The sequence below is a fragment of the Stutzerimonas sp. S1 genome (assembly GCF_025966695.1).
Lineage (GTDB): Bacteria > Pseudomonadota > Gammaproteobacteria > Pseudomonadales > Pseudomonadaceae > Stutzerimonas.
On sequence record NZ_JAOEIY010000001.1, the window covers coordinates 657,410 to 710,582 of the forward strand.

Annotated in this window: 61 protein-coding genes, 1 tRNA gene and 1 other RNA gene (2 of these 63 cut by a window edge); 36 read left to right on the forward strand and 27 right to left on the reverse strand. The window is 64.6% G+C overall.

The genetic code is table 11. The features are described 5' to 3' along the window. The 6 genes from N8H22_RS02925 to N8H22_RS02950 form a co-directional block, all read right to left on the reverse strand. On the reverse strand, positions 1–255 hold the 5' portion of the coding sequence (locus N8H22_RS02925; RefSeq protein WP_264589124.1) for an iron ABC transporter permease. The gene continues 1,356 nt to the left of window position 1, outside the view; 255 of the gene's 1,611 nt are visible here — the first part of the coding sequence; it begins with the start codon at positions 253–255; the stop codon falls past the left edge of the window. Positions 256–372: 117 nt separating this feature from the next. Next, positions 373–1,374 (reverse strand): extracellular solute-binding protein, encoded by a 1,002-nt coding sequence (locus N8H22_RS02930; protein WP_264589125.1) that lies wholly within the window; start codon positions 1,372–1,374, stop codon positions 373–375. A gap of 108 nt (positions 1,375–1,482) precedes the next feature. After that, positions 1,483–2,703 carry a 2-octaprenyl-3-methyl-6-methoxy-1,4-benzoquinol hydroxylase gene (locus N8H22_RS02935; protein ID WP_264589126.1) on the reverse strand — a complete coding sequence of 407 codons (1,221 nt, stop codon included), beginning with the start codon at positions 2,701–2,703 and terminating at the stop codon, positions 1,483–1,485. 141 nt (positions 2,704–2,844) lie between these two features. Further along, complete coding sequence (gene ubiH / locus N8H22_RS02940) at positions 2,845–4,023, reverse strand: 2-octaprenyl-6-methoxyphenyl hydroxylase (RefSeq protein WP_264589127.1); 1,179 nt, start codon at positions 4,021–4,023, stop codon at positions 2,845–2,847. 1 nt (position 4,024) lies between these two features. Beyond that, entirely contained in the window at positions 4,025–5,359 is a 1,335-nt protein-coding gene (gene pepP, locus N8H22_RS02945; protein ID WP_264589128.1) for a Xaa-Pro aminopeptidase, read from the reverse strand. A 16-nt stretch (positions 5,360–5,375) separates the two neighbouring features. Continuing rightward, entirely contained in the window at positions 5,376–5,930 is a 555-nt protein-coding gene (locus N8H22_RS02950) for a YecA family protein (RefSeq protein ID WP_264589129.1), read from the reverse strand. Between the two features lie 120 nt (positions 5,931–6,050). Between N8H22_RS02950 and N8H22_RS02955 the strand changes: the two genes are divergently transcribed. The 4 genes from N8H22_RS02955 to N8H22_RS02970 all read left to right on the forward strand — a co-directional run bounded on the left by N8H22_RS02955 (position 6,051) and on the right by N8H22_RS02970 (position 7,392). Next, positions 6,051–6,260 (forward strand): TIGR02449 family protein, encoded by a 210-nt coding sequence (locus N8H22_RS02955; RefSeq protein WP_264589130.1) that lies wholly within the window; start codon positions 6,051–6,053, stop codon positions 6,258–6,260. After that, complete coding sequence (locus N8H22_RS02960) at positions 6,257–6,571, forward strand: cell division protein ZapA (protein WP_264589131.1); 315 nt, start codon at positions 6,257–6,259, stop codon at positions 6,569–6,571. The genes N8H22_RS02955 and N8H22_RS02960 overlap by 4 nt, the downstream gene beginning before the upstream one ends. A gap of 33 nt (positions 6,572–6,604) precedes the next feature. Next, positions 6,605–6,783, forward strand: a non-coding RNA gene (ssrS, locus tag N8H22_RS02965) — 6S RNA. 6 nt (positions 6,784–6,789) lie between these two features. Beyond that, on the forward strand, positions 6,790–7,392 hold the full coding sequence (locus tag N8H22_RS02970) for a 5-formyltetrahydrofolate cyclo-ligase (protein WP_264589132.1): 603 nt from the start codon (positions 6,790–6,792) through the stop codon (positions 7,390–7,392). Positions 7,393–7,423: 31 nt separating this feature from the next. Here the strand turns inward: N8H22_RS02970 and N8H22_RS02975 are convergent, their stop codons facing one another. Continuing rightward, on the reverse strand, positions 7,424–7,573 hold the full coding sequence (locus N8H22_RS02975; RefSeq protein ID WP_264589133.1) for a hypothetical protein: 150 nt from the start codon (positions 7,571–7,573) through the stop codon (positions 7,424–7,426). Between the two features lie 196 nt (positions 7,574–7,769). On the opposite strand from N8H22_RS02975, the gene N8H22_RS02980 reads away from it, so the two are divergent. Beyond that, a complete protein-coding gene (locus N8H22_RS02980; protein ID WP_264589134.1) occupies positions 7,770–8,219 on the forward strand; it encodes an EVE domain-containing protein in 450 nt (149 codons plus the stop codon). 8 nt (positions 8,220–8,227) lie between these two features. Here N8H22_RS02980 and N8H22_RS02985 read toward each other — a convergent pair whose 3' ends face one another. Further along, on the reverse strand, positions 8,228–8,581 hold the full coding sequence (locus N8H22_RS02985; RefSeq protein WP_264589335.1) for a flagellar basal body-associated protein FliL: 354 nt from the start codon (positions 8,579–8,581) through the stop codon (positions 8,228–8,230). 253 nt (positions 8,582–8,834) lie between these two features. Between N8H22_RS02985 and N8H22_RS02990 the strand changes: the two genes are divergently transcribed. Next, positions 8,835–9,815, forward strand: a complete 981-nt coding sequence (locus N8H22_RS02990) for an NADPH:quinone oxidoreductase family protein (protein WP_264589135.1) — start codon at positions 8,835–8,837, stop codon at positions 9,813–9,815. A gap of 54 nt (positions 9,816–9,869) precedes the next feature. Here N8H22_RS02990 and secB read toward each other — a convergent pair whose 3' ends face one another. The 3 genes from secB to N8H22_RS03005 are packed head-to-tail and all read right to left on the reverse strand — an operon-like array spanning position 9,870 to position 11,088. Beyond that, positions 9,870–10,364 (reverse strand): protein-export chaperone SecB, encoded by a 495-nt coding sequence (gene secB / locus N8H22_RS02995; RefSeq protein WP_264589136.1) that lies wholly within the window; start codon positions 10,362–10,364, stop codon positions 9,870–9,872. A gap of 50 nt (positions 10,365–10,414) precedes the next feature. Then, positions 10,415–10,672 carry a glutaredoxin 3 gene (gene grxC, locus N8H22_RS03000; protein WP_264589137.1) on the reverse strand — a complete coding sequence of 86 codons (258 nt, stop codon included), beginning with the start codon at positions 10,670–10,672 and terminating at the stop codon, positions 10,415–10,417. 2 nt (positions 10,673–10,674) lie between these two features. Next, positions 10,675–11,088, reverse strand: a complete 414-nt coding sequence (locus N8H22_RS03005; protein WP_264589138.1) for a rhodanese-like domain-containing protein — start codon at positions 11,086–11,088, stop codon at positions 10,675–10,677. 140 nt (positions 11,089–11,228) lie between these two features. Here N8H22_RS03005 and gpmI point away from each other — a divergent pair, with 140 nt between their 5' ends. The 6 genes from gpmI (at position 11,229) to N8H22_RS03035 (ending at position 17,817) form a co-directional block, all read left to right on the forward strand. Then, positions 11,229–12,776 (forward strand): 2,3-bisphosphoglycerate-independent phosphoglycerate mutase, encoded by a 1,548-nt coding sequence (gene gpmI / locus N8H22_RS03010; protein ID WP_264589139.1) that lies wholly within the window; start codon positions 11,229–11,231, stop codon positions 12,774–12,776. 168 nt (positions 12,777–12,944) lie between these two features. Continuing rightward, the gene (locus N8H22_RS03015) at positions 12,945–14,192 is read left to right on the forward strand and encodes a murein hydrolase activator EnvC (protein WP_264589140.1); all 1,248 of its coding nucleotides are present in this window, start codon (positions 12,945–12,947) and stop codon (positions 14,190–14,192) included. Between the two features lie 26 nt (positions 14,193–14,218). Beyond that, positions 14,219–15,559, forward strand: a complete 1,341-nt coding sequence (locus N8H22_RS03020) for a S41 family peptidase (protein WP_272890670.1) — start codon at positions 14,219–14,221, stop codon at positions 15,557–15,559. Then, positions 15,556–16,359: a divergent polysaccharide deacetylase family protein gene (locus N8H22_RS03025; RefSeq protein ID WP_264589141.1), complete on the forward strand. Its 804-nt coding sequence runs from the start codon at positions 15,556–15,558 to the stop codon at positions 16,357–16,359. The genes N8H22_RS03020 and N8H22_RS03025 overlap by 4 nt, the downstream gene beginning before the upstream one ends. Before the next feature lie 111 nt (positions 16,360–16,470). Further along, entirely contained in the window at positions 16,471–16,914 is a 444-nt protein-coding gene (locus N8H22_RS03030; protein ID WP_264589142.1) for an NfeD family protein, read from the forward strand. A gap of 45 nt (positions 16,915–16,959) precedes the next feature. After that, positions 16,960–17,817: an SPFH domain-containing protein gene (locus tag N8H22_RS03035; protein ID WP_264589143.1), complete on the forward strand. Its 858-nt coding sequence runs from the start codon at positions 16,960–16,962 to the stop codon at positions 17,815–17,817. Positions 17,818–17,847: 30 nt separating this feature from the next. Here the strand turns inward: N8H22_RS03035 and N8H22_RS03040 are convergent, their stop codons facing one another. The 6 genes from N8H22_RS03040 to hisB all read right to left on the reverse strand — a co-directional run bounded on the left by N8H22_RS03040 (position 17,848) and on the right by hisB (position 21,820). After that, a complete protein-coding gene (locus N8H22_RS03040) occupies positions 17,848–18,594 on the reverse strand; it encodes an ABC transporter substrate-binding protein (RefSeq protein WP_264589144.1) in 747 nt (248 codons plus the stop codon). Positions 18,595–18,682: 88 nt separating this feature from the next. Continuing rightward, a complete protein-coding gene (gene hisF / locus N8H22_RS03045) occupies positions 18,683–19,453 on the reverse strand; it encodes an imidazole glycerol phosphate synthase subunit HisF (protein ID WP_264589145.1) in 771 nt (256 codons plus the stop codon). A 95-nt stretch (positions 19,454–19,548) separates the two neighbouring features. Then, a complete protein-coding gene (gene hisA / locus N8H22_RS03050) occupies positions 19,549–20,292 on the reverse strand; it encodes a 1-(5-phosphoribosyl)-5-[(5-phosphoribosylamino)methylideneamino]imidazole-4-carboxamide isomerase (RefSeq protein WP_264589146.1) in 744 nt (247 codons plus the stop codon). Positions 20,293–20,328: 36 nt separating this feature from the next. Further along, positions 20,329–20,589, reverse strand: coding sequence for a DUF2164 domain-containing protein (locus N8H22_RS03055; RefSeq protein WP_264589147.1), 261 nt, complete (start codon positions 20,587–20,589; stop codon positions 20,329–20,331). Then, the gene (gene hisH / locus N8H22_RS03060; protein WP_264589148.1) at positions 20,589–21,227 is read right to left on the reverse strand and encodes an imidazole glycerol phosphate synthase subunit HisH; all 639 of its coding nucleotides are present in this window, start codon (positions 21,225–21,227) and stop codon (positions 20,589–20,591) included. Before hisH ends, N8H22_RS03055 begins: the two co-directional genes overlap by 1 nt. After that, the gene (hisB, locus tag N8H22_RS03065) at positions 21,227–21,820 is read right to left on the reverse strand and encodes an imidazoleglycerol-phosphate dehydratase HisB (RefSeq protein WP_043295197.1); all 594 of its coding nucleotides are present in this window, start codon (positions 21,818–21,820) and stop codon (positions 21,227–21,229) included. The genes hisH and hisB overlap by 1 nt, the downstream gene beginning before the upstream one ends. Before the next feature lie 170 nt (positions 21,821–21,990). Between hisB and panM the strand changes: the two genes are divergently transcribed. From panM to N8H22_RS03135, 14 genes are all read left to right on the forward strand, one after another. Beyond that, positions 21,991–22,389 carry an aspartate 1-decarboxylase autocleavage activator PanM gene (gene panM / locus N8H22_RS03070; protein ID WP_264589149.1) on the forward strand — a complete coding sequence of 133 codons (399 nt, stop codon included), beginning with the start codon at positions 21,991–21,993 and terminating at the stop codon, positions 22,387–22,389. Between the two features lie 131 nt (positions 22,390–22,520). Further along, positions 22,521–24,758: an AsmA family protein gene (locus N8H22_RS03075; protein WP_264589150.1), complete on the forward strand. Its 2,238-nt coding sequence runs from the start codon at positions 22,521–22,523 to the stop codon at positions 24,756–24,758. Further along, positions 24,755–25,822 (forward strand): A/G-specific adenine glycosylase, encoded by a 1,068-nt coding sequence (gene mutY, locus N8H22_RS03080; protein WP_264589151.1) that lies wholly within the window; start codon positions 24,755–24,757, stop codon positions 25,820–25,822. The genes N8H22_RS03075 and mutY overlap by 4 nt, the downstream gene beginning before the upstream one ends. After that, positions 25,819–26,091 carry an oxidative damage protection protein gene (locus N8H22_RS03085; protein ID WP_125920783.1) on the forward strand — a complete coding sequence of 91 codons (273 nt, stop codon included), beginning with the start codon at positions 25,819–25,821 and terminating at the stop codon, positions 26,089–26,091. The genes mutY and N8H22_RS03085 overlap by 4 nt, the downstream gene beginning before the upstream one ends. Before the next feature lie 108 nt (positions 26,092–26,199). Next, positions 26,200–26,275, forward strand: a tRNA-Phe gene (locus tag N8H22_RS03090). 174 nt (positions 26,276–26,449) lie between these two features. Further along, on the forward strand, positions 26,450–27,673 hold the full coding sequence (locus N8H22_RS03095; RefSeq protein WP_264589152.1) for an integrase arm-type DNA-binding domain-containing protein: 1,224 nt from the start codon (positions 26,450–26,452) through the stop codon (positions 27,671–27,673). 100 nt (positions 27,674–27,773) lie between these two features. Then, entirely contained in the window at positions 27,774–28,424 is a 651-nt protein-coding gene (locus N8H22_RS03100) for a hypothetical protein (protein ID WP_264589153.1), read from the forward strand. A gap of 119 nt (positions 28,425–28,543) precedes the next feature. Further along, positions 28,544–28,762: an AlpA family transcriptional regulator gene (locus N8H22_RS03105; protein WP_264589154.1), complete on the forward strand. Its 219-nt coding sequence runs from the start codon at positions 28,544–28,546 to the stop codon at positions 28,760–28,762. A gap of 1 nt (position 28,763) precedes the next feature. Beyond that, the gene (locus N8H22_RS03110; protein ID WP_264589155.1) at positions 28,764–29,105 is read left to right on the forward strand and encodes a hypothetical protein; all 342 of its coding nucleotides are present in this window, start codon (positions 28,764–28,766) and stop codon (positions 29,103–29,105) included. Further along, positions 29,102–29,554 (forward strand): hypothetical protein, encoded by a 453-nt coding sequence (locus N8H22_RS03115; RefSeq protein ID WP_264589341.1) that lies wholly within the window; start codon positions 29,102–29,104, stop codon positions 29,552–29,554. The genes N8H22_RS03110 and N8H22_RS03115 overlap by 4 nt, the downstream gene beginning before the upstream one ends. Next, positions 29,551–29,823: a hypothetical protein gene (locus N8H22_RS03120; protein WP_208217019.1), complete on the forward strand. Its 273-nt coding sequence runs from the start codon at positions 29,551–29,553 to the stop codon at positions 29,821–29,823. The genes N8H22_RS03115 and N8H22_RS03120 overlap by 4 nt, the downstream gene beginning before the upstream one ends. Beyond that, positions 29,820–30,137, forward strand: a complete 318-nt coding sequence (locus N8H22_RS03125) for a hypothetical protein (RefSeq protein WP_264589156.1) — start codon at positions 29,820–29,822, stop codon at positions 30,135–30,137. Before N8H22_RS03120 ends, N8H22_RS03125 begins: the two co-directional genes overlap by 4 nt. Positions 30,138–30,140: 3 nt before the next feature. Beyond that, on the forward strand, positions 30,141–31,070 hold the full coding sequence (locus N8H22_RS03130) for a toprim domain-containing protein (RefSeq protein ID WP_264589157.1): 930 nt from the start codon (positions 30,141–30,143) through the stop codon (positions 31,068–31,070). Further along, positions 31,067–32,818: a DUF927 domain-containing protein gene (locus tag N8H22_RS03135; RefSeq protein ID WP_264589158.1), complete on the forward strand. Its 1,752-nt coding sequence runs from the start codon at positions 31,067–31,069 to the stop codon at positions 32,816–32,818. Before N8H22_RS03130 ends, N8H22_RS03135 begins: the two co-directional genes overlap by 4 nt. A gap of 681 nt (positions 32,819–33,499) precedes the next feature. Here N8H22_RS03135 and N8H22_RS03140 read toward each other — a convergent pair. After that, positions 33,500–34,078, reverse strand: coding sequence for a hypothetical protein (locus N8H22_RS03140; RefSeq protein ID WP_264589159.1), 579 nt, complete (start codon positions 34,076–34,078; stop codon positions 33,500–33,502). Here N8H22_RS03140 and N8H22_RS03145 point away from each other — a divergent pair. Continuing rightward, positions 34,055–34,555, forward strand: a complete 501-nt coding sequence (locus N8H22_RS03145) for a hypothetical protein (RefSeq protein WP_264589160.1) — start codon at positions 34,055–34,057, stop codon at positions 34,553–34,555. The two genes, N8H22_RS03140 and N8H22_RS03145, sit on opposite strands and share 24 nt — an antisense overlap. A gap of 632 nt (positions 34,556–35,187) precedes the next feature. On the opposite strand, the gene N8H22_RS03150 is transcribed toward N8H22_RS03145, so the two are convergent. Further along, positions 35,188–35,409, reverse strand: coding sequence for a hypothetical protein (locus tag N8H22_RS03150; protein ID WP_264589161.1), 222 nt, complete (start codon positions 35,407–35,409; stop codon positions 35,188–35,190). A gap of 209 nt (positions 35,410–35,618) precedes the next feature. Here N8H22_RS03150 and N8H22_RS03155 point away from each other — a divergent pair, with 209 nt between their 5' ends. From N8H22_RS03155 to N8H22_RS03180, 6 genes are all read left to right on the forward strand, one after another. Beyond that, entirely contained in the window at positions 35,619–36,383 is a 765-nt protein-coding gene (locus tag N8H22_RS03155; RefSeq protein WP_264589337.1) for a transporter substrate-binding domain-containing protein, read from the forward strand. Positions 36,384–36,550: 167 nt separating this feature from the next. Next, on the forward strand, positions 36,551–38,608 hold the full coding sequence (locus N8H22_RS03160; RefSeq protein ID WP_264589162.1) for a BCCT family transporter: 2,058 nt from the start codon (positions 36,551–36,553) through the stop codon (positions 38,606–38,608). A 251-nt stretch (positions 38,609–38,859) separates the two neighbouring features. Then, on the forward strand, positions 38,860–39,633 hold the full coding sequence (locus tag N8H22_RS03165; RefSeq protein WP_264589163.1) for an ABC transporter ATP-binding protein: 774 nt from the start codon (positions 38,860–38,862) through the stop codon (positions 39,631–39,633). 14 nt (positions 39,634–39,647) lie between these two features. Further along, entirely contained in the window at positions 39,648–40,403 is a 756-nt protein-coding gene (locus N8H22_RS03170) for an ABC transporter substrate-binding protein (protein ID WP_264589164.1), read from the forward strand. Positions 40,404–40,467: 64 nt separating this feature from the next. After that, the gene (locus tag N8H22_RS03175; RefSeq protein ID WP_264589165.1) at positions 40,468–41,163 is read left to right on the forward strand and encodes an ABC transporter permease subunit; all 696 of its coding nucleotides are present in this window, start codon (positions 40,468–40,470) and stop codon (positions 41,161–41,163) included. Next, a complete protein-coding gene (locus N8H22_RS03180; RefSeq protein ID WP_264589166.1) occupies positions 41,160–41,849 on the forward strand; it encodes an ABC transporter permease in 690 nt (229 codons plus the stop codon). Before N8H22_RS03175 ends, N8H22_RS03180 begins: the two co-directional genes overlap by 4 nt. A 45-nt stretch (positions 41,850–41,894) precedes the next feature. Here the strand turns inward: N8H22_RS03180 and N8H22_RS03185 are convergent, their stop codons facing one another. The 3 genes from N8H22_RS03185 to N8H22_RS03195 all read right to left on the reverse strand — a co-directional run bounded on the left by N8H22_RS03185 (position 41,895) and on the right by N8H22_RS03195 (position 44,043). Continuing rightward, entirely contained in the window at positions 41,895–43,148 is a 1,254-nt protein-coding gene (locus N8H22_RS03185) for an RNA polymerase sigma factor (protein ID WP_264589167.1), read from the reverse strand. A 2-nt stretch (positions 43,149–43,150) separates the two neighbouring features. Further along, on the reverse strand, positions 43,151–43,507 hold the full coding sequence (locus N8H22_RS03190) for a YciI family protein (protein ID WP_264589168.1): 357 nt from the start codon (positions 43,505–43,507) through the stop codon (positions 43,151–43,153). Between the two features lie 86 nt (positions 43,508–43,593). After that, positions 43,594–44,043, reverse strand: coding sequence for a nuclear transport factor 2 family protein (locus N8H22_RS03195; RefSeq protein WP_054093910.1), 450 nt, complete (start codon positions 44,041–44,043; stop codon positions 43,594–43,596). Between the two features lie 271 nt (positions 44,044–44,314). Here N8H22_RS03195 and N8H22_RS03200 point away from each other — a divergent pair, with 271 nt between their 5' ends. The 3 genes from N8H22_RS03200 to N8H22_RS03210 are packed head-to-tail and all read left to right on the forward strand — an operon-like array spanning position 44,315 to position 47,810. After that, on the forward strand, positions 44,315–46,519 hold the full coding sequence (locus tag N8H22_RS03200) for a TonB-dependent receptor (protein ID WP_264589169.1): 2,205 nt from the start codon (positions 44,315–44,317) through the stop codon (positions 46,517–46,519). Further along, the gene (locus N8H22_RS03205; protein WP_264589170.1) at positions 46,519–47,646 is read left to right on the forward strand and encodes a PepSY-associated TM helix domain-containing protein; all 1,128 of its coding nucleotides are present in this window, start codon (positions 46,519–46,521) and stop codon (positions 47,644–47,646) included. Before N8H22_RS03200 ends, N8H22_RS03205 begins: the two co-directional genes overlap by 1 nt. Continuing rightward, positions 47,643–47,810, forward strand: a complete 168-nt coding sequence (locus N8H22_RS03210; RefSeq protein ID WP_264589171.1) for a hypothetical protein — start codon at positions 47,643–47,645, stop codon at positions 47,808–47,810. The genes N8H22_RS03205 and N8H22_RS03210 overlap by 4 nt, the downstream gene beginning before the upstream one ends. A 12-nt stretch (positions 47,811–47,822) precedes the next feature. Here N8H22_RS03210 and N8H22_RS03215 read toward each other — a convergent pair whose 3' ends face one another. The 5 genes in view from N8H22_RS03215 to N8H22_RS03235 are tightly spaced (at most 22 nt apart) and all read right to left on the reverse strand, a layout consistent with a single transcriptional unit that may run on beyond the window. Then, a complete protein-coding gene (locus N8H22_RS03215; RefSeq protein WP_264589172.1) occupies positions 47,823–48,857 on the reverse strand; it encodes a hypothetical protein in 1,035 nt (344 codons plus the stop codon). Positions 48,858–48,872: 15 nt separating this feature from the next. After that, positions 48,873–49,787, reverse strand: a complete 915-nt coding sequence (flgL, locus tag N8H22_RS03220; RefSeq protein ID WP_264589173.1) for a flagellar hook-associated protein FlgL — start codon at positions 49,785–49,787, stop codon at positions 48,873–48,875. A gap of 22 nt (positions 49,788–49,809) precedes the next feature. Beyond that, positions 49,810–51,177 carry a flagellar hook-associated protein FlgK gene (gene flgK / locus N8H22_RS03225; protein WP_264589174.1) on the reverse strand — a complete coding sequence of 456 codons (1,368 nt, stop codon included), beginning with the start codon at positions 51,175–51,177 and terminating at the stop codon, positions 49,810–49,812. After that, entirely contained in the window at positions 51,174–52,304 is a 1,131-nt protein-coding gene (locus N8H22_RS03230; protein WP_264589175.1) for a transglycosylase SLT domain-containing protein, read from the reverse strand. The genes flgK and N8H22_RS03230 overlap by 4 nt, the downstream gene beginning before the upstream one ends. Positions 52,305–52,307: 3 nt before the next feature. Further along, positions 52,308–53,173: the 3' portion of a flagellar basal body P-ring protein FlgI gene (locus N8H22_RS03235; protein ID WP_008567534.1), read on the reverse strand. Its footprint extends 232 nt past the window's final position; only the last 866 of its 1,098 coding nucleotides appear in the window; its start codon lies off the right edge, out of view — the gene reads right to left on this strand; it ends in the stop codon at positions 52,308–52,310.

The following is a 53,173-nucleotide window of genomic DNA, read 5'->3' on the forward strand; positions in this document are numbered from 1 at the left end:
GCGCCGCCCCGGAAACTCGCAGAGCGTGGTCAGCCAGGCGAGACTCACCCCCAGCACGGTCACACCGACACTGACGCCCAGCAGCAGGGCCAGGGTATTGCCCAGCAGCCGCGGCAACTGGGTATCCCACAGGTGCGACCAGATCTCGCGGTCGATGTCATGCCAACTGAACAGCAGGACGCTCAACGGCAGCAGCACCAGCGCCGCGACAGCGAAAGTAATTGGATACCAGCGGTGCTCGACGGGGTGGGACACGCAAGCCTCGGAAGCAGAAAAGACGACGCCCCGGGCCAGCCGGGGCGTCGAGTATAACCAAGCCCTGCGCGACTGCGCTGAAGCAGACGCCGCGTCAGCCTCGGGGCTCAGCGCCGATCAGTTCCAGCCGGCGCGATCCATCAGCTTGATGGCCTCGGCCTGGCGCTTGCCGGCGACCTCGACCGGGATGGTGTCAGCCTTGAATTCGCCCCAGGCCGCCACTTCGGCAGACGGCTTCACCTGTGGGTTGGCCGGGTATTCCATGTTGATGTCGGCAAAGATGCTCTGCGCTTCGCTGCCGGTCATCCACTCGACCAGCTTGCGCGCCGCTTCCGGATTCGGCGCGTGCTTGGTCAGGCCGATACCGGAGAGGTTGACGTGAACGCCACGGTCTTCCTGGTTCGGCCAGAACAGCTTGGCCTTCAGCTGCGGGTTCTGCGCATGCAGGCGACCGAAGTAATAGGTGTTGACGATGCCGACGTCACACTGCCCGGCGTCCACAGCCTGGATCAGCGCGGTGTCGTCGGCAAACACGTCGGTGGCCAGGTTGTTGACCCAGCCCTTGATGATCTGCTCGGTCTTTTCCGCGCCGTGCGTCTCGATCAGGGTGGCGGTCAGCGACTGGTTGTAGACCTTCTTGCTGGTGCGCAGGCACAGACGGCCTTCCCAGTTCTGCTCCGCCAGCGCTTCGTAGGTGGTCAACTCACCATCCTTGACCCGCTCCGGCGAGTAGACGATGGTACGGGCGCGCAGCGACAGGCCGGTCCATGCATCGGTGGATGAGCGGTACTGCGGCGGAATGTTCTGCTCGACCACACTGGATTTCAGCGGCTGCAGGATACCCATCTGCTCGGCTTGCCAGAGATTGCCACCATCGACGGTCAGCAGCAGATCGGCCGGCGTGTTCTCGCCTTCGGCCTTGATCCGGGCCATCAGCGGCGCTTCCTTGTCGGTGATGAATTTCACCGCGACGCCGCTTTGCTTGGTGTAGGCATCGAACACCGGCTTGATCAGCTCATCGATGCGCGAGGAGTAAACCACCACTTCATCGGCAGCCTGAACGGCGCTCGACAGCGCGGTGAGCGCCAGAGCGGCGAGAAAACCTTTGCTTGCCTGCATGGATCAGCCTCTTGGTATGTTCGGATCAGAGGCCAAATAATAGTGAATGCGATTTAGCTTCTCAATGCGACATTTAGCGCAGTCGTTCTAACGCCGGCTTCCCAGTGGCTACGCGCGAGCGAGCTCCGGGAGATCGCCACTCAGCCCCAGGGCCTGTCGCACGAACAGCGCCTTCATCTCGGGTAGCGCTTCGATACCCTTCAGACCGGCGTTGCGCAGCCAGCGCAGCGGCAGCGGATCGGCCTGAAACAAGCGCTCGAAGCCTTCCATCGCCGCCATCATCGCCAGGTTGTGCGGCATGCGACGCCGCTCGAAACGACTGAGCACGCGCACATCGCCCGGCTGTTCACCACGCTGCAGCGCCGCCCCAAGCACTTCGGCGAGCACCGCGGCATCGAGCAAGCCAAGATTCACACCCTGCCCGGCCAGCGGATGAATGGTGTGTGCCGCATCGCCGATCAGGGCCAACCCGGGGCGCACGTAGCGCTTGGCGTGGCGCTGCCGTAATGGGATGCACAGGCGCGGATCGACCTCGAGCACCTCACCCAGGCGCTGCTCAAAGGCGCGCCCCAGTGCGGCGCGGAACGCCTCGTCATCGAGCGCCATCAACCGCTCGGCTTCCCCTTCGGTGGCCGACCAGACGATCGAGCACCAGTGCTGGCCACCCTCGCGCTCCAGCGGCAGGAAAGCCAGCGGGCCGTCATCGGTGAAGCGCTGCCAGGCGGTCCGCCGGTGCGGTTCGGCACAGCGCACGCTGGTGACGATTGCATGGTGCAGATAATCCCATTCGCGGGTTTCGCAGCCGGCGAGACGACGCACGGCGGAATTCGCTCCGTCGGCTGCGACCACCAGCGGTGCATGCAGCTGCCGACCATCGGCCAGGGTGAGGAGCCAACCGTCCGCACTCTCGCGCAGCTGATCCAGCCGCGCATCCGCGATCAGCTCGACCGTGCCGCGCGCTTGCAGGGCTTCGAGCAAGGCGTCCTGTACCACGCGATTCTCGACGATATGGCCAAGCACCTCCGCATGTACGGCGGCGGCACAAAAGTGAATCTGACCAGTGCCCGAACCATCCCATACACGCATATCCGTATAAGGGCTGGCGCGCCGCGCGGCAATGCCGGGCCAGGCGCCGACGCGCTGGAGAATCCGTTGGCTGGCGGCCGAGAGCGCACTGACGCGCGGTTCGAAGGCGCCACGCGCGTCGAACGGTCCCAGCGTCAGCGGGCCGGCATCGAGCACGACGATGTCCAGCCCGCACCCCTCAAGTGCCAGTGCCAGCGTGCTGCCGACCATTCCAGCCCCGACGATGATCAGATCCGCTTGCATCGCTATTCTCCCGGCGGCCGCGTCTGCGGCTTGAGTCGTCCATGGAACGCCTTGCGCGCCGTCGCCGACGACGATCCGCAGCCACCAGGCCCAGGCAGCTGTTCGCCGAGCGCGTACTGCATGCAATCGAAGCGCTGAAGGCTAGCCGGCACGCGTGCCCAACCCCATCGCCTGACGGGCGAACCAGCGCTTGGCAGGCGGCAAGAGGTCGAGGCCGAACAAACCGAGGTTGCGGCCGGCAATCCTCAGCGCAGCCGAATCACCGAACAGTCGGGTGACCTGGTCGGAAAAGCCGACCGTCAGCTGCTGATCGAAGCGCTGACGCGCGGCGTACCCCTGCAACACCGCCAAGTTACCCAATGCCGCTGTACTGGCGAGCAGCGCGGCACTCAGCGCATCGGCATCGCGCAATGAAAGGTTGTAACCCTGCCCGGCAATCGGGTGCAGGCTGTGCGCGGCATTGCCGAGTACCACCAGTCCCGTGCGCACCTGCTCCTCGGCCTCGACCAGCGTCAGTGGATATAGATGTCGCGCGCCGACCTGCTGAAAGGTGCCGAGGCGATAGCCGAAGGCGCGCTGCAACTCGGCCAGGAACTGTGGCTCGGGAAGCGCAGCCAGTCGCCCGGCGTCCGCCTGCGGGCGCGTCCACACCAATGCACAGCGGTTGTCGCGCACGGGCAGCAGTGCCATCGGGCCATCTTCGGTGAATCGCTCGAAGGCGAGGCCATCGTGCGCCTGCCCCGGCGTGACATTGGCGATCAGTGCCGTCTGGCCGTATGGCGTGCGTTTGATGTGGATGCCGAGCTGCTCGCGCAGCCCGGACCGTCCGCCGTCAGCGAGCACGGTGAGCGCGCTATCGAGCTGCTGGCCGTTGTTCAGCGTCAGGCGATAACCACCGTCATGTGCCTGCAGCTGCTGCACTTCGGCCGGGCAATCACGCAGCACCACGCGGTCGTCCAGTGCCTGCCAGAGGCAGTGGCCGATCCAGGCGTTCTCCACCACGTAGCCCAGTGCCTCCACGCCTTCGCGGTCCGCCTCCAGCCGCGCTGCACCGCAGCGGCCACGCTCGGAAACGTGAATGCGCCGGATCGGTTCGGCGCGCTCGGCAATCTGCGACCACACGCCCAGCCGCTGGTAGATCAACCGCGTGCCCCAGGACAGTGCCGTAGAGCGCGCATCGTAGCTCGGCTGGTATTCATCGCCGGGGGCGAAGGGCTCGATCAGGCGAATCTGCCAACCCCGCTCGCGGGCCCCCTGCTGCAGCGCCAGCGCCAGACTCGCACCGACCAGCCCGCCACCGATGATCGCCAGAGTCTGCATGTCAGGCGACCTGCTCACGAGCAGCGGCCATCAGCGCCTCAATCTCGGCCACGCTTTTCGGCACACCTGTGGTGAGGATTTCACAGCCGGTCCGGGTGACCACCACATCGTCCTCGATACGCACGCCGATCCCGCGCCATTTCTTCGCCACGTTCTGGTTGTCCGCAGCGATGTAGATCCCAGGTTCGACCGTCATCGCCATGCCCGGCTCGAGCACGCGCCATTCACCACCGATCTTGTAGTCGCCGACGTCATGCACGTCCATGCCCAGCCAGTGGCCGGCACGGTGCATGTAAAACGGCTTGTAGGCCTCGCTGGCGATCAGCTGGTCGACCTCGCCCTGCAGCAGGCCCAGCTCGACCAGCCCGGCAGTGATCACTCGCACGGTCGCTTCGTGAGCCTCGTTCCAGTGTCTGCCGGGCGCGATGTGCTTGAACGCCGCCTCGTTGGCCGCCAGCACCAGCTCGTAGATAGCCTTCTGCTCGGGGGAGAACCGGCCACCGACAGGAAAGGTCCGAGTGATATCGCTGGCGTAGCAATCGATCTCGCAGCCAGCGTCGATCAGTACCAAGTCGCCGTCCTTGAGCGGCGCGTCGTTCTCGCGGTAGTGGAGGATGCAGGCATTGCGCCCGGCCGCGACGATCGAGCCGTAGGCCGGCATCTTCGCCCCGCCCTTGCGGAACTCGTAATCCAGCTCGGCTTCCAGGTGATACTCGAACAGCCCCGCACGGCTGGCCTGCATGGCGCGGATATGTGCCCGTGCGGAGATCTCCGCCGCATGCTGCATCACCTTCACTTCATTGCCCGACTTGTACAGACGCATGTCGTGCAGCAGGTGATCCAGGGCGACGAACTCGCTGGGCGGCTGCGCACCCTGGCGCGCCTTGGCACGGATGGTCTTGATCCACTCCATCAGGCGATGATCGAAGGCCTCGTTGGTGCCGATGGCGTAATACACGCGATCGCGCCCCTCGATCAGGCCCGGAAGAATGTCGTCGATATCGCCAATGGGGAAGGCGTCGTCGGCACCGTAGTCGCGGATTGCGCCGTCCTGACCGGCACGCAGACCATCCCACAGCTCACGCTCAGGATCACGCTCGCGGCAGAACAACACGTATTCGCCGTGCTCGCGCCCGGGGATCAACGCGATCACCGCCTCAGGCTCGGGAAAGCCGGAGAGGTACTGAAAATCACTGTCCTGACGATACACGTGCTCGACATCGCGGTTGCGGATATACATTGGCGCGGCGGGCAGGATGGCGATGCTGTTAGGTTCCATCTGCTCCATCAGCGCCTTGCGCCGACGAGCGTATTCCGTCTTCGGGATGCAGGTCATGGACTGAACGACTTCCTCAATGCAGGGAGGGTTTCGCAGCCGGCGCTACCGGCTTGGCACATTCGGTGAACAGCAGCAGCGGCGCGACACGCAGGTACTCCATGACCTCCATGTAATCGCTTTCGCCCTCTTCGGACTCCTCCAGCGAATCCTGAATCTGCGCGATTGCCGCGAGGTCCTGCAGCACCTCCACGGCTTCGCCGCTCAGCGCCCGATCACCCGCGGCCAGGCCGAAGCCAGCGAGGAATCCCTGGCACCACTGTCCGAGCGCTACCGCGCGCTCGTGTAACGGTGCGTCATCGGTCGGCAGTAGCAGCACCACGGCAATGTCATCGCCGGCCAGCTCGCCTTTGACCATTTCCTGCAGGCCGATCAGCGCTTGGCGGACATTGCCTTCCGGCATCTCGCCGAGCAGGTCTGCGGCATCGGTCAGCCAGGGTTCGACATCGAAGCCGGCACCCGCACAGCTACGACCGAGCAGCAGGCCGTGCAGTTCGGCGGGGGAAACGACTTGGGGGCTGCCGGCCAGCAGCGTGGCGAAGGCGGCGTAAGGGGAATTCTGAATCGACATGGGCGGCTAGGCGCACGGGGGCGCAATGACTAGAATGAAGGCTTCGTATCCTAGCACCGGCGGCCGAGACAAGACCATCGAAGCCCGCAGGAACCAGCCTCCGCGCGCCATAGGAAGCCCATGGAAGACGCCGATCTGCGATTGCTGACCGCTAAGCTGGAGCAGCTGGTCCAGCGCATCGAACAACTGAAAGCCCAGAATCGCCTGCTGCTGGCCAATGAGCGGGCGTGGCGCGAAGAACGCGCTCATCTGATCGAAAAGAACGAAATGGCCCGGTTGAAGGTCGAATCGATGATTTCGCGCCTGAAAGCCCTGGAGCAGGACTCATGACCCAGCCGAACACCGTTACCGTGCACATCATGGACAAGGAATATTGCATCTCCTGTCCGCCGGAAGAACGCAGCAACCTGGAAAACGCGGCGCGCTATCTGGATCGCAAGATGCGCGAGATCCGCAGCAGCGGCAAAGTCATCGGCGCGGATCGCGTAGCGGTGATGGCGGCGCTGAACATCACCCACGAGCTTCTACACAAGAATGATCGCCTGGACGCCGAAGCCAACAGCGCCCGCGAACATGTGCGCATGCTGCTGGAACGGGTCGACAGCGCCCTGGCCACCGATCCAGACCCTTCCGCCAACTGATGAACGGTCAACGTATTGAGGTATAATCCGCGCAACTCCCTGGCATGTACGCCAGTCGGCGATGACCCTCTCCCGATAAGCAATACCATGGAGGCTACATGTGGGGCCGGTGTGCATGTCCGCCTGACGGAAAGCCTGAAGGTTCTCTGTAGTCGCCACCTTGAACTCTCGGGTTCAAGGGCCTACGCCGGCAGCGGCATGCTGGGGAGTCACTTTTCATGATCGCAGCCGAAGGCCTCACACGCCCGGCGCTGCGCCGCAAACTGCGAGAAGCGCGCCGCGCGCTTTCGCCCGCCCAACAGCGACTCGCCGCACGGCGACTCTATCGCCAACTGGCACAACACCCCCTGTTTCGACGCGCCCGCCATATCGCGCTTTATCTGCCGAACGATGGCGAGATCGACCCCGGCCTACTGCTACGCGAGGCGCAACGCCGAGGCAAAGCGACCTACCTGCCGGTGCTCAATCCCTGGCCACGCACCCGCATGGTGTTCCAGCGCATCAGCCACGGCGAGCGGCTATGGCCGAATCGCTTCGGGATCCATGAGCCACGGCGCTGCCTGGATCGGCAACGCCCGGTATGGGCGCTGGATCTGCTGCTGATGCCGCTGGTGGGGTTTGACGAGCAGGGTGGGCGCCTGGGGATGGGCGGCGGTTTCTACGATCGCAGCCTTGCGTATCGCTCCATGCGCAAAAAAGGTCACAAACCGACCCTTCTCGGCCTAGCCCATGATTGTCAGAAAGTGGATCGACTGACTCTGGCGAGCTGGGATGTCCCCCTGCAAGCCACGGTGACGGACCAGCGCTGGTACGATCACTGAACCAGCTTGCCGCATCCCTGCGGCACACCGCTTAGCGGTTCTGGGCCTGTCCCTGAATGACCGGAACCAGCAAAGCGTCGTCGCTCTCGCGCTCCCAGAGACTCTGTGTGTAGCCTGTGGTAACCACGCCGAGCCCGAAGATAAGTACCAATACCCAAAGAATGTCCGGCTTGCGTTTCATCGTGATCGCCTCCCCCTGTCAGGCGAATGGTGCTGTCGAGTCGATGTGCTTTATCGTTCTAGGACTCGATATACGCCACTTACAGCCGCGGCATTTTCCGTGAAGCACCGGCGGTGCGCAAATCGGCGTTACGACCGATTGTCGGGGAAATTTGCCATCATGGCCCTATCGAACCGTTCGAGGGAAAGCAAAGCCCATGCCGTATTGGCTAATGAAATCGGAACCCGATGAATTCTCGATTCTCGACCTGGAGCAGAAAGGCCGCGCCCGCTGGGATGGCGTGCGCAACTATCAGGCCCGGAACTTTCTGCGCGACATGGCCGAAGGCGAGCTGTTCTTCTTCTATCACTCCAGCTGTGCCCAGCCAGGCATCGCCGGTATCGGTCGCATCGTCCGCAGCGCCTATGTCGATCCAACGGCACTGCAGACCGACAGCCCGTACTTCGATACCAAGGCACGCGCGGAAAAGAACCCCTGGAGCGCTGTCGACGTCGCCTTCGTCGAGCGGTTCCAAACGCCGCTTTCGCTGGCGAGACTGAAAGCCGAAACGGCGCTCGCACAACTGGCGCTGGTACAGAAGGGCAGCCGACTGTCGGTGATGCCGGTCAGTGCGGCGGAATGGGCCGCAATACTGGCGCTGCGCTGAATCGTGCGTTACTGAATGATCAGATTGTTGAACAGCAGATCATCCACCAGCGGCTGCCCCTCCTCCTGGATGAGGACCTCCTGTACCTGCTTGAGCGCCTCCTGCCGCAATTGCTCCTTGGCCTCGACACTACCGAGGCTCTGCTCGGTCTGCTGCGAGAAAAGCATGACCAGCTGATTGCGAATCAGCGGTTCGTGGTGCTTCACCTTGTCTTCAGCCTCTTTGTTGGCGATGCGCAGGGCGACGTCGGCCTTGTAGTACTTGAGCCGCTCGCCGGAACCGTAATTGCCGACCATTGCCGGCACCAGCGCGTAATAGAGCGTCTTCGGGGCAGCCTCTTCGGCGGCGGAGGAACTGGCCATGGCCGGAATGGCCAGGCCAATGGCGATAAGGAAAATGAGGATGCGCTTCACAGGGGTGCTCCGGAGGAATCGGCCGCCAGCATAACCAGTGCCGAAGCGCGACCCAAGCCCCCGCTTATACGCCAGCATTACAGGCGGGCATGCTCATTGTGCGTCCCCTCCAGCCTTCTAGACTGCAACGCACCAGACAGGCCGCACGATCCGCTCAGTCGCGGGCTCGTTCGCGCTATCCGACAATCCAGAAGGAAATCCGATGAAAGCTGTCCTGTGCAAAGCCTTCGGTCCGACCGAAAACCTGGTCGTGGAGGACGTCGCCAGCCCAATACCCAAGGCCAACGAGATCCTTCTCGACGTCCACACGGCGAGCGTCAACTTTCCCGACACCCTGATCATTCAGGGAAAATACCAGTTCAAACCTCCGCTGCCTTTCTCCCCCGGCGGCGAAGCGGCCGGGGTGGTGGCAGCTGTAGGCGAGAAGGTCAGCCACCTCAAGGTAGGCGACCGCGTCATGGGGCTAACCGGCTGGGGCAGTTTCGCCGAGCAGGTAGCGGTGCCGGGCTACAATGTGCTGCCCATCCCGCCGAGCATGGACTTCGCTACCGCAGCCGCCTTTGGCATGACCTACGGCACCTCGATGCACGCGCTCCGGCAGCGCGCCGATCTGCAGCCCGGCGAAACCCTGCTGGTACTCGGCGCTGCTGGTGGCGTCGGCCTGGCGGCGGTGGAAATCGGCAAGGCGATGGGAGCGAGGGTGATTGCCGCCGCCTCCACCGCCGAGAAACTCGAAGTGGCGAAACGCGCCGGCGCCGACGAGCTGATCAACTACAACGAAGGCAGCCTGCGCGACCGCCTCAAGGAGTTTACCGGCGGCCAGGGCGTGGATGTCATCTACGATCCGGTCGGCGGCAAGCTGTTCGAAGAGGCCTTTCGCAGCATCGCCTGGAACGGCCGCATGCTGGTGGTAGGTTTTGCCGCGGGGGGAGACATCCCTGCATTGCCGGCGAATCTGCCTCTGCTCAAGGGCGCAGCGCTGGTCGGCGTGTTCTGGGGCGCATTTGCCCAGCGTCAGCCGCAGGACAACGCGGCCAACTTCAAGCAACTGTTCGCCTGGCATGCCGAAGGCAAACTCAACCCGCTGATTTCACAGCGTTTCACTCTGGATCAGACCGCCGAGGCGATCGACACGCTGAGTCAGCGCAAGGCGGTGGGCAAACTGGTGGTGCAGGTGCGCTGACGCCAGTGCGCGCAGCGCAGCGTTTGGCTGCCGCGCGCACCCGCCCCACGTAGTTCAGTGGGCGCTGGAGGAAGCCGCGCCCGCCTGCTGCATGCGCGCCATTTCCTGGGCATAGAGCGCATCAAAGTTCACCGGAGCCAGCATCAGCGCCGGGAACGAGCCACGGGTTACCAGGCTATCCAACGTCTCACGGGCATAGGGGAAGAGAATGTTCGGGCAGAACGCGCCGAGCGTATGGCTCATGGCCGCGGCGTCGAGTCCCTTGATCAGGAAAATGCCAGCCTGCTGCACTTCCGCGATGAAGGCGACTTCCTCACCGGTTTTCACCGTGACCGACAAAGTCAGCACCACTTCATGGAAATCGCCTTCCAGCGCCTTCTGCTTGGTGTTCAGATCCAGGGCTACACTCGGATTCCATTCCTGACGGAAGATTTCCGGGCTCTTCGGCGCCTCGAACGATAGGTCGCGGACATAGATGCGCTGCAGGGAGAACTGCGGGCCCTGCTCGTTCTGCGCCGCCGCGGCGCCGTTGCTTGCTTGCTCAGTCATATCTGAAGCCTTCTGGTTGTGCGTTTCGTGTTGTTTGTCTTGCTCGCGCTTCAGCCTCGCTGGAGCAGCGCATCGAGCCGCCCGGCGCGCTCTAGCGCGAAAAGATCGTCACAGCCGCCGACATGCTGCTCGCCGATCCAGATCTGTGGCACCGAAGTACGCCCGGCCTTGCTGGCCATCTCGGCCCGCAGCGCTGGCTTGCCATCGACGGAGATTTCTTCGTAGGCGACGTTCTTCTGATCGAGCAGCGCCTTGGCGCGGATGCAGTAGGGGCACCAGGCGGTGGTATAGATGACGACCTTGGGCATGATTACTTGACCACTGGCAGATTGTCGCCACGCCAGCTGGAAATCCCTCCCGACAGCTTCGCGGCAGTGAAGCCTGCCTTCTGCAGCTCGCGGCAGACCGTTCCGGCATGCTGGCCCATGGCATCGACCACGATCACGGTCTTGGCCTTGTGTTTTTCCAGCTCGCCCATGCGGCTGACCAGCTTCTCGTGGGGAATGTTCAACGCATCGACGATGTGTCCGCCGTCGAACTCCTTCTTGGCCCGCACGTCCAACACCACGCCCTCGCCACTGTTGACCAACGTGGTCAGCTCACGGGTGCTCAGGCTCTTGCCACCCTTGCGGGTCTCGGTGATGGCCAGGAGGATCAGCAGCACCACGAACGCCGTACTAAGCACATAGTGGTTAGAGACAAATTCAATCAGGTTAGCGAGCATCAACGGGTACCCAGACGATAAAATGCGGGCCAGTATACACAGCCCCCTCCACCGGCTGAACCCTGACGAATCGTGACCTTGGCGCGGTCAGTCAGTAGACTGGCCGCCCTTTTTCTGCCCCGAGCAAGGAGCCCGAAAGCATGCCTGCCGCGCCTACTGCCGTGCCTAAACCCCTGGTACTGATCATCCTCGACGGCTTCGGACACAGCGACAATCCGGAATTCAACGCGATTCATGCAGCCAACACTCCGGTTTACGACCGCCTGCGCGCCACTCGCCCGCACGGCCTGATTTCCGGCAGCGGCATGGATGTGGGCTTGCCGGACGGGCAGATGGGCAACTCCGAGGTCGGCCACATGAACCTGGGCGCAGGCCGCGTGGTGTATCAGGATTTCACCCGGGTGACCAAGGCCATCCGCGACGGCGAGTTTTTCGCCAATCCGGCGATCTGCGCCGCGGTGGACAAGGCTGTCGGCGCCGATAAGGCGGTGCACATCCTTGGCCTGCTCTCCGATGGCGGTGTGCACAGCCATCAGGATCACCTGATGGCGATGGCCGAACTGGCTGCCCAGCGCGGCGCCGAGAAGATTTACCTGCATGCCTTCCTCGACGGCCGCGACACGCCGCCCAAGAGTGCGCAGAGTTCCATCGAACTGCTCCAGGCCACCTTCAGCCGCCTCGGCAGGGGTCGTATCGCCAGCCTGATCGGCCGCTACTACGCGATGGACCGTGACAATCGCTGGGACCGTGTCGAACAGGCCTACCGCCTGGTCGTCGACGGCAAGGCCGACTACCAGGCCAGCGATGCGGTGGGCGGCCTGCTCGCGGCTTACGAGCGCGGTGAGAGCGACGAATTCGTCAAGGCGACCACGATCGGCGAGCCAGTGCGTGTGGAGGATGGCGACGCGGTGGTGTTCATGAACTTCCGCGCCGACCGCGCCCGCGAGCTGACGCGCTGCTTCGTCGAGCCGCAGTTCAGCGAATTCGCCCGCGTCCGCGCCCCGCAGCTGGCGGGCTTCGTCATGCTTACCCAGTACGCCGCGAGCATCCCGGCACCGGCAGCATTCGCTCCCGAGGCGCTGACCAACGTGCTCGGCGAGTACCTGGCGAAGAACGGCAAGACCCAGTTGCGCATCGCCGAAACAGAGAAGTATGCCCACGTCACCTTCTTCTTCTCCGGCGGTCGCGAAGAGCCGTTTGCCGGCGAGGAACGCATTCTCATCCCGTCGCCGAAAGTGGCCACCTACGATCAGCAGCCGGAGATGAGCGCACCCGAAGTGACCGACCGCATCATCGAGGCGATCGAACAGCAGCGTTATGACGTGATCGTCGTCAACTACGCTAACGGTGACATGGTCGGCCACACCGGCGTGTTCGACGCCGCGGTCAAGGCCGTCGAGTGCCTGGACCACTGCGTCGGCCGCATCGTCGAGGCGCTGGAGAAGGTTGGCGGCGAAGCGCTGATCACCGCCGATCACGGCAACGTCGAGCAGATGGAAGATGCCATGACCGGCCAGGCCCATACGGCACACACCTGCGAGCCGGTCCCGTTCATCTACGTCGGCAAGCGCCCCGCGCACATCCGCAGCGGCGGCGTCCTGGCCGATGTGGCGCCGACGATGCTGACCCTGCTGGGCCTGCCGGTTCCACCGGAAATGACCGGCCGTACCATCGTCGAGCTGAACTGAAGCGACCGCAGCTGACAGGGCACAGCCTCCCGACCGCCAGAGTCGGGAGCGCGGAGGGTCGTATCGCCCCTCCGCTGCTGGCCGCAGTCTGCTTTCGTCTGCCGTACAGCTTGCCGCTGCTTTTTTAGGCATACTACGCCGGTCGTGATCTCTCGGTTGCCACCCTCCATGTCTCGTACCGTTCTTGCATTTGCCCTGATCTGCCTGCTCGGGCCGGCCGTTGCCGACGAGCGCGCCGAAGCACGCCAGCAGATCGAGGCCGCGCGCCAGGACATCGCCGAACTGCAGAAGCTGCTCAAGCAGATCGAGCAGGAGAAATCCGGGGTGCAAAAGCAGCTCAAGAGCACCGAGAGCGAGATGGGCCAGCTGGAAAAGCAGGTCGATACTCTGCAGCAGGAAATCGACCGCAGCGAGGCGGAGCTGGAGCGGCTCAACGAAGAGAAGACCACGCTCGAGGGCGCCCGTATCGAACAGCAGCGACTGATCGGCACCCAGGCCCGCGCCGCCTACCAGAACGGTCGCCAGGAGTACGTCAAGCTGCTGCTCAACCAGCAGAATCCGGAAAAATTCAGCCGCACCCTCACCTATTACGATTACCTGAACAAGGCGCGCTTCGAGCAAGTCGAGAGCTTCAACGAGACGCTACGCCAGCTGGCCAATGTCGAGGCCGGCATCCAGGATCAGCGCAGCAAGCTGGCCGAACAGCAGGATGGCCTGCTCGAGCGCCGCAACCAGCTCGCCGCCGTGCGCAAGGAGCGCCAGCAGGCGCTCGCCAAGCTCAACAGCGACCTGTCCACTCGCGAGCAGAAACTGCAGGCGCGACGCCAGGAGCAGGCGCAACTCGAACGCGTCCTCAAGACCATCGAGGAAACCCTCGCGCGCCAGGCCCGCGAGGCCGAGCAGGCGCGGCAGCGCGAGCTGCTCGCCGAACGCGAACGGCAGCAGCGTCAGTCCGGCTCGTCAGGCGCTCCCGGCCCGCTGGTGTCCAGCGCTGGCGCCAGCTTCGGCGGCCCGTTCGCCCAGGCCAAGGGCAAGCTGCCCTGGCCGGTCAACGGCCGTCTCGTCGCCCGCTACGGCACTCCGCGCGGCGGCGACGCTCGAACCAAGTGGGACGGCGTACTGATCGGTGCGGCCGTCGGCAGCCAGGTGCGCGCCGTGCATGGCGGCCGCGTGGTGTTTGCCGACTGGTTGCGCGGCGCCGGCCTGCTGGTGATCCTCGACCACGGCAATGGCTACCTGACCCTGTACGGGCATAACCAGAGCCTGCTCAAGGACGCCGGCGACATCGTCAAGGCTGGCGAACCGATCGCCACCGTTGGGACCAGTGGCGGCCAGGAAGCGGCCGCGCTGTATTTCGCCATTCGCCAGCAGGGCCGCCCCAGCGACCCTGCACACTGGTGCCGCGCGCAAGGCTAGCGCCGCCCTCACACCTGGAGTTCGACATGCTGCACCTGCGCCATTTCGCCCGACCCTCCACGCTCACCCTGGCCCTGGTGCTGGGGCTGCACGGCAGCGCCTGGGCGCAGCAACCCGCGACCGATCTGGCGCCCGCGCCAGTCGAGCTCGAGACCTCGAAGAACAAGGCGCCGCTGCCGCTGGAGGAGTTGCGCACCTTCGCTGAGGTGCTGGACCGCATCAAAGCCGCCTATGTTGAGCCGGTCGACGACAAGACACTGCTGGAAAACGCCATCAAGGGCATGCTCAGCAACCTCGACCCGCATTCGGCCTATCTCGAGCCCGAAGCCTTCGCCGAGCTGCAGGAAAGCACCAGCGGTGAATTCGGCGGTCTGGGCATCGAGGTTGGTCAGGAGGATGGCCTGATCAAGGTGGTGTCGCCGATCGACGACACTCCGGCATCGAAAGCCGGCATCGAGGCGGGTGACCTGATCGTCAAGATCGACGGTAAGCCGACCAAGGGCCTGTCGATGATGGACGCCGTCAGCCAGATGCGCGGCAAGCCCGGCAGCAGCATCACCCTGACCCTGGTACGCGAAGGCGGCCGGCCGTTCGACGTCAAGCTGACCCGCGCGGTGATCAAGGTGCAGAGCGTCAAGAGCCAGCTGCTGGAACCCGGCTATGGCTATCTGCGCGTCACCCAGTTCCAGGTCAACACCGGCGAGGAAGTGGGCAAGGCGCTGGCGCAATTGAAGAAGAACAACCACGGCCAGAAGCTCAGCGGCCTGGTTCTGGACCTGCGCAACAACCCCGGCGGCGTGCTGCAGGCGGCCGTGGAAGTATCCGACCACTTCCTCACCAAGGGCCTGATCGTCTACACCAAGGGTCGCATCGCCAATTCCGAGCTGCGTTTCAACGCCGATCCGGCCGATGCCAGCGAACACGTGCCCTTGGTGATACTGATCAATGGCGGCAGCGCGTCGGCCTCGGAGATCGTTGCCGGTGCCCTGCAGGATCACAAGCGCGGCGTGGTGATGGGTACCGACAGCTTCGGCAAAGGCTCGGTACAGACCGTGCTGCCGCTGAACAACGATCGCGCGCTCAAGCTCACCACGGCGCTTTACTACACCCCCAACGGCCGTTCGATCCAGGCCCAAGGCATCGTTCCGGATATCGAGGTGGCACGCGCCAAGCTGACCCGCGAACAGGCGGGTGACAGCCTGCGCGAAGCGGATCTGGCGGGCCATCTGGGCAACGGCAACGGCGGCCCCGATCGGCCGAGCAGCACGCAGATCGCTAGCGATTCGCCGCGGCCGCAGGATGACGACTACCAGCTGGGTCAGGCACTCAATCTGCTCAAAGGGCTGAACCTCACCCGCGGCCAATGAGTGGCGCCTGCCGACTGGCCGCACTGTGCCTGGGATTGCTCAGCCTGCTGAGCGGCCCGGTGCTGGCGAGCGAACCGCCAAGTGCCACGCCAGTCAACCATCGTCCCGCTCGCCTGAGCCTGATCATCGATGATCTCGGCCAGCATCCCGCGCGTGATCGCCGCGTTCTCGCGCTGCCCGGACCGGTAGCGCTCGCGATCCTCCCGGACACCCGCCACGCCGGTAGCCTCGCCGAGCAGGCCCATCGTGCGGGCAAGACCGTGCTGCTGCACCTACCCATGGCGCCTGCCGGCGGGCGGTTCGCCTGGCAACCGCATCTGCCCCATGCCGAACTCCAGCGTCGCCTGCAGGCCGCGCTACTGGCCGTGCCGCACGTCAGCGGGGTGAACAACCACATGGGCAGCACAATGACCGAGCAGCCGCAGGCGATGACTCAGCTGATGCGCGATCTGCAACGGCGCCACCTGTTCTTCCTCGACAGCCGCACCAGCCCGAATACCGTCGCCGCCGCCAGCGCTCAGCGGGAAAACCTGGCGAGCCTGTCGCGCGATGTGTTTCTGGATGACGATGCCAGTCCGGCAGCGGTTGCCGAACGTTTCCAGGCCGCCATAGCACTGGCCCGCCGGCAGGGCTCGGCGGTCATCATCGGCCACCCCCATGACAGCACCCTGACCCTGCTCGAACGCGAACTGCCGCGCCTCGCAGCACGTGGCATCGAATGGATCGACCTCGGCCAGATGATCGCCATCCGCGGCAACCGCGCAATGGCCGCCCACGGCACGCAGGGAATTTATCGGTAGGACCGCGCAACCCGGTGAATTGGGCGTGCCGCAACGCCGTCGTCCGTATAACCTAGCCGTGCATCCGACCGCGGGGCGGTCGGCTGCAACACTTTATGTGCAGGGAACCGCATGGATATTCAGTGGTGGTATTGGATCGTCGCGGGGGCTGTGCTGATTCTTATGGAATTGGTGGTGCCCTCGTTCTTCATTCTCTGGTTCGGCATCGGCGCCCTGCTGGTTGCGCTGGCCATGTGGCTATTACCCGGGCTTTCGCTGACCGCGCAGATCGCGCTGTGGACAGCTGCCTCGCTGGTGATGGTGCTGCTGTGGTTCAAGGTATTCGCCGGCACCCGGCTGAAGACGCAGTCGGGCACCGCGCAGGGTGAAGTCATCGGCGAAGTGGGCCTGCTGGTCAGTGCGGTCGCACCCTTCCAGCATGGCAAGGTGCGCTTCCAGAAGCCGATCCTCGGCAGCGAGCAGTGGAACTGCATGGCCGATGAAGCGATTCCCGCCGGAGAGCGGGTGCGCATCCTCGCCTTCGAAGGCAACAGCGTGAAAGTCGCCAAGGCCTGATGCCGGCGGCAAGCGGAACAACTCAATCAACAAGGAAGCTGTTTTATGACACCCGGTCTAGTCATTGCGGTCGTAGTCGCGGCCATCATCCTCATCACCATTGCCAAGGGCGTGCGCCTGGTTCCGCAGGGCGACGAATGGATCGTCGAACGCCTCGGTCGCTATCAGCGCACGCTGATTCCCGGCCTCAACATCCTGGTGCCGTACATGGACAACGTCGCCTACAAGCTGGTGACCAAGGACCAGATCCTCGACATCGAGCAGCAGGAAGTCATCACCAAGGACAATGCGGTGATCCTGACCAACGCGCTGTGCTTCGTCAAAGTGACCGACCCGGTGAAGGCGGTGTACGGCGTCACCGATTACAAATCGGCAATCTCCAACCTGACCAAGACCACCCTGCGGCAGATCATCGGCGAGATGGAGCTGGACGAAGCGCTGTCCTCGCGCGACGTCATCAAGGCCAAGCTGCGCGACAGCATGGCCGAGCAGGCGGGTGACTGGGGCCTGACGGTGAAGGGCATCGAGATTCAGGACATCTCGCCGTCCGAGTCCATGCAGCGTGCGATGGAGATGCAGGCTGCGGCTGAGCGCGAGCGCAAGGCGACTGTCACCCGTGCCGAAGGCGCCAAGCAGGCGGCAATTCTCGAAGCCGAGGCCCGCCTTGAGTCGGCCAAGCGCGACGCGTCGGCCCAGGTGGAACTGGCTACCGCCTCAGCCACCGCAATCAAACTGGTGGCAGAAAGCATCGGCACCGACAGCGGCCCGATGATGTACCTGCTCGGCGAGAAGTACATCACCTCGCTGGAGAACCTCGCCGGCAGCGGCAACGCCAAGATGGTCGTGCTCCCGGCCGACCTGCAATCGACCCTGGGCGGGCTGCTGGGCAAGGCCAAGCTGTAACCACTGGGGCGCCCTCGGCGCCCCGATTCATTACTGCAGGTAACGCGCGTTGATCGCCTCGACTACGCCTTCCGCGCGCATCTGATCCAGCGCCCGCTGCAACTGCTGCACCGTCTGGTCATCGACCTGCTTATTCAGCGCCAGATAGAGCTCGGCACTGTCGAAGCGCAGCACGCGCTTGAGCCCAGTCACACCATCCTGGCGCGCCAGATAACGGCCGGCGGGATCGCCGGTGGCCCAGAGGTCGATCTTGCCATCGAGCAGCTTCTTCACGTTCTCCTGATCACGCAACGCAAGCTGAGGTTGCAGGCCCTGGCCTTGCAGATGCTCGGCGATGGCATCGCCCTTGTAGGCACCGACGCTGTACTGCCGCGCCTGATCCAAACTGCTCAGGCTGATCGTGCTGTCGCCACGGGCCAGCAGTACCCAGTCGTCCGGGCCGATGGGGCCGACCCACTTGAACAGTTCTTCACGCTCAGGCAGCCGCGCCGTGACGAAGACCCCATAGTTCGGCTGCTCCAGCGCCATCCCGTAGATGCGCTCCCAGGGGAAGCGCAGCGTCAGGGTGTAGTCGACACCGGCACGCTTGAACATCTCGCGCACGATGTCCGCGGCAATGCCGGTGATGTGCTCGTCGCGGGCGAAGTTCTTGCCATCGTCCGCCATGTTGTAGGGCGGGAAGTTCTCGGTCAGCAGGTCGATCTTCGCCGGCGCCTGGGCATGGGCCAGCGCGGCGCCGAGCACGAATGCCGCAGCGGCGATGGAAATTTTCAACATTACTGAGTCCTCTTGAGTGCTGATCCGCAAGTCCGGCGGACGTGTCCATGTATCGAGAGCGAAGCCCTTCGCTCAACCAGCTGCACGATCAGCGCATTACGATGCCGCGCGCAGCCAGATAGGCCTTGGCTTCCGGGATGGTGTATTCGCCGAAATGGAAGATGCTGGCGGCCAGCACCGCGTCGGCCTTGCCCTCGAGGATGCCATCGGCCAGGTGCTGCAGGTTGCCGACGCCGCCGGAGGCGATCACCGGGATGCACAGCGCCTCGCTGATGGCGCGGGTGACGCCCAGGTCGTAGCCGCTCTTGACGCCGTCCTGATCCATGCTGGTGAGCAGGATCTCGCCGGCGCCTAGCGCTTCCATCTTCTTCGCCCATTCCACCGCGTCCAGCCCGGTGGGCTTGCGGCCGCCGTGGGTGAAGATCTCCCAGCGGCCGAGCTCGCCCGGCGCGGAGACTTTCTTGGCGTCGATGGCGACGACGATGCACTGCGAGCCGAAACGGTCCGCGGCCTCGCCGACGAAATCCGGGTTGAACACCGCCGCGGTGTTGATCGAGACCTTGTCGGCGCCGGCGTTGAGCAGGTTGCGGATATCCTGCACGGTGCGCACACCACCGCCGACGGTCAGCGGGATGAACACCTGGCTGGCCATGCGCTCGACGGTATGCAGGGTGGTGTCGCGGTTGTCGACACTGGCGGTGATGTCGAGGAAGGTGATCTCGTCGGCGCCCTGCTCGTCGTAGCGGCGCGCGATTTCCACCGGGTCGCCGGCGTCGCGGATGTTCTCGAACTGGACGCCCTTGACCACGCGGCCGTTGTCGACGTCGAGGCAGGGAATGATGCGTTTGGCCAGGGCCATGGTCGATCTCTCTCGTAGGGTGGTCAGCCGCGCAGCGTTGTCCACCGGGTCACCGAATGCATGGTGGACAAGCGCAGCGTTGTCCACCCTACGGCTTATTCGTCCTTGGTCTTCAGGTCGCAGAGCGCCTGCGCCTCGGCGACATCCAGCGTGCCTTCGTAGATGGCGCGGCCGGTGATGGCGCCGATGATGCCGGGCGTGTTGGTATCGAGCAGCTTCTGGATGTCGCCGAGGTTGTGGATGCCACCGGAAGCGATCACCGGGATGCGACTGGCGTTGGCCAGGGCCACGGTGGCTTCGACGTTGCAGCCCTGCATCATGCCGTCCTTGGCAATGTCGGTATAGACGATCGCCGAGACGCCATCAGCCTCGAAGCGGCGGGCCAGATCGACTGCCTGCACGCTGGAGACTTCCGCCCAGCCATCGGTGGCGACGAAGCCATCCTTCGCATCCAGACCGACGATGACCTTGCCCGGAAAGGCGCGGCAGGCCTCGCCGACGAACTCCGGCTGCTTGACCGCCTTGGTGCCGATGATCACGTAGCTGACGCCGGCGCGCACGTAATGCTCGATGGTTTCGAGCGAGCGGATGCCGCCACCGATCTGGATCGGCAGGTTCGGATAGCGCTTGGCGATGGCGGTGACCACCTCGCCGTTGACCGGCTGGCCCTCGAAGGCGCCGTTGAGGTCGACCAGGTGCAGACGACGGCACCCGGCCTCGACCCACTTGGCGGCCATGGCCACCGGGTCATCGGAGAACACCGTGGCGTCGTCCATCAGGCCTTGGCGCAGACGCACGCAGGCGCCGTCTTTCAGATCGATTGCGGGAATAATCAGCATGGCTCGAACCTGTTCAAATCCAGTGTCGGTTAAGGGTCAGCTCTTCTCGAGCGCCCACAAGTCGCTTTCGATGCTCTCGAACCTGTCTTTCAGGTGCGCCTGCACATCGAAGATCGCCTTGTTGTAGTAGTGCGGAGCGATTTCCCGGGCAAACAGATCGAGGATTTCCTGCACCTCAAAGGAGCCCAGCTCCAGCTCGAAGCGTTCAGCGAGAAATGCCTTGAGGATCCGTTGCGCCACCTGCTCCTGCGCACTGTCCAGCGCGAGGATCGGTGGCTTGCCCTTGGCCCGGCTCATTACCAGCGGCCATCCCAGGCGGCAAAGTTCTGCAGCAGCTGCAGGCCGTGGGTGTGGCTCTTCTCCGGGTGGAACTGCACGGCGAAGCGCGAGCCGTCGGCCAGCGCCGCGGCGAAGTCCTTGCCGTAGTGACCGCGACCGACCACCTGACGCGGGTTGCCGGCCTCGATGTAGTAGCTGTGCACGAAATAGAAGCGGCCATTGTCCGGAATGTTGTGCCAGAGCGGATGGTCCACCGCCTGCTTGACCTCGTTCCAGCCCATGTGCGGCACCTTCAGGTGCTCACCGTCCTCGTGCAAATCCTTGCCGAAAAAGCGCACCTGGCCGGGGAACAGGCCGATGCAGTCGACGCCGTCGTTCTCCTCACTGCGCTCCATCAAGGCCTGCATGCCGACGCAGATGCCGAGGAACGGGCGGTCCTGGCTGACTTCGCGGACCAGCTCGTCGAAGCCCAGCCGGCGGATCTCGGCCATGCAGTCGCGAATCGCGCCGACGCCGGGAAACACCACACGGTCGGCCTCACGGATGACCTGCGCATCACTGGTGATCAGCACGCGGCCGGCGCCGACATGCTCCAGCGCCTTGGCCACCGAATGCAGGTTGCCCATGCCGTAGTCGATGACGGCAACGGTCTGCATTACAGGCACCCCTTGGTCGACGGCATCTGCCCGGCCATGCGCGGATCGAGTTCGATGGCCATGCGCAGCGCGCGGCCGAAGGCCTTGAACACCGTCTCGATCTGGTGGTGGGTGTTGGTGCCACGCAGGTTGTCGATGTGCAGGGTGACCAGGGCATGGTTGACGAAGCCCTGGAAGAATTCCTGGAACAGGTCGACGTCGAACTTGCCGACCACCGCGCGGGTGTAGGGCACGTTCATGGTCAGCCCCGGGCGCCCGGAGAAATCGATCACCACGCGCGACAGTGCTTCGTCCAGCGGCACGTAGGAATGCCCGTAGCGGGTCATGCCCTTCTTGTCGCCGATGGCCTTGGCGAAGGCCTGGCCGAGGGTGATGCCGACATCCTCGACGGTGTGGTGGTCATCGATGTGCAGGTCACCGTTGCATTCGATATCCAGGTCGATCAGCCCGTGACGGGCGATCTGATCGAGCATGTGCTCGAGAAAAGGCACACCGATGGCGAAACGCGCCTTGCCGGTGCCATCCAGATTGATGGTGACCTTGACCTGGGTTTCCAGGGTGTTGCGCTCTACGCATGCCGTACGTTCGGACATCGACAGCTCCGCTGATCGTGGGGCGAAAAAGGGCCACATTATAGGCGCAAAGCCCGTGCCGGGGATACGCACGCGGCGGCCCGAGCCCGCGCCGCGCCGGCCGCCGTGCGACCCAGCGCCTTCGGCGGTATGCTTTGCGCCATCTCCGCCCAGCCGCCCGCAAGGTCAACATGCCCGTCTACGTCGAAACCGTCACCCAAGCCAGCCAGCAGGACCGTACCGATCTGGCGAAAATCTACGCCGATGCCCCCGCCTGGCTGCTGGCCCCCTATGCCAGCGCCGAGGCGCTAATCGAGGCCGGGCTGGCCGACGGCAGCCTGATCGCCGGTCGTTTCAACGACCGCCTGCTCGGCGCCGCGCTGCTGCGCCGAGACGAGCAGACCTGGCGGCTCTCGCACCTGTGCGTGCGCAAGCTGACCCGCAAGCGCGGCGTCGGTCGTCGCCTGCTGGAAGAGGCCCAGCGCCTGGCCAGCGAGGCCGGCAAGCCGCTGCATCTGGCCGCACCGGACGGGCACCTGGAAGCCAGCGCCCTCGCCGCGCGGGCGCACCTGCCCCTGGACCCGCTCTGAACCAGCGACGCGCGCTACCTGCGGAACCCGCACCCGCCCTGCCACTCCAAAGCCGACCGCCCGCCGAACAACGGGCTGGCACAGGGCTATACTTCGCTCCTTCCAGAACGCTCTAACACAAGGACTCGTCCATGAAATCGCTCGGCAAAATCCTGGGCTTGGTCATTCTCGGGCTGTTGCTGATCATCGTGGCCCTCGGCTTCGCCCTGACCCACCTGTTCGATCCCAACGACTACAAGGACGAGATCCGCGAACTGGCGCGCAACAAGGCCGGCCTGGAGCTCGCGATCAATGGCGATATCGGCTGGAGCCTGTTCCCCTGGCTCGGCCTGGAACTGCACGAAACCACGCTGGCCAGCACGCAGACGCCCGAGCAGCCCTTCGCCGATCTGCGCATGCTCGGCCTTTCGGTGCGGGTGATGCCGCTGTTGAGCCGTGAAGTGCAGATGAGCGACATCACCGTCAACGGCCTCAACCTGACCCTGAGCCGCGACGAGCAAGGTCGCGGCAACTGGGAGGGCATTGGCGAACCACCACGCCTGGCAACCGGCGAGCAGCCGCCAATGCCCGCCGAGGCGCCCGCCGAACCCGCCGACGCCGCACCAGCCGACGCCGCACCAGCCGCAGGCGGCAAACCGCTCAAGCTGGATATCGACAGCCTCACCGTCAGCGATGCACGGGTCACCTACCACGATGCCACGACCGGCCAGCAATACAGCGCCGAGGGCATCGAACTGAGTACCGGCGCCATTCGCGAAGGCACCGCCATCCCGGTCAAGCTCAATGCCTTTTTCGGCAGCAACAAGCCGGTGATGCGCGCGCGCACCGAACTGCAGGGCTCACTGCGCTTCGACAACAAGCTAAAACGCTACCAGTTCGAGGATCTGCGCCTGGCCGGCGAAGCCTCGGGCGAACCGCTCAACGGCAAGACGCTGACCTTCAGCGCCCAGGGCCAGCTGCTGGTCGATCGCGCGGCGCAGGTCGCCGAATGGAACGGCCTCAAGCTCACCGCCAACGAACTGCGCGGGCTCGGCGAGCTCAAGATCCGCGATCTGGAAAGCCAACCCAAGCTCAGCGGCGCGCTGTCCGTGGCGCAGTTCAACCTCCGCCAACTGCTCGAAGGCCTCGGCCAGCAACTGCCCGCCATGGCCGACGCCAGCGCCCTGAGCAAGGTTGAACTGGTGACGCGGCTGGCCGGCAGCCAGACCAGCCTCACCCTCGAGGAGGCGACGCTGAAGCTGGACGACAGCACTTTCACCGGCGAGATCGCTATCAGTGACTTCGCGCGCCAGGCGCTGCGGCTCAACCTCAAGGGCGACCGCCTCGACCTGGATCGCTACCTGCCACCGGCAGCCAAGGAAACGCCGGAAAGCGCGGCACGCCAAAGCGAAGTCAAAACGACCGAAGCGACGGCCGTCGGCAGTGGCACCACACCGCTACCGGACAAACCGACCCAGCAGGCCTGGAGCTCGGAGAAGATGCTGCCGCTCGAGCAGCTGCGCAGCCTCGACGCCAATCTGAACCTCGCCGTCGGCAACCTCACCGTGCGCAAGCTGCCGCTGGAAAACTTCGTGCTGAAGGCGCGCAGTCAGGGCGGCCTGCTCACCCTGCAGGAACTGCGTAGCAATCTTTATGGCGGTGGACTGGAGGCCGCGGCCAGCCTCGATGTACGCCCACCCACTCCCCTGCTGAGCGTTCAGAAGCGATTCAACCGCATTCCCGTCGAACGCCTGCTGGAAAGCCAGGGCGAAAAAGTCACCCTTAAAGGCCTGCTCAATCTCGACGCCGACCTGCGCACCCAGGGCAACAGCCAGAAGGACTGGGTCGACCACCTCGGCGGCACCATCGGCTTCATCGTCGACAACGGTGTGCTGGTCGACGCCAATCTCGAGCAGCAGCTCTGCCGCGCAATCGCCACCCTCAACCGCAAGGTGCTGACCAGCGAGCCGCGCAGCAAGGACACCCCGTTCCGCGAACTCAAGGGCAACCTGACCCTGCGTGACGGCGTGGCCAGCAACCCCGATCTCAAGGCCAGCATTCCCGGCCTGACGGTCAACGGCAATGGCGACGTCGATCTGCGCGTACTGGGCATGGACTACCGCGTCGGCATCCTCATCGAAGGCGACATGGGCGCGATGCCCGACCCGGCCTGCCAGGTCAACGAACGCTACGTCGGCATCGAATGGCCGCTGCGCTGCCGCGGCCCGCTGGAGCTGGGCGCCAAGGCCTGCCGCTTCGACAAGGACGCCCTCGGCAAGGTCGCGGGCAAGCTAGCGGGCGAAAAGCTCAGCGAGAAGCTCGAAGAGAAGCTCGGCGACAAGGTCAGCCCGGAACTCAAGGACGCGCTCAAGGGCCTGTTCAAGCGATGAGTCCCGAGCAGTTCGGCGCGGCGGTCCTCGACTGGTACGACCGCCACGGCCGCAAAGATCTGCCCTGGCAGCAGGACATCACCCCGTACCGGGTGTGGGTGTCGGAGATCATGCTGCAGCAGACCCAGGTCAGCACCGTGCTCCGCTACTTCGACCGCTTCATGGCGGCGCTGCCTACCGTCGAGGCGCTCGCCGCCGCCGAGGAAGACGAAGTGCTGCACCTGTGGACCGGGCTCGGCTACTACAGCCGCGCACGCAATCTGCACAAGACCGCAAAACTCATCGTTGCCGAACATGGCGGCGTCTTTCCGAAAGACGTCGACCGGCTCGCCGAACTTCCAGGAATCGGTCGCTCCACGGCAGGCGCCATCGCCAGCATCAGCATGGGGCTGCGCGCGCCGATCCTCGACGGCAACGTCAAGCGCGTGCTGGCCCGCTATGTCGCCCAGGATGGCTATCCGGGCGAACCGAAGGTAGCCCGCCAGCTGTGGGAGGCGGCCGAGCGCTTCACGCCGCAGCAGCGGGTAAACCATTACACCCAGGCGATGATGGATCTGGGCGCCACCCTCTGCACCCGCAGCCGGCCGAGCTGCCTGCTCTGCCCGCTCAAGGACGGCTGCCGTGCCCATCTGCTGGGCCGTGAAACCGACTTCCCGGTGCCCAAGCCGCGCAAGGCGCTGCCGCAAAAACGCACGCTAATGCCGCTGCTGGCCAATCGCGAAGGCGCCATTTTGCTTTATCGACGTCCGTCAACCGGCCTCTGGGGCGGACTCTGGAGCCTGCCGGAGCTGGACGACCTTGAGGCCCTCGACCCGCTGGCGGAGCGTCATGCGCTGCAACTGGAAGAGCGCCGCGAGCTGCCAGGGCTGACCCACACCTTCAGCCACTTCCAGCTGGCCATCGAGCCCTGGCTGATCAAAGTCAAGTCCGCGCCCGACGCCGTGGCCGAGGCCGACTGGCTCTGGTATAACCTCGCCACCCCGCCGCGTCTCGGCCTTGCCGCGCCGGTAAAGACACTGCTCAAGCGCGCCGCCGCTGAATTGCATGCAGGAGAAGACCAATGACCCGCACCGTGAATTGCCGCAAGTACAACCAGGAGCTCCCCGGCCTCGAGCGCCCACCATTTCCGGGACAGAAAGGCGAGGACATCTACAACAACATCTCCAAGCAAGCCTGGGATGACTGGCAGAAGCATCAGACCATGCTGATCAACGAGCGTCGGCTGAACATGATGAACGCCGAGGACCGCAAGTTTCTCCAGGGCGAAATGGACAAGTTCTTCTCCGGCGAGGATTACGCCAAAGCAGAAGGCTACGTGCCGCCCAGCGAGTGATGCAGGCCGCCAATGACCACGCAGCGACGCTAAGCGCCCGTCCAGGCTAAATTTTTTCCTGGCCACGCTTGACAGGCAAAAGCCAAATCCGTCTAATAGCGCCCCGTTGCCCAGGTAGCTCAGTCGGTAGAGCAGGGGATTGAAAATCCCCGTGTCGGCGGTTCGATTCCGTCCCTGGGCACCACCTTTCGTTTTCAGGTGGTGTCAAAACCACCCGAAAGCCCACAAGAAGCCCGCCCCGTGCGGGTTTTTTGTTGTCTATACTTCCCGTGGAAACCCTTGTAAGCCCCAATCTTTAGGGGCATTCTTTGGGGCATGGCCGGTTCGGTCAAATTTATGCCCCTACGAGGTGCGCCCCATGCCACGGAAAGCCACGCCGCTGACGGACAGCGCGATCAAGGTAGCCAAGCCCAAGGACAGCCCCTACAAGCTGACGGACGGCCAAGGGCTATATCTGGAGGTGACGCCCAACGGCTCGAAGCTGTGGCGCCTCAAGTACCGTTTCGATGGCAAGGAAAAGCGGCTGGCCTTGGGCGCTTACCCTGCCGTGTCTCTACAGCAAGCCCGCCAGAGGCGCACAGACGCACGCGAGCTGCTGGCCCAAGGGGCTGACCCCAGCGCAGAGAAAAAAGCCGCCAAACAAGCGCAACGGGGCGATGGCGTGACATTCGAGACACTGGCGCGGGAGTGGTACGCCTACAACGCGCCACGCTGGGCCGAAAGCACCGCCTACAAGGCGAAGCTGTACATGGAAAACGACCTGATACCTGGCATCGGTGCGCGCCCGGTTAAAGCCATCACCCGCCCGGAGCTGGTCGAGCTGGTGCGCAAGGTCGAAGCGCGCGGGACGCTGAACGCGGCTGGCAAGATTCGCCAATGGCTACACCAGATATTCCGCTTCGGTCTGGCCAGTGGCGTAGTCGAAGCCAACCCGGCCACCGATCTGGACGTGGTAGCCGCGCCGCCGAAAGCCACCCGCCACCATCCGCACGTCGCCTTTGCCGAATTGCCCGAGCTGCTGGGCAAGATCGAATCGACCACGCTCAACACCCTGACCCGCTGCGCCATCCGCTTGCTGGTGCTGACTGCCGTTCGCCCTGGTGAGCTGCGCCAAGCGCCCTGGTCGGAGTTCGATCTAGACGGCGCGACCTGGACCATTCCGAAAGCGCGTATGAAAGCCCGCCGCCCGCATGTGGTGCCCCTGCCTCGCCAAGCCGTTGCGATCCTGCGTCAGCTCAAGGAAATCACGGGTGATTACCCGCTAGTGTTTGCAGGCCAGCAGAACCCCGACCGGCCAATGTCTGAAAACACGATTAACAAGGCGCTGCGCCTGATGGGCTACGAAGGCCGCCAGACCGGCCACGGCTTCCGTCACCTGCTGAGCACCGAACTCAACGGACGCGGCTATAACCGCGACTGGATCGAACGCCAGCTAGCCCACGGCGACAACGACGAAATCCGCGACACCTACAACCACGCCACCTACCTGGAGCAGCGCCGGGAAATGATGCAAGCGTGGGCCGATTCGATAGACGCGCTATGCGCCGGCGCCAACGTGGTGAGCATCAAGCGCAAGGCTTAACGGTTTTGGCTGGCCTAGCTCGACGGAGCGAAAAGCGGATTTCCCACCCGCCTGACCAGCCGATCTATTCGAGAAGTGGGGCGCCTGGGAGGGCAGCGGAATGGATGACGCCGAATCGCTTGATCCACTTGACGATTGGCTTGATGAAAAAGACAGCTTTTACGATCCGAAAGACGTTCCTTCTTGGGAGCGTCTCGCGCAGGCGGGAAATATCTTCAAGCGCGTTCTGAAGTGCCACGATAGCGGAAGGAACCCGTCGCCAGAGCTGGTCAAAGACCTGATTGCTGCTGCGCTGATGCTTTCCGAGAACGCTGATCACAAGCAACTAGCAGTCAAGGTGTTTGCCATCGCCCTTAACGAGCTGGAGGAACTAGCTTCCGAATATCCAGAAATTGCGCAAAGACTTATTGGCGTCACGGTCGCGCTAATGATCGGAAGCCAGTCCGTTATAGCTGGCAATGCGATGGAGAGGCATAAAGGCTTTTCCAAAAGAATGGACCCATTAGTCAAAGCGAATGCCCCTAAGGCCGCGGCCATCGAGCGCGCTAAAGCCATCGCTGCCGAGCTATGGCAAGCCGACGCCGCACAAGCGATTCGCGTTGGTGAAATGGCTGACAGGGTTTACCGGGCGCTTGTTTCCGAGGGATTTACCGAAGAACTGCCAGGCAGCGCTGATCGTGTCAAAGAGTGGATCAAGCCCGACGCGCCAATCTACGCCCGCAAAGGTGGCCGCCGCCGAAAAACCCCGTAAGCGTATCGGATAACCCCTTTTCCGTTACGGTGGGGGAATTTTTGCGGCCAGCTTAGTTCGCCAGCATTGCAACCGTTGATTCCCAACAACGCTTTGCACTGCCCTGGAGGGCTTGAACGATGGCCGCACATACCAACCCCGCCCAACTTCCCCGCCGCTTTATCAAGCTGGCCCAAGTGAAGGAATACACCAGCCTTTCCACGTCTGAAATTTACCGGCGCATTGCTGCCGGAACCTTCCCGAAACAGGTAAAGCTGGGGCCGAAATCGAGCTGTTTTGTCGAGTCGGAAGTCTTGGCCTGGTGCGATCAGATGGCCGCACAGCGCGAGGTGGCCTGAAATGAAAAAGGCGACCCGTCCCGAAGAACAAAGCCGCCCACGCAAGGCAGATGTTACCACCGAAGGCCCGAGCAAGATCGCTCGCATTCTGGCGCACCTGCTGAGCGGCGCCAGCGTTAACCGCTTCGAAGCCGAGCGCATCGGCGACCACTGTTTGCCCAGCACCATTGCCGTTCTGGCGAACCACTACGGGCTGAGCATCGAGCGCAAGCAAGAGCGCGTACCGAACCGCTGGGGCGCGCCTTGCACCGTGACCCGCTACAGCCTGCCGCCAAGCCAGCACAAGCGCGCCCGCGCCGTGCTGGTAGCTCTTACCTGCAAGCCGAAGGGGGTGGCCGCATGATCGCCTTTACCCTTGCCAGCCAGCACCAGCAGCGCTATGGTTCGCCCGTCACGGTCAATCCCGTGGCCGGGTTTGGCGACCTGAATCTCAAGTTGGCGCATGTGCGCCCCAAGACCATTGCTGGCGCATTTTTTGTGTCCGCAATGCCGCTCTATGGTAGCCGTGCGCGGGAGACCGAAAGGTCTGCCGGGTGCCAACTTGCCCGGTTCGCCAACCCGCGTACGGCTGCCACCCATAACCGTTTGGCGACGGTTCGTGGCAGCTCCGCAACTCAAGTTGGAGCACCACCCATGCAAACCACCCGCAATCCGTCCACCCACGCCGCCGCCTGGAAGGCCCGCGCCTTCGCTGCGCTGCGTTCCGATTCGTCCCTGTCCGTCCGCCTGCGCCGCTACAACGAAGCGATGGCCCGCGCCCGCTCTCTGGAAACCGTAGGGGGTGTGCAATGAGTACTCGCATCGCCGCTATGGCCAGCATCGCAGACGACGCAATCGAGCAGGTCCGCTATGGGCAGGAGCACGCCCGATGGCTCGCCGCCCTGATGACTGCGATTCACCGAGAGCTTGAGCCAAGCCCCGCCCTACTGGAGTGCCGCGCGAGCCGTGTGCAGGATTTGGCCAGCTTGGGGCAGTACCTGGCCGACGATCTGGCTAACTACATGGATTGCCGCGCCAGTGAGCTGCAAGAGAAGGCCGACGCCGTAGGGGGTGCGCAATGAAGCCCGTTTGCTGGAGCCACCTACTGCCCGACCCGATGGTTCTTAACGATTACTCGGATGACAAGCTCGAAGCCATCGAGCGCACAGCCGATTGCGAGGTTCTGAACCTGACGCTTGGAATCGCCGCAATTGGTGAGCTGCTGGCCTTCACCGCCGACGCTGGCGAGTTGGAGAAGGACACCGCCCGAAATATCGGCTGGCTGATCAACTCGCTGGGCAAGCTGTCGAGCAGGCTGGTCGATACCTCGAACGGCGCGGTGGAGGAACAACACTGCCGCAAGGCCGCCGCACCGTCCCCGACCGCAGAGGGCTAAATCATGACCATTCAAAACGGCGCCCGTGCGCCGAGGGGATCGGCTTGCCTGGAGAAAGCCGAACTGGCCTTCCGCGACGCCCTGCAAGCCACGTTCGGGCCGCTGGATTGGCTGCCAGTAGCAGACGGCACCATTCACCGTTTCCGCGTGCCAGACGACAAGCCCGGCACGCTTAACGGCTGGTACGTCCTACACCTGGACGGCATCGCGTCGGGTGCGTTCGGGAGCTGGAAGGCGGGAGGTTCAAGCACCTGGAGCAGCCGCAAGCCCGCCGATCCGATGGAGGCCGAATTGATCCGCCAGCGCGTCGAGCAGGCACGGGAGCAACGCGAAGCCGACCAGACCCGGCGCCAGATTGCGGCAGCCAGCTATGCGGGCACGCTGTGGACCGAGGCCCGACCGGCTGACCCGGAACACCCCTACCTGACCCGCAAGCGCATTGCCCCGCATCGCCTGCGCCAACGCGGTTACGTTCTGCTGGTGCCGCTGTACGCCGATGGCTACCTGTGCAACCTGCAACGCATCACAGCGGATGGCGGCAAACGCTTTCTGTCCGGGGGCCGGGTGAAGGGCTGCTATTCGCCCATCGGCACACTGGAGCCAGGCCAACCGCTGTATGTCTGCGAAGGCTGGGCAACCGGGGCAACGATCCATGCCGAAACCGGCGCCGCCGTGGCCTGCGCCATGAATGCCGGCAACCTGCTGGAAGTCGGGCGCCAACTTCAACGGCACCACCCGGACAGCCCGTTGATTATCGCGGGGGATGACGACCGCCAGACCGAAGCCGAGGGCAAGGGGAACCCCGGACGCGCCGCAGCCACCCAAGCCGCCGCCGTCCTGGGCTGCGGACTGGTGCTGCCACCCTTCCCCGCTGATGCCCCGCTGGAGCTTTCCGACTTCAACGACCTAGCCAACTGGAGGGCCGCACAATGAGCGCCGCCATCGTTACCCCGATTGTGCCGGAAGCCGCCGCGCCAGCCATCGAGCGCCCCTGTTACCGGGTGTATGAACACACCATCACATTGGACGGCGTGAAGCTGCGCCCCGGCGTCTGGTATCACGGGCAAAGCCTGGACAAGCAAAGCGGCGAGTATCTGCCGTTCGATGAATGGCTGTGCGGGCCTTTGCACGTCGAAGCCGTCACCCGCAACGAAGGCCAGGACGGCGATTACGGGCGCCTGCTGCGATTCCGCAACGCCGACCGCCGCGAACTGACCTGGGCAATGCCCAACGAGCTATTGGCGGGCAAGCCCGATTCGATCCTGTCCGTTCTGCTGGGCATGGGCCTGGACATTGATTACCAGCGCCGCGCCAAGGTCTGCCAGTACATCGCCGCGCAATACCCAAAGGACCGCGTGATAGCGGCCACGTCTACCGGCTGGCACACACGCGAACTTTTCATCATGCCGCGCCAGAACATCGGTAAGGGCAAAGCGATCTTCCAGAGCGAAGCCGCCAACGGTGACGACTACCGCCAAGGCGGAACGCTGGAAGGCTGGCAAGACAGCATCGGCGCCAAGTGCGAAGGCAACCCGTTGCTGGTGCTGAGCGTGTGCGCATCGCTTGCCGGGCCGCTGCTGTACCACGTCCAACGGCAAGGCGGGGGCTTTCACATCGTCGGCGATTCCAGCACCGGCAAGAGTTCCGCCATTCTGGCCGGGGCTTCGGTATGGGGGCACGGTGAGGACTTCAAGCGCACTTGGCGCGCCACTGGCAACGGGCTGGAAGGGATCGCCAGCCAACGCAATGACACGCTGCTGGCGCTGGATGAGATCGGCGAGGCCGACCCACGGGAGATAGGCGCCGTGGTCTACGCAATGGCGAACGGCACCGGCAAGGCCCGAGCCACCCGCAACGGTTCGGCACGGGCTGCGAAGCGCTGGCGCGTCATGCTGTTTTCATCCGGTGAGCTGGGGCTATCGGCGCTGATGGCCGAAGGGGGCAAGCGCAGCCGCGCCGGGCAGGAAATCCGCCTGCTGGATATACCCGCCCGCCGCGCTTTCGGAGCCTGGGACAACTTGCACGGCATGACCGGGGGCCGGGAGTTTTCCGACGCAATCCAGCGCGCCAGTGTGACGCACTACGGGCACGCAGGGCCGCAGTTCATCCGCAAGCTGCTGGAGCTTGGCGAGCAGGACGACTTGCCCGCGCTGCTGGCACAACTCTGCAACCAGTACCCCAGCACGAGCGGGCAGGAGAGCCGCGCTGCCGAACGCTTCGCCCTGGTGGCTATGGCGGGGGAACTGGCTATCAGCTTTGGCATTCTCCCCCTGCCGACTGGCGCAGCCCGCGACGCAATGTTGGGGCTGTTTGAGGTATGGCGAGCAGGACGGGGGCAAGGCCCAAGCGAGGATCGGCAGATATTGCGCGCCATCGCTGACTTCATCGCCCGCCACGGCGACACCCGGTTTTCATCCGCCGATGACCCCGAAGGCGAAGCCAGGGACCGCGCCGGGTATTGGGAGGACAGCCCGAGCGGGCGTCTGTACCTGTTCAACCGCCCCGGCCTGGAGGAAGCCGCCAAAGGTTACGACCTGGGGCGCGTGGTGCTGGCACTGGAGTCGGTCGGAGCAATTGCCAAGCGTGAACCGGGCCGTGCCCAAGCCACCAAGCGACTGCCCAGCGGGCGCAAGGAAAAACTGTACTGGATCGACGCCGCCAGGCTGGAGCCGGAACAGTAAACGAACCTTGCATTTCCTACTGGGGACAGTGGGGACAGCGGGGGCGCCCTAGTGCCGCAAGGGCTAGAGCTGCCCCCACCCGCTGCAAAGGCAAGGGGACAGTGGGGACAGGCCGGACAATTTGCCCCCTTTGCCCCCACCCAGTGACAGGCATAGGGGACAGCTACAGCCCGCGCCGTTACTGGCTGCCCCCTTTGTCCCCTCTGTCCCCACGGCAAAACACAAAAGGGAAAGCGAAATGAGCGCACTTGCACAGCTTGCCGACAACTTGGGGCTTTCAAGCGATACGCGACCAGCACCAGCTACCCCACCCGTCCAACCCGCTGCCAACGATCCGCAGCAGCCGACCAGCGCACCAGCACGACCAACCGCACCAGAGGCCACCAGCGAGCCGAAGCGCGCCGCCTGGAGGATCACCCGAGCAGGCCAGGCGATTGGTTACATGGTCGGACAGCCAATGACCTATTCCGAGGCCCTGGCCGCCGCTCGCTGGCGCTGGGCTGATGCCGAACTAGACGGCGCACCAAAGGAGCCGAACCGATGAAAGCCAGCCAGATTCGAGCACTCGCCAACATAGCCGACAAGCTTAGCTGTGCAAAAAATACTGGGTAAATACACAGCATTTGCTTGATTTTGCTAATGCCAGGCGTAGCATTCGCAACTGTAGCGACATGTCGTCTTTCACGACACGAAGGGCAAGCAATGGCATTTTTCGAACATGAGCAACCAATCAGACGCCGTGGCCGTGCTCGCAACGTGAGCAAGGCAGAGATACAGGCTGCGTGGGATCGCATTCGGGACAAGGCAAAGGCCGGCGACGTTCAAGCGTCCGCGCTGCTGATTGCCCTGGCCAAGCAAGCGCAGCCGGCAGACCACTCCGAATAGGTAGACACGATGATCGACCCGAACAAAGAACGCGCCGAAGTCCTGCGCCAGATCGATGAAAACACAGCCGAGCAGCGTCGCCTCGCCGGCCTGGTGGAGCGATACAACGCAGACCGGAACACCACCGACCCCACGCTTTTCTCCGCTGCTGAAAACCTGCGAATAGCTCAGTGCGACGAGATACGACTGCACTCCGAGCTGGAGCGTGTAGACCGCCTGATCGATTGGCGCGATTCGGTGAAGAACGCAGACAGCACCATAAAGGCCGCAACGAAGCAGATTGCCGCCGCGACGAAAGCAGCCGGGGCGCTCGACGCTGAGCACGCCAAGCTGAGCACCAAGCTTGAGCGTTTGCGCACTGAGATTGCCGAGCACCTGGACGCTGCTGAGCGGGCCGCTGAACAGGCCGCCACCGAGTACGTCGCCGCAGCCGCACAGAGCGACGAACGCGCCGAAGCCTTGGCGCAATCGAAGCTGGACAAAGCAAACGAAGCCGCAGAGGCAGCACAGCGTAAGGCCGCACGGCAAAGCGCCCTGGTGGCCGCGATGGAGAGCGAGCTGGCCGCTATCGATGGCCGACGCGAAGTCGAGCGCCAGCGCCTGAGCGAAGCGAACAGCCAGCGACTCGAAGCGCACACCCTCAAGGTGCAGGCCGAGTGGGACGCAGCCGCTGAAAGCCTGGTCAAGCTAGGCGCTAAGCTGGTCGCCCTGGAGAGCGCCAAAGGCAGTGGCAGAACCATGCGTAACCTCTGCCTGCCGCTGACCAACAAGCTGGGGGCCGGCAGAATCAACGAGAACACACTGCGCACCGCAGCCGAAGGCGTGGACCTGAGCGCCTTGATCGGCAACTAGAACACCTGCAAGACGCCCAGTCGGCCAGTGGCGTTGTAACCCCGACAGCCGGCGCGCTCTTTCTCCTAGGAGACCCTCGGAGCGGTGGCCGGCACTCCCCCCTTCAAGGTACTGGGACACCCCCGCCACCCGTTGCGGGTGATTCGCGCCCCGCTTTTTCGCTATCTACCAACTTTTCCAGCGCCCTGGTTGTTGTTTAGTCGTCATCTGTAAAGCCAGACGACAGACGACCTACGCCCGTCAAATAGACCAACCGCAACCCAACACCACGGGGAGGGCCGGTTGAAAGTCTGAGCAAGCGCAATGCCCGAACGACGGGTGGATCCAGATTTCCGCGCCGTCATAATTCAGATTTGAAAATGGGCAATGCGCTGCCGATCAAATCCCCATGATTCGGGGAGCCGCCCCGGATTGAAGTTCGATACCGGGAAGTCCGGTAACCCCATGACAGCAGGACGGAGCACGCTAATAAAACGCTAAGGCGAAACGAGCCATTGGAGCCGGAACGGGGGGCACTTTTCGTTTTGGGGGCATTTTTGGGGGCATCGACAAACTAGCGAACCAGACAAACCCAGCAAACACGCCACCTGTAGCGATTGGTTCGGTTCCGTCCCTGGCACCACCTTTCGTTTTCAGGTGGTGTCAGCGCCACCCGAAAGCCCACAAGAAGCCCGCCCCGTGCGGGTTTTTTGTTGTCTGCTTTTCTGCACCTTCCAACGCTTCGCCTGCCTGATCCCGGCCTGGTTACCGGAACATGCCACATCACCAAAGGCCGTAATCCTCATGATCTGGTTGCGTGCGTCACCCGCAGCAACCTGCTCCGCCTCCACCCAGAGCACCGCATCTTTCTGCATTACCCAAACACCGCGCTGGAAACCACGCCGGTTGCATTGACTGGTGCGAACAGCGCGCTGACTGCGTCGTGCGCCTGTCGGGCTACTCTTCACAGCCGGAAGCGGCGCTCGGCAGGCAGAGTCAAACCCGCCGCGCTATTCTCCAGTCAGCGTCAGGAAGCTGGTTATTCGAGCAGGAGCACGCCGTGCGGGCATTTCCGAAGCTGTTGATCTGGATCGTCCTGAGTGCACTGTCGGCGCCGGCAAGCGCCTGGCGGTTCGTTACCGAGGACTTTCCTCCGTTCACCTACCCAGCCACAGACAGCACGGTCGCCGCACAGGCGAACTCCGCTGGCTTGCCTGCGGCCGGCCCGCTCGCGCAGATCGTGCGCAGCGTCTGCACCCGTCTGCAGCGGCAGTGCTCGATCGCCCTGCATCCCTGGCGGCGCGCGCTGGCGCTGGCCGAAGAAGGCAAGGCGGACGGTATCTTCACCGTAATCCGCTCGCCAGCGCGCGACCGGGCCTTCCATGTCACCCGCATGCTGGTGACTTCGCGCTACAGCGTGTTCGCCCGGCAGTCCAGCGCCTTCGTCTATCACCAGCCCCGTGACCTGACCGGCAAGACCATCGGTGTCTATGGCCCTTCCGGCACCTCGTTCGTGCTGAGCGAGCGCCTGCAGCAGGTGCCCGGGGTGTCGATCCAGCTGGTGGCGGACAACCGTCGCCTGCTGCGCATGCTGGATGCTGGTCGTTTCGGCGAGCACGGCTTGGCCGTGGTCAACCAGGACGTGGCCTGGCATCTGATCGATGCAGAACAGCTCGACAGCGTCCGCGAGGTTGGTGAGCTGCAGCCGGTGTCGTATGGCATCGGCCTGTCGCGCGAGCGAGTCAGTGCGGAGGAATTTGCTGACTTCGCCGCGGCCCTGGACGCGCTCATCGACGACGGCACGGTGCCGACGATCCTGCGCCAGCACCGCCTCGAAGCGGCTTTCTGACAGGTAGCAGGCGCCACACCTTCCACGCGCCCCCACCACGCACACGCCGGCGGGCAGCCATGTAGTGGTGAGTAATCCGTCCGATCTCGCCGTCTATGCTTGAGGCAAGACAGCACATTCACCCCACCTGTCGGTGCAAAGTCGCCGAAGCGGAGATTGTCGACCTCATGGATTCAGACCAGAAAGCCGCCAAAGCCATCATTCTCGTTCCCGTATTCGTTCCCGCCGTAGTGGTGACCCTACTGCTGGTCATTGGCACGATCAGCAATCCGGAGCTGGCCGGCGAGGTATTCGATTCGACTCTGGCATTCATCACCGCCAACTTCGGCTGGTTCTACATGCTGGCCGTGGCGTTCTTCCTGGTGTTCATCGTCGGCATCGCCATGACCAAGTGGGGCAGCATCAAGCTCGGCCCGGATCACGCCGAACCGCAGTACAGCTTTCCTGCCTGGTTCGCCATGCTGTTCTCCGCCGGGTACGGCATCGCCCTGCTGTTCTTCGGCGTCGCCGAACCGGTGCTGCATTACGCGACACCGCCCTCCGGCGCGGCAGAAACCGTCGACGCAGCCAAGCAGGCCATGCAGATCGCCTTCTTCCACTGGGGCTTTCATATCTGGGCCATTTACGGTCTCACAGGGCTGGTGCTGGCCTACTTCTCATTCCGCCATGGTCTGCCGCTGTCGATGCGCTCGGCGCTCTACCCGATCATCGGTGAACGCATCCACGGGCCGATCGGGCACGCGGTGGACATCTTCGCCATCCTCGGCACGCTGTTCGGCATCGCGACCACCCTCGGTCTGTCGGTCACCCAGATCAACGCCGGGATCAACTATCTGTGGCCGCAGATTCCCGTGGATATCAGCGTGCAGATAATAGCCATCGCGGTGATCACACTGATGGCCATCGCCTCGGTGGTCGCCGGTCTGGACAAGGGCGTGAAGAACCTGTCACTGCTCAACATGATCCTGGCGATCGCACTGATGCTGTTCGTGTTCATCGTCGGTCCGACCATCTTCATTCTCGAGACGTTCCTGCAGAACACCGGCAGCTACCTGAACAACATCATCGAGCGCACCTTCAACCTGCAGGCCTATAGCCGCAGCGACTGGATCGGCAACTGGACGCTGTTCATCTTCGGCTGGACCATCGCCTGGTCGCCCTTCGTCGGCCTGTTCATCGCCAAGATCAGCCGCGGTCGCACCATCCGCCAGTTCGTCTTCGGCGTGATGTTCGTACCCACCATCTTCACCTTTCTGTGGTTCTCGATCTTCGGCGACACCGCGCTGCATCTGATCATGGTCGAGGGTTACAACTCGCTGATCAGCGAGGTGCAGGCCGATCATGCGATCGCGCTGTTCAAGCTGTTCGAGCGCCTGCCGCTGACCTCGATCGCCTCGTTCATCGCCGTGGTACTGATCATCACCTTCTTCGTCACCTCCTCGGACTCCGGCTCGCTGGTGATCGACTCGCTGGCCGCCGGCGGCGCGACGCAAACCCCGGTCTGGCAGCGGGTGTTCTGGGCCAGCACGGAAGGTGCCGTCGCCGCGGCATTGCTGCTCGCCGGTGGCCTCAGCGCGCTGCAGACCATGACCATCGCCAGCGCGCTGCCCTTCGCGGTGATCATGCTTCTCTCAGCGCTGGGCATGTGGCGCGCGCTGGTGATCGAGGGGCATCACGAGATCAGCCTGCAGAGCCACATGCAGGGCAGCCGCCTGGCGAGCAACGCCGGGCCCGGGCTGTGGAAGAAGCGCCTGGCCGGACTGGTCAATTTCCCCAGCCGTACAGAGGTCGAAGGCTTCATGTTCAGCACCGTGCTCAAGGGCATGCGGCGCGTGCAGCGGGCGCTGGCCGAGCAGGACTGGCCGGCCGAGGTGCATGTGGACGAGCAGAACTCGCGACTCTATCTGGAGGTGATCAAGGAAGATCAGCTGGATTTCATCTACGAAATCCGCCTGCTCAGCTACGCAATGCCGGCCTTCGCGCTGTCCGAAAGCCCCGAGGGCGAGGACCAGTACTATCGCGCGGAAGTCTTCCTGCGCCGCGGCGGGCAGTCCTACGACATCTATGGCTACGACCAGCAGGACATCATCAGCGACATCCTCGACCAGTTCGAGAAGTACCTGCACTTCCTGCACATCTCACCCGGCAGCCTGCCGTGGAGAATGGAGGAACACGACGAAATGCTCAGCGGCGATACTGATGAAACGAAACCGGCTCAGCCCTAACCCCGCTTCGCCGGGTGCCCGACGCAGACGCCACGGCCGCCCGGGCGGAGTGAGACATCTGAAGGCGATACAGGCAATTGGACACTTTTAGAGGCTGCAGAGCCGGTTAATTCGGCATTCTTCACGCTTGGCGCATGCTCCGGTGCATGCTAGGTTTGCGCCTCGCCAGGATGGCGAGCAGTCCGCCGGAGCGCAACCAACCGAATATCCAGACCCAGGCGGCCTTTCGCCGGTCTACAAGAGGACCCCGCATGGCCGAGGCCATACCTGCACTGGAAATCCGCAACCTGCACAAGCGCTACGGCGATCTGGAAGTTCTCAAAGGCATCTCGCTGACTGCTCGTGATGGCGATGTGATTTCCATCCTCGGCTCTTCAGGCTCCGGCAAGTCCACCTTTCTGCGCTGCATCAACCTGCTGGAAAACCCCAACGAGGGCGAGATTCTGGTGGCCGGCGAGTCGCTCAAACTCAAGCGCGACAAGCAGGGCGACCTGATCGCCGCCGATGGCAAGCAGCTCAACCGGGTACGCAGCGAGCTGGGCTTCGTGTTCCAGAACTTCAACCTCTGGCCGCACATGACCATCCTCGACAACATCATCGAGGCGCCGCGGCGGGTGCTGGGCAAGAGCAAAGCCGAAGCCACCGAAATCGCCGAGGCGCTGCTGGCCAAGGTCGGCATCGCCGACAAGCGCCACGTCTACCCCAACCAACTCTCCGGCGGCCAGCAGCAGCGCGCGGCCATCGCCCGTACGCTGGCGATGCAGCCCAAGGTCATCCTGTTCGATGAGCCAACCTCGGCGCTCGACCCGGAAATGGTACAAGAAGTGCTTACCGTCATCCGGTCGCTCGCCGATGAAGGTCGCACCATGCTGCTCGTCACCCACGAAATGAATTTCGCCAAGCAGGTCTCCAGCGAAGTGGTTTTCCTCCACCAGGGTCTGGTCGAGGAACAAGGAACGCCCGAGCAGGTATTTGACAATCCGCAATCGGCGCGCTGTAAACAGTTCATGTCCAGCCATCGTTAATGGAGCAACACCGCATGAAGAGCTACAAGAAGATTCTGCTGACCGCCGCTGCATCCCTGATCATCGGCACGCAAGCATTCGCTGCGGAAAAACTACGGATCGGTACCGAAGGCGCCTACCCGCCCTTCAACCTGATCGACGCCAGCGGCCAGGTGGTCGGCTTCGATCTGGATATCGCCCACGCCCTCTGCGCCAAGATGCAGGTCGAGTGCGAAGTGGTCACCTCCGACTGGGATGGCATCATCCCGGCACTGAACGCCGGCAAGTTCGACTTCCTCGCCGCCTCCATGTCGGTCACCGAAGAGCGTAAGCAGGCGGTGGACTTCACCGACCACTACTACACCAACAAGCTGCAGTTCGTGGCGCCCAAGTCGGTGGACTTCAAGACCGATGAAAGCTACCTGGACGGCAAGGTGATCGGCGCCCAGCGCGCCACCATCGCCGGCACCTGGCTGGAAGACAACCTCGACGACGTAGTCGACATCAAGCTCTACGACACCCAGGAAAACGCCTACCTGGACCTGGCTTCCGGCCGCGTCGACGGCATCCTCGCTGACACCTTCGTGCAGTGGGAATGGCTCAAGAGCGACGCCGGCAAGGATTTCGAGTTCAAGGGCGAACCGGTATTCGATAACGACAAGATCGCCATCGCGGTACGCAAGGGCAACGACGAGCTGCGCGAGAAGCTGAACAAGGCGCTGGCCGACATCGTCGCCGACGGCACCTACAAGCAGATCAACGACAAGTACTTCCCGTTCAGCATTTACTGATCCAACCGAACCGAAGCCCGGTCGCCTGAAAACTGGCCGACCGGGCTTCGGTGTTTGAGCTTCTATGATTCCTGACCTTCACGGATTCGGTCCGGCGCTGCTCGCCGGCACCTGGATGACCATCCAACTGGCCCTCGCCTCACTGGCGCTGGGGCTGGTGCTCGGCCTGCTCGGCGCCCTCGCCAAGACCTCGCCTTACAGCGCGCTGCGCTGGCTCGGCGGAACCTATTCGACCATCGTGCGCGGCGTACCCGAGCTGCTCTGGGTGCTGCTGATCTATTTCGGCACCATCGGCCTGATCCGCGGCATCGGCGAACTGTTCGGCATCGAGAATCTTGCGCTGAGTCCGTTCGCCGCCGGCACCATCGCTCTCGCCCTGTGCTTCGGTGCCTACGCCACGGAAGTCTTCCGCGGCGCGTTGCTGGCGATTCCCAAGGGGCACCGCGAAGCCGGCCTCGCCCTCGGCCTGGGTAAACGGCGCATCTTCCTGCGCCTGATCCTGCCGCAGATGTGGCGCCTCGCCCTGCCGGGGCTGGGCAACCTGTTCATGATCCTGATGAAGGACACCGCGCTGGTCTCGGTGATCGGCCTGGAAGAAATCATGCGCCGCTCGCAAATCGCCGTGACCGCCAGCAAGGAACCCTTCACCTTCTTCCTGGTGGCCGCCTTCATCTACCTGTGCCTGACCATCGTCGCGATGATCGGCATGCATTTTCTGGAAAAACGCGCCGGCCGCGGATTCGTCAGGAGCGCGGCATGAGCTGGGAACTCTTCATCAAGTGGCTGCCGAGCTTCATCGACGGCGCCTGGCTGACCCTGCAGCTGGTCGGTGTCTCGGTCATCGCCGGACTGATTCTCGCACTGCCGCTGGGCATCGCCCGTTCGTCCAAGCATCTGGCGGTGCGCGCGCTGCCCTACGGTTACATCTTCTTCTTCCGCGGCACGCCGCTGCTGGTGCAACTGTTCCTGGTCTACTACGGCGCGGCGCAGTGCGACGCGGTGCGCCAGAGTGTGCTCTGGCCGTATCTGCGTGATCCGTACTGGTGCGCAATCATCACCATGACCCTGCACACCGCCGCCTATATCGCCGAGATCATCCGCGGTGCGATCCAGAACGTGCCGCACGGCGAAATCGAGGCGGCGCGTGCGCTGGGCATGTCGCGCAGCCAGGCGCTGTGGCACATCATCCTGCCGCGTGCGACGCGCATCGGCCTGCCGGCCTACAGCAACGAGGTGATCCTGATGCTCAAGGCCAGTGCGCTGGCCAGCACCATCACCCTGCTGGAGCTGACCGGCATGGCGCGCAAGATCGCCGCACGCACCTACATGCATGAGGAAATGTTCCTCACCGCCGGCCTGATCTACCTGCTGATCGCCTTCGTGCTGATGCAGGGTTTCAAGCTACTGGAACGCTGGCTGCGCGTGGACGCCTGCCAGGGCCGATAGGCACAGCCGAGCGCGGCGCCCGACCGCGCCCGCTCAGCCACCCCATCATCCACTCCCCTCATTCTCCAGCGCAGCCAGCTGCCGCTGCAGAAAGCGTCGCTCCGGCGCCAGCCGCACCAGTTGCAATGCCAGCCGATAGGCCTCGCAAGCCTCGGCGGGACGCTGCAGGCGGCACAGCAGATCGGCCCGCGCGGCGTGCAGCAGGTGATAGTCGGACAGCACGCCGCGTGCCTGCAGCTCATCGAGCAGCTCCAGTCCCGCCACCGGCCCGCGGTACATGGCCAATGCCACGGCGCGGTTCAGCTCGATCACCGGCGACGGATTGACCCGCAGCAGCACGTCATACAGGCCGACGATCTGCGCCCAGTCGGTCTGTGCCGCGCTTGGCGCCTCGGCGTGCACGGCCGCGATCGCCGCCTGCAGGCTGTAGAACCCATAGCGCCGCGACGCCAGCGCGCGCTGCACCAACCGCACGCCCTCATCGATCTGGCGCGCATCCCAGCGACCGCGGTCCTGCTCATCGAGCCGCACCAGCTCACCCGCCGCATCGACGCGCGCTGCCCGCCGCGCATCGTGCAGTAGCATCAGGGCCAGCAGTCCGATGGCTTCGGCTTCGGGCAACAACTCGGCGAGCAACCGGCCGAGGCGAATCGCCTCCACGCACAGATCCCCGCGCGTCAGCTGCGTTCCGGCGGAAGCCGCGTAGCCCTCGTTGAACACCAGATAAAGCACCTGCAGCACACTGTCGAGCCGTTCGGCCAGGGCTTCGCGCTCCGGCACACGGTAAGGAATCTGCGCCTCGCGAATCTTCGCCTTGGCACGCACGATGCGCTGGGCGATGGTGCTGGGCGTGGCGAGAAACGCGCGCGCGATCTCCTCGGTGCTCAGATCGCAGACCGTGCGCAGGGTCAGCGCGACACGCGCCTGCGTCGGCAGCGCCGGGTGGCAGCAGGTGAAGATCAACCGCAGGCGGTCGTCTTCCATCTCGTCGACCTCCACTGCATCCGCCACGTCTTCCAGCTGGTCGGCCAGCAGCCGCAGCGACGCATCGAAGCGCGCCCGGCGGCGCAGGGCATCGATGGCCTTGAAGCGACCGGTGGACACCAGCCAGGCGCGCGGATTGTCCGGTACGCCATCGCGTGGCCACTGCTGCAAGGCCGCGGTGAAGGCGTCGTGCAAGGCTTCCTCGGCGCGATCGAAGTCGCCCAGCAGGCGGATCAGCGTGGCCAGCACACGCCGCGACTCGCGGCGGTAGATCGCCTCGGCGCGCGCCGTCGCGAAGGCCCCGGTCAGCGGCATGCTCAGCGCTGCGGCAGCTGACGCAAGGGCCGCACCTCGACGCAGCCAAGACTGGCTGGCGGAATCTGCGCGGCGATGGCCTCGGCTTCGCGCTGGTCAGCCGCCTCGATCAGGTAGAAGCCGGCCAGCTGCTCGCGCGTCTCGGCAAACGGCCCGTCGACGACCGTGGTCTCACCGTCGCGCACGCGCACCGTGCGGGCGGTGCGCACCGACTGCAGCGGCTCACCGGCGAGCATGTGGCCGCTGGCACGCAGCCTTTCACCACAGGCGATACAGCGCGCGACGAGCGCCTGCCATTCCTCATCACTCAGCGCGTCCACACGCTGCTCGTCGTAATAGATCAGGCACAGGTATTTCATCGTTGCTCTCCGACTGTCGCCACCACAGTAAAGCTAGCAGGCGACAGTCGGCGTGATGTCGCAGAGCGACGAGTACCGTGCGCGACTCAGCCGCCCGGCTGTTCCGCGTCCATGCACACCTGACCGGTCTGCATGTCGAAGGGCATCGAGAAATGCTCGTGGATCACTTTCCAGTCACCGTCACGGCGCGCCCAGACCCGGCTGCCACGCATCCACGCGCTCTGCATCTGGCCCTCGGCGTTGGGGCCGCCGCAATGGTTGAGCATGCGGCTGTAGGCCAGCTCGCCGCCGACCTCCACATGCAGCTCATGGGTTTCGAAGAAGCCTTCACCCTGGCAGAACTCGAAGCAACGCTGCCAGTGCGCGCGGTAATCGGCCACGCCCTTGAATTGCAGCGGCCCGACGGCATCGAAGGCGACTAGCTCGTCGGCGTACTGGGCAAGGATGCGGTCCAGGTCCTTGGCGGCAATGGCGCGCTCGAACTCCTCGTGAAGCTGGCGGATGCGCGCTTCGTCATGGTGCTTTTGCTCGTTCATGTTGATCTCCTGTCGTCTGGTTGAACGGCTGTTCCTCACCTGGTCGTTCGACGCGCTCGGCAATCGACAGGCCGGCCGATTTTTTTTTTGCAGCGCCAGGAATCCACGCGCCAGACGCCCCGCCCAGCATTTCCACGAGGAGGCATCAGACGGAACACGGTTGCGAATTGTTATCATTAGAATATGATAATGGCTCACAGATGGCACAAACTCCCAACTAATCGTTGCGCCGTCATCGCCCTTCGCAATCCAACGCCCGTTCAGGTCCGCCATGCCCACTCTCCGCTTGCCGCGTAAAACCGCACTGCTACCCGTTTGCCTGTTAGCCGGCTTCGCCAGTTCGCCGCTGATGGCCCAGCAACGAACCGAAAGCCAGGCACAGGACAATACCGGCGAGCCGGTGGAGCTGCAGTCCGTCGAGATCACGGCCAGCGCCGATGCCTCGGCCGAAGGCCTGACGCAGCCCTACGCCGGCGAGCAGGTGGCGCGCGGCGGCCGTGTCGGCATCCTCGGCAACCGCGACTACATGGAAACGCCGTTCACCTCGACGTCCTACACCTCGCAACTGATCCAGGACCAGCAGGCGCGCAGCGTCTCCGACGTGCTGCAGAGCGACCCTTCCGTGCGCGTGGCGCGCGGCTTCGGCAACTTCCAGGAGCTGTACGTGGTACGCGGCTTCCCGGTGTATTCCGACGACATCTCCTACAACGGCCTCTATGGCCTGCTGCCGCGCCAGTACGTTGCCGCCGAGTTCATCGAGCGCGTGGAAGTGTTCCGCGGCGCCAACACCTTCCTCAACGGCGCAGCACCGGGCGGCAGCGGCATCGGCGGGGCGATCAACATCCTGCCCAAGCGCGCGCCCAACGAGCCGCTGACCCGCCTGACCCTCGGCGCCGAGAGCGGCGGCCAGGCCATGACCCATGCCGACATCGCCCGCCGCTTCGGCGCCGAGGAGCGCTTCGGCGTACGCCTGAACGCTGCCAAGCGCGCCGGTGAGACCACCGTCGAGGATGAGGAGCGTACCCTCGACATGTTCGCCCTCGGTCTCGACTACCAGGGCGACAACTTCCGCCTGTCCGGCGACATCGGCCACCAGTACCACTTCATCGACCAGCCGCGCCCGAGCGTCACCCCCAACGGCGGCATCCCCAGCGCACCGGACGCCGAGGACAACTTCGCCCAGCCCTGGACCTACTCGAAGGAGAAGCAGACCTTCGGCACCTTGCGCGCCGAGTACGACTTCTCCGACGCGGTGACCGGCTGGCTCGCCGCCGGCGTGCGCGAGGGCGAGGAGAAGAACCGCCTGGCCAGCATCAAGGCCGGCCGCTCCGGCGCGGGCACCTTCTACCGCTTCGACAACGTGCGCGAGGAGGACGTCTTCACCAGCGAAGTCGGCCTGCGCGCCCGTGGCAACACCGGCGCCGTCTCCCACGAGTGGGTGATGTCCGCGGCGATGTTCGATCTGCAAGCACGCAACGCCTACGGCATGTCGGGCAACCTTGCCGCCGATATCCACGACCCGTTCGACGCGGCGATGCCAGGCACCACCTGGACCGGCGGCCAGATGTCCGATCCTGGCGTCACCGAACGCACCCACACCCAGAGCCTGGCGCTGGCCGACACTCTGGGCTTCCTCGACGACCGCTTGCTGCTCACCCTCGGCGCGCGTCGTCAGGGCATCGAGGCCAAGAGCTACGACTACAACAGCGGCGACCGCCTGTCCTCCTACAACCGCTACAAGACCAGCCCGGTGGCCGGCGTGATCTACCAACTCACCGACGAACTGTCGGTTTACGCCAGCTACATCGAAGGTCTGGTCAAGGGCGACATCGCTCCAGCGAGCAGCGGTGGCGTAGCCATCGTCAATGCCGGCGAGGCGCTGGAGCCCTATGTCTCCGAGCAGACCGAGGTCGGCATCAAGTACGACGGCGGCAACCTGGGCGGCAGTCTGGCGCTGTTCACCACCGACCGACCGTTCAGCACCGTGGAGAATGGCGTGTTCACCGATGGCGGCGAGCAGCGCAACCGCGGTATCGAGCTGTCCGTGTTCGGCGAGCCGACCTACGGCGTGCGCCTGCTCGGCGGCCTGACCCTGCTCGATGCCGAGCTGACCAGCACCCAGGACGGCATCAACGAGGGCAACCGTGCGATCGGCGTGCCGCGCACCCAGGCCAATATCGGCGGCGAGTGGGACGTGCCGGGCAGCAACGGCCTGACCCTAACCAGCCGCGTGGTCTACACCAGCAGCCAGTACGCCGACGTGGCCAACGATATGCAAGCGCCATCCTGGACCCGTCTGGACCTCGGCGCGCGCTACCGCATGGTCATCGACGAGCGTGACGTGACCCTGCGCGCGCGCCTGGACAACGTCACAGGCCGCGACTACTGGGCCTCGGTGGGCGGCTACCCGAACGCCAACTACCTCGTTCTCGGCGCCCCGCGCACGTTGTCGCTCAGCGCCACGGTCGACTTCTGATGCAGGCACGTACCCTGCGTGGCTGGGGCTGGGTCCACAAGTGGTCCAGCCTCATCTGCACGCTGTTCATCCTGCTGCTGTGCCTGACCGGCCTGCCGCTGATCTTTTCCCACGAGATCGAGCACCTGACCGGCAGCGAGGTCGCCGCGCCGCCGATGCCGACGGGCACGCCGCATATCGCGCTCGATCAGGTCGCGGCCGAGGCGGTCAAGGCCTATCCGGGCCTAGTGCCGCTGTACTTCTTCGCCGAGGAGGACCTGCCCGACCTCTGGTATCTCAAGCTCGACACCCGGGTGGATACCGACGAGAGCGAGTCGCGGCTGATCCTCTCCGACGCGCGCACCGGCGCCGTGGTCGACGTGCCGGCGTTCGATGAGGGCTTCATGAGCGTGATGTATCGCCTGCACGTGGATCTCTATGCGGGCCTAGCGGGCAAGCTGTTCCTCGGTTTCATGGGCCTGCTGCTGGTCGTGGCGATCGTCTCCGGCGTGGTGCTCTATGCACCGTTCATGCGCAAGCTGGACTTCGCCGAGGTGCGTCGCGAGCGGGCGCCGCGCACACGCTGGCTCGACCTGCACAATCTGCTCGGCATCGTCACCCTGGTGTGGGCGCTGGCGGTGGGCTTCACCGGGGTGATCAACACCTGGGCGGACCTGATCTTCAAGGGCTGGCAGGCCGAGCAGGTCGCCGCATTGCAGGCCGGCGAAACGCGGGTATTGCTGACTGCCGCTGCCGGTGATGCTCCCGCTGCGGACGGCTCGCTGCAGGCCGCCGTCGACCGCGTGCTGGCCGCCGCGCCGGGCATGGCGATCTCGATGATCGCCTACCCCGGCACCCTGCGCGCCACCCCGGAGCACGTCGCGGTGATCCTGCGCGGCGACACGCCGCTGACCTCGCGCCTGACCCAGGCGCTGCTGGTCGACCCGGCCAGCGGCGAGGTGCTGGAAGCCAGCGCACGGCCCTGGTACGTCACCGCGCTGCAGCTGTCCGAGCCGCTGCACTTCGGCGACTACGGCGGCCTGCCGCTGAAGGTGCTGTGGGCGCTACTGGATATCCTCACCATCGTCGTGCTTGCCAGCGGCCTGTACCTCTGGCTCAAGCGTGGCGCAACGGAGGCGCGGACATGATGCGCATCTGGTTGTGGCCGCTGGTCATCGCGCAGGTCTCGGCGCTCGGCCTGCTCGCCGGACTGGTTTCCGATGGTATCGGTGACTGGCTGAGCTGGGCGGCGCTCAGCCTGCCGGTGGCAATCAGCGGGAAAGCGCTGGCCGGCCGGCGGCGTACAGGCTGACGGCCCGCTGGCTCAGGACAGCAGGCTGACCACGGCGAAGCGGCCGATGTTGGCCTGCGCCACCACCGTCTGGGTGACCGCGGCATAGCTCGACGGGCTGCGCTGCATCAGCTCGTACAGCTCGCGGGAGAACTCCAGCGCCCATTGCTGCTCGTCGGCATCGGCCTGGCGCGCGAGGAATTCGCGGATCTCGCGCTGGCGCTGGCTCAGCTGTTCGCGTAGCGCGGTGACCTTGTCCAGACCCGCCACCACGTTGTCGAGCAGGCGGCGCAATTCGCGCAAGGAATCCAGCTGCGGCTCGGCGGGCAAACTCAGGGCCCGCTCTTCCTGGCTCTGCAGGCGCTGGAAGCGGCCCTTGGCGAACAGCTTGTCCTCGCCCTGCACCGCCAGCTGGTCCTTGAGCTGCTGCCATTCGCTCTCGCGCGCCGAGAACTTCAGCTGGCCGTGCTGATCCAGCTCGGCACGGATGCCGGCATTGCCGAGGGTGGCATTGAAACGACGCAGGATCTGCTCGTCGCTGAGGTTGTCATCCAGCACCACCGCCACCGGCTCGGCCAGCTGGCGACCACCGCTGAACAGCAGCGTCTCGCGGCCGGACTGGCGGATGGTATCCAGCGAGTCCAGCCCCTGCAGGCTGAAGCGGCTGCGCACCGGCTCGGTGAGCCGCAGCTTGAAGTTGGCATCCAGCGTATTGCCCGAACGCGTGCTGCGCTGTTGCAGCAGCTCGTCGACCTGCTGGAACTGCTCGCGGATGGCCTCCTGACTTGCCGCCTGGCCCGGCGCACCGAGTTCGCGGCTGAGGCTGAGCTTGAGCTGCGACAGCCGGCTGTGCAGGTCGGCCAGGTAGCTTTCCGCGGTCTGCATCGAGGACAGCTGCTGATTGAGCTGCAGACTGAAGCTGGTGCTCTTGCGCTGGCCGGCTTCGGCGATCGCGGTTTCGCTGGCCGCGGCGCGGCGCGACGTCACCGGCGCATCGGGCACCAGCGCCTGACGGCGCTCCTGCGGATTGACTGCGGAAACAGCCGGCAGCTGCTTGCCGATCTTCATTCAGGCATCCCTCGCTCAGAGCATCCCGAACAGGGACAGGCCATTGATCTTCAGATAGGTCTTCTGGGTCGCCTGCAGCGCCAGCTGGTAGTTGTTCAGGTCGATGCTGGCGCCGGCATAGTCGAGGGTCGACAGCTCGCCCTCGATCTTCTGGTTGACCAGCGACACGTCCTGGTTGCTGCTGGTCAGCAGGGTCAGGGTGTTCTGCCGGCCACCGAGTTCGGTGACCGCGCCGAGCAGCTCGCTGTGGGTGGCGTCGAGGCTGTTCATGCTGGCGGCGATCTGCGCGCCCACGGCCGGATCGCTGGCGTCCAGCGCCGGATCCTGCAGCTGCTTAACCAGTGCGTGCAGCTCGTTGAGCATGTCCACGCCGGCGCCGAACACCTGCGCGGCGGTGACGTTCTCCTCCACCAGCACGCCGTTGGCGACCGCGGCCTGCCGGTGCTGATCGTTGCCGGTGAGGCTGTAGGTCTCGGTGACGGCGTCGAAGGTGATCGCCGGGCGATCGCTGAAGGTGCCGGAGAACAGGTAGCGGCCTTCCTCGTCGCGCACGTTGGCGAAGCTGACGATGGTGTTTTCCAGGCTCTGCAGTTCGCTGGCGATGGCCGCCAGGTCCTCGCTGGTGTTGCTGCCGTTGGCCGCCCAGAGCAGCAGGTCGCGGGCGCTGAGCATGGTGTCGGAGGCGGCCTTGAGGTTGGTTTCCTGCTTGGACAGGTTGCCCGAGACGTTGGCGATGTTGGTGCGGTACTGCGCCAGTGTCGCCTCTTCGCGCTCGATGCGCAGCACCCGCACCGCCGAGATCGGGTCGTCGGAGGGGCGCAGCATGCGTTCGCCGCTGGCCATCTGCTGCATCAGCTTGCCGAGCTTGGCCGAGCTGTTGTTCAGCGAGCCGTGCATGGTGGCGGTGATCTGGGCGTTGGAGATGCGCATGGTCTTCTTCTCGTCAGGTGGCTCAGAACATCGCCAGCACGGCGTTGAACAGCTCGTTGGAGGTGCTGATCACCTTCATGTTGGCCTGGTAGGCCTGCTCGTAGGCCATCAGGTTGACCGCTTCCTCGTCGAGGTTGACCGCGCTGACGCTGTCGCGCTGGGCCTGGGCCTGTTCGGCGACGGTGGTGGCCGCGGCGTGGTCGGCCTGGTTCTGACGGCTGGCGCTGGCGACGCGCCCGACCAGTCCGGCGTAGGCATCGTTCAGCGGTACCGCATCGCCGCCGACGGTGACGCTCGTCGTCTTGCTGCCCAGCAGTGCCAGCAGCGTCTGGTTGTTGCCGACTTCGCCGGCCACCGAGGACAGCGCCAGCTCCTGAGTCGACAGCGTGCCGACCGCGAGCATGCCGCTGGTGCTCGCCGGGTTGTAGACGAACAGCGGCTGGCCGGGGTCGCCGTTGAGGTCGAAGCCGCCGGCCAGGGTGTCGTTGACCGCCTGCGCCAGCGCGCCGGCCATGGCGTGCAGGTCGTCCTGGGCCGGGCGCAGGGCGCCGTATTCCATGTCGTAGAGTGCGCCGAGCGAACCGCCGAGGCCGTCCTGGATCAGCGGGAAGGAGGTCTTGGCGAAGACCAGCGTCAGTTCCTGCTCGCCGGCGAGGTTTTCGCTGACCTGCAGCTGGCCGGCGGTGTTGCCCGCGACCAGCGGCTGGCCGTTGACCAGCGACACGCTGAGGCTGCCGTCGGCGGCTTCCTGCACGCGGATGCCGGCGTACTGGCTGAGGTCCTTGATCAGGTTCTCGCGGTAGTCACGCAGGGTCGCGGTATCGCGCCCGGAGGATTCCATCTCGAGAATCTGCGCGTTGAGTTCGGCGATGTTGCTCGACAGGCCGTTGATCTCGCTGACCATCGCCACGCGCTGGCCTTCGAGGGCGCCGAGCTGGGTACCGATGTTGGCGTTCAGCCCGTTGAAGCGCTGCGCCAGCTGCTTGGCCTCGCTGAGGATCTGCTGACGCAGGGCAATCGACTCGGGCGTCGAGCTGGCCTCGCTGAGCGCGGCGTAGAAGTTGTCGAGGCCGACGCTGACGCTGGAGCCTTCGCTGTCGATCAGCCCTTCCAGCGCCGTGAGGTACTGCTGGCTGGTGCCGTAGTAATTCTTCTCCGTGCTGGCGCGCCACAGCTGCTGGTTCTGAAAATCGTTGGACAGCCGGCGAATGCTGCTGACCTGCACGCCGCCGCCGACGCTCGAGGCGGTCTGCCCGCCGAGCGAATGCAGCTCCGGCGCCAGGCGGCTGAAGCCCGGGGTGTTGACGTTGGCGATGTTCTGCCCGGTCGCGCTGAGGGCGATCTGCGAAGCCCGAACCCCGCTGTAGCCAATCTGGCTGAGAATGCTCACGACACGACTTCCTTCGACTCGATCCGGATCGGTTGGGCGAAGGCCACGGACAGGTGCCCGCCGCTTCGCTGCTGGTTATTCAGGGCGACCGGCGCGGCGGCGGAATTAAGCGCAGGTCGTTGCGCCGGCACCTCGGCGCGCAGTGCACTGCTCGCGCGCCAGCCCTGCGCGGCCGCCAGCAGCTGACCGTTGGCCAGGCGTTCGGCGGCATCCAGGCTGTCCTGCGCTGGCTGTGACCACTGCGGATGCGCCGGGGCGGCCTGTGCCTGCGGCTCGCTCTGGCGCACCGTTGCGGCCTGCAGGTCGCGCAGAATGTTGCGCGTGTAGTCGCGGGTTTCCGCGTAGGGAATCTTCTGCACCCAGCTCGCCGCGTCGATGTCGCCGGCACGCGGATCGCCATGCTGCTGCAGCCACTCGTCGACCTTGCCCGGCCCGGCGTTGTAGGCCGCCAGCGCCAGCGCCTGGTGACCGTCGTAGCGTTCGAGCAACTTGTTCAGGTAAGCGCTGCCCAGACGCTTGTTGTACTCGGCGTCGCTGGTCAGGCGTGCCTCGCTGAACGGCAGGCCGAGCTCGGCGGCCATGTCGCGGGCAGTGCCCGGCATCAGCTGCATCAGACCGCGCGCGCCCTTGGGCGAGACGGCGGCGACATTGCCGCTCGACTCGTGCTTGATCACGCTGGCGACCAGCGCCTGGAAGCTGGCCTTGCCCGCCGCCCAGGCGTTGTCGAGAGCCTCCATACCTCGCTGCCAGGTGCCGCGCAGGGCGTGTTGGCCCGCTGGCCCGGCACTGGCCAGGCCCAGCGCGGTGGGTGCCGGCGCGGTGCCGTCGAGGCCGCCGGAGAGCTGCTGCACCAGCATGTCGGCGATGCCGGTCTGGCGCTTGGTCGCCAGGCTCTCGGCGAGCACTTCGTCGTAGAAGTCGCGCATGGTGTCCAGTTCGCGGCTGCGCATCGGGTTGCCGGCGGCCAGCACGTCGCCGGCCTTGCGCATCTGCTTGAGGATCTGCTGCAGGAACATCGCCTCGAACTGTTCGGAGACGACTTCCAGCTGCTGGCGCCGCGCCGCGGCCGGGCCGTCGGCGCGCTGGCGCAGGCTGTTGAGGTGTTGCGGAAGGGAAACGATGCTCATGGTTCAGATCACGATCAGTTCGGCGTTCAGCGCACCGGCGCGCTCCAGTGATTGCAGGATGCTCATCACGTCGTCCGGCGTGGCGCCCAGGCTGTTGATGGTGCTGATGATGCTTTCCAGACTGGCACCTTCGGGCCACTTGAACATGGCCTTGCGGTCCTGCTCGACGGCGACGTCCGACTGCGGCACCACCGCCGTCTCGCCCTGGGAAAACGGCCCCGGCTGGCTGACCTGCGGGCGCTCGCTGATGGTCACCGTCAGCGTGCCGTGGGCCACCGCGGCGGCCTTGACGCGCACGCCCTCGCCGACCACCACGGTGCCGGTACGGCTGTTGAACACTACCTTCGGCCGCACGCGGCCTTCTTCGACCTCGAGGCGTTCGAGCATGGCCATGAAACTCATGCGCTGGTTGCTCGATACCGGCGCGCGCAGCGCCACCTTGGTGGCATTCAGCGCGGTGGCGGTGCCCTTGCCGAACAGCGCGTCGACCGCGTCGACCACGCGGCTGACGGTCTGGAAGCTCGGCTGGCGGAGGTTGAGCAGCACCTGCGCGCGCTCGGTGAAATCGGTAGGGATCATCCGCTCCACCGTGGCGCCATTGGGGATCAGCCCGCTGTTGGAGGTGTTGATCGCCACCTTCGAGCCGCTCGCGCCCTCGGCATTCACCCCGCCGACCACCAGCGCGCCCTGGGCGACGGCGTAGACCTCGCCGTCGACGCCCTGCAGCGGGGTCATCAGCAGCTGACCGCCGCGCAGGCTCTTGGCGTCGCCCAATGACGACACCGTGACGTCGATGCTCTGCCCCGGACTGTAGGACGGCGGCAGCATGGCGGTGACGGTCACCGCGGCGACATTCTTCAGCTTCGGGT

Excerpts from the sequence above, each read along its gene's own strand:
- N8H22_RS02930 (WP_264589125.1), bottom strand. The coding sequence starts at position 1,374 with ATGCAGGCAAGCAAAGGTTTTCTCGCCGCTCTGGCGCTCACCGCGCTG.
- N8H22_RS02935 (WP_264589126.1), bottom strand. The coding sequence starts at position 2,703 with ATGCAAGCGGATCTGATCATCGTCGGGGCTGGAATGGTCGGCAGCACG.
- ubiH (WP_264589127.1), bottom strand. The coding sequence starts at position 4,023 with ATGCAGACTCTGGCGATCATCGGTGGCGGGCTGGTCGGTGCGAGTCTG.
- pepP (WP_264589128.1), bottom strand. The coding sequence starts at position 5,359 with ATGACCTGCATCCCGAAGACGGAATACGCTCGTCGGCGCAAGGCGCTG.
- N8H22_RS02950 (WP_264589129.1), bottom strand. The coding sequence starts at position 5,930 with ATGTCGATTCAGAATTCCCCTTACGCCGCCTTCGCCACGCTGCTGGCC.
- N8H22_RS02955 (WP_264589130.1), top strand. The coding sequence starts at position 6,051 with ATGGAAGACGCCGATCTGCGATTGCTGACCGCTAAGCTGGAGCAGCTG.
- N8H22_RS02960 (WP_264589131.1), top strand. The coding sequence starts at position 6,257 with ATGACCCAGCCGAACACCGTTACCGTGCACATCATGGACAAGGAATAT.
- N8H22_RS02970 (WP_264589132.1), top strand. The coding sequence starts at position 6,790 with ATGATCGCAGCCGAAGGCCTCACACGCCCGGCGCTGCGCCGCAAACTG.
- N8H22_RS02975 (WP_264589133.1), bottom strand. The coding sequence starts at position 7,573 with ATGAAACGCAAGCCGGACATTCTTTGGGTATTGGTACTTATCTTCGGG.
- N8H22_RS02980 (WP_264589134.1), top strand. The coding sequence starts at position 7,770 with ATGCCGTATTGGCTAATGAAATCGGAACCCGATGAATTCTCGATTCTC.
- N8H22_RS02985 (WP_264589335.1), bottom strand. The coding sequence starts at position 8,581 with ATGGCCAGTTCCTCCGCCGCCGAAGAGGCTGCCCCGAAGACGCTCTAT.
- N8H22_RS02990 (WP_264589135.1), top strand. The coding sequence starts at position 8,835 with ATGAAAGCTGTCCTGTGCAAAGCCTTCGGTCCGACCGAAAACCTGGTC.
- secB (WP_264589136.1), bottom strand. The coding sequence starts at position 10,364 with ATGACTGAGCAAGCAAGCAACGGCGCCGCGGCGGCGCAGAACGAGCAG.
- grxC (WP_264589137.1), bottom strand. The coding sequence starts at position 10,672 with ATGCCCAAGGTCGTCATCTATACCACCGCCTGGTGCCCCTACTGCATC.
- N8H22_RS03005 (WP_264589138.1), bottom strand. The coding sequence starts at position 11,088 with ATGCTCGCTAACCTGATTGAATTTGTCTCTAACCACTATGTGCTTAGT.
- gpmI (WP_264589139.1), top strand. The coding sequence starts at position 11,229 with ATGCCTGCCGCGCCTACTGCCGTGCCTAAACCCCTGGTACTGATCATC.
- N8H22_RS03015 (WP_264589140.1), top strand. The coding sequence starts at position 12,945 with ATGTCTCGTACCGTTCTTGCATTTGCCCTGATCTGCCTGCTCGGGCCG.
- N8H22_RS03020 (WP_272890670.1), top strand. The coding sequence starts at position 14,219 with ATGCTGCACCTGCGCCATTTCGCCCGACCCTCCACGCTCACCCTGGCC.
- N8H22_RS03025 (WP_264589141.1), top strand. The coding sequence starts at position 15,556 with ATGAGTGGCGCCTGCCGACTGGCCGCACTGTGCCTGGGATTGCTCAGC.
- N8H22_RS03030 (WP_264589142.1), top strand. The coding sequence starts at position 16,471 with ATGGATATTCAGTGGTGGTATTGGATCGTCGCGGGGGCTGTGCTGATT.
- N8H22_RS03035 (WP_264589143.1), top strand. The coding sequence starts at position 16,960 with ATGACACCCGGTCTAGTCATTGCGGTCGTAGTCGCGGCCATCATCCTC.
- N8H22_RS03040 (WP_264589144.1), bottom strand. The coding sequence starts at position 18,594 with ATGTTGAAAATTTCCATCGCCGCTGCGGCATTCGTGCTCGGCGCCGCG.
- hisF (WP_264589145.1), bottom strand. The coding sequence starts at position 19,453 with ATGGCCCTGGCCAAACGCATCATTCCCTGCCTCGACGTCGACAACGGC.
- hisA (WP_264589146.1), bottom strand. The coding sequence starts at position 20,292 with ATGCTGATTATTCCCGCAATCGATCTGAAAGACGGCGCCTGCGTGCGT.
- N8H22_RS03055 (WP_264589147.1), bottom strand. The coding sequence starts at position 20,589 with ATGAGCCGGGCCAAGGGCAAGCCACCGATCCTCGCGCTGGACAGTGCG.
- hisH (WP_264589148.1), bottom strand. The coding sequence starts at position 21,227 with ATGCAGACCGTTGCCGTCATCGACTACGGCATGGGCAACCTGCATTCG.
- hisB (WP_043295197.1), bottom strand. The coding sequence starts at position 21,820 with ATGTCCGAACGTACGGCATGCGTAGAGCGCAACACCCTGGAAACCCAG.
- panM (WP_264589149.1), top strand. The coding sequence starts at position 21,991 with ATGCCCGTCTACGTCGAAACCGTCACCCAAGCCAGCCAGCAGGACCGT.
- N8H22_RS03075 (WP_264589150.1), top strand. The coding sequence starts at position 22,521 with ATGAAATCGCTCGGCAAAATCCTGGGCTTGGTCATTCTCGGGCTGTTG.
- mutY (WP_264589151.1), top strand. The coding sequence starts at position 24,755 with ATGAGTCCCGAGCAGTTCGGCGCGGCGGTCCTCGACTGGTACGACCGC.
- N8H22_RS03085 (WP_125920783.1), top strand. The coding sequence starts at position 25,819 with ATGACCCGCACCGTGAATTGCCGCAAGTACAACCAGGAGCTCCCCGGC.
- N8H22_RS03095 (WP_264589152.1), top strand. The coding sequence starts at position 26,450 with ATGCCACGGAAAGCCACGCCGCTGACGGACAGCGCGATCAAGGTAGCC.
- N8H22_RS03100 (WP_264589153.1), top strand. The coding sequence starts at position 27,774 with ATGGATGACGCCGAATCGCTTGATCCACTTGACGATTGGCTTGATGAA.
- N8H22_RS03105 (WP_264589154.1), top strand. The coding sequence starts at position 28,544 with ATGGCCGCACATACCAACCCCGCCCAACTTCCCCGCCGCTTTATCAAG.
- N8H22_RS03110 (WP_264589155.1), top strand. The coding sequence starts at position 28,764 with ATGAAAAAGGCGACCCGTCCCGAAGAACAAAGCCGCCCACGCAAGGCA.
- N8H22_RS03115 (WP_264589341.1), top strand. The coding sequence starts at position 29,102 with ATGATCGCCTTTACCCTTGCCAGCCAGCACCAGCAGCGCTATGGTTCG.
- N8H22_RS03120 (WP_208217019.1), top strand. The coding sequence starts at position 29,551 with ATGAGTACTCGCATCGCCGCTATGGCCAGCATCGCAGACGACGCAATC.
- N8H22_RS03125 (WP_264589156.1), top strand. The coding sequence starts at position 29,820 with ATGAAGCCCGTTTGCTGGAGCCACCTACTGCCCGACCCGATGGTTCTT.
- N8H22_RS03130 (WP_264589157.1), top strand. The coding sequence starts at position 30,141 with ATGACCATTCAAAACGGCGCCCGTGCGCCGAGGGGATCGGCTTGCCTG.
- N8H22_RS03135 (WP_264589158.1), top strand. The coding sequence starts at position 31,067 with ATGAGCGCCGCCATCGTTACCCCGATTGTGCCGGAAGCCGCCGCGCCA.
- N8H22_RS03150 (WP_264589161.1), bottom strand. The coding sequence starts at position 35,409 with ATGCAGAAAGATGCGGTGCTCTGGGTGGAGGCGGAGCAGGTTGCTGCG.
- N8H22_RS03160 (WP_264589162.1), top strand. The coding sequence starts at position 36,551 with ATGGATTCAGACCAGAAAGCCGCCAAAGCCATCATTCTCGTTCCCGTA.
- N8H22_RS03165 (WP_264589163.1), top strand. The coding sequence starts at position 38,860 with ATGGCCGAGGCCATACCTGCACTGGAAATCCGCAACCTGCACAAGCGC.
- N8H22_RS03170 (WP_264589164.1), top strand. The coding sequence starts at position 39,648 with ATGAAGAGCTACAAGAAGATTCTGCTGACCGCCGCTGCATCCCTGATC.
- N8H22_RS03175 (WP_264589165.1), top strand. The coding sequence starts at position 40,468 with ATGATTCCTGACCTTCACGGATTCGGTCCGGCGCTGCTCGCCGGCACC.
- N8H22_RS03180 (WP_264589166.1), top strand. The coding sequence starts at position 41,160 with ATGAGCTGGGAACTCTTCATCAAGTGGCTGCCGAGCTTCATCGACGGC.
- N8H22_RS03185 (WP_264589167.1), bottom strand. The coding sequence starts at position 43,148 with ATGCCGCTGACCGGGGCCTTCGCGACGGCGCGCGCCGAGGCGATCTAC.
- N8H22_RS03190 (WP_264589168.1), bottom strand. The coding sequence starts at position 43,507 with ATGAAATACCTGTGCCTGATCTATTACGACGAGCAGCGTGTGGACGCG.
- N8H22_RS03195 (WP_054093910.1), bottom strand. The coding sequence starts at position 44,043 with ATGAACGAGCAAAAGCACCATGACGAAGCGCGCATCCGCCAGCTTCAC.
- N8H22_RS03200 (WP_264589169.1), top strand. The coding sequence starts at position 44,315 with ATGCCCACTCTCCGCTTGCCGCGTAAAACCGCACTGCTACCCGTTTGC.
- N8H22_RS03205 (WP_264589170.1), top strand. The coding sequence starts at position 46,519 with ATGCAGGCACGTACCCTGCGTGGCTGGGGCTGGGTCCACAAGTGGTCC.
- N8H22_RS03210 (WP_264589171.1), top strand. The coding sequence starts at position 47,643 with ATGATGCGCATCTGGTTGTGGCCGCTGGTCATCGCGCAGGTCTCGGCG.
- N8H22_RS03215 (WP_264589172.1), bottom strand. The coding sequence starts at position 48,857 with ATGAAGATCGGCAAGCAGCTGCCGGCTGTTTCCGCAGTCAATCCGCAG.
- flgL (WP_264589173.1), bottom strand. The coding sequence starts at position 49,787 with ATGCGCATCTCCAACGCCCAGATCACCGCCACCATGCACGGCTCGCTG.
- N8H22_RS03230 (WP_264589175.1), bottom strand. The coding sequence starts at position 52,304 with ATGAGCATCGTTTCCCTTCCGCAACACCTCAACAGCCTGCGCCAGCGC.